The sequence below is a fragment of the Acidovorax sp. DW039 genome (assembly GCF_037101375.1).
In the GTDB taxonomy this organism is placed as follows: Bacteria; Pseudomonadota; Gammaproteobacteria; order Burkholderiales; family Burkholderiaceae_C; genus Acidovorax.
Genome location: NZ_AP029019.1, coordinates 2,184,638 through 2,242,308, shown reverse-complemented (window position 1 = coordinate 2,242,308; position 57,671 = coordinate 2,184,638). Strand labels below are relative to the sequence as shown.

Here is a 57,671-nt window from a genome sequence, read left to right as displayed (position 1 = left end):
GCGTAGTGACCTCAAGCTGCATACTGCCAGCATTCCACACAACCTGTGCTTGCTGAGCGTATGTGCCTGCACCGACTGGATTGAAAGTGCGCGGAAACGATATTTCATCCCCAAAATTGCAGGACTCTAACAGCAGACTGAGTGGATTAACACATTTGGCGCTAATGTATTGAGTGCTAGACGCTCTCTGATCCCCTACTCCTATTTCGTAAAAAACATTATTGTTTGGGGACACCTTATAAGTGGTGCCAACTGGAAACCCTGGATTTCTAGCAATGTATGTATGATCTGCTGCGATGAAACTCTCTCCCGTATACGGAGATACTTCCATATTTCCGTTATTTCCACTCACAGCAACTGATGAGGAGGCGCCTCCTAGTACTTGCGAAGAAAACTCCAATAAGCGCACATTCTCCGCGGCACCTACTTCTGCAACCACACCATATGCAACCATCAAAGCAAAGATATGTCGCCTAGGAAAACAGCAAATTGAAAGTTTGATCATACACCGACCTCCGTTTTTTGAAATTACCGATATTTATGGAAATAATTAGAAACGCTACGACCTGCTGAAAAACAGCATAAATTCAAATATCACAAAAAACCATTTTCGAATTAGAAAACGTTCACTGACTCAGCTAAGCGAGAGGATCGCTCCTTGAGAGAAAACGCTGCAGTAGCTGATTCTTCAACTAATGAAGCATTTCTCTGAGTAATTTGATCAAGCTGCATAACAGCTGAATTGAACTGAGTGATACCGGCAGATTGCTCAGTGCTCGCAGTACTTATTTCAGATATCAAATCACGAACTTGTTGAACTTTCTCAACAATACCTCGCATTACATCGCCCGCAATATCGGCCTGCTGAGCGCCATCCTCCACCTTAGCAACGCTTGTACTTATCAACAATTTAATCTCTTTTGCGGCATTGGCACACCGCTGAGCAAGACCTCGAACCTCACCAGCAACTACGGCAAAGCCTCTCCCCTGCTCACCTGCCCTTGCAGCTTCCACGGCAGCATTCAACGCCAATATATTTGTTTGAAATGCTATTCCATCAATCACACCAATAATATCTGCAATTTTTTTGCTAGCATTTCTAATTTCTTGCATTGAATTAACTACCTGATTTACCACCTGACCACCAGATGTTGCGGAGTCACTGGCACTACGAGCCAAACTTGTGGCATGCACAGCGGCTTCTGCAGTATTCTTAACATTGACGCTCATTTGCTCCATTGATGAAGCAGCACGCTCAAGATGGGTTGCTGCCGTTTCCGTTCGCTCGCGTAAATCATTATTTCCTTGAGCTATTCCACTGCTCGCCATATGTACAGCCGACACTTGCTCACGGACGTCATCTACCAGAGACCGAAGATTGAGGCTAGACTGATTCACCGCTCGTAAAATCATTCCTATTTCATCGACACGATTGAGATGTATACCTTCGGCAGCTTGACCGGATGCAACACTTAATGCTTGCTTCTGAATCAATTTAAGAGGTTTTGATATTTGATTTTCCAGCCAAATACAGACCCCTCCCAAGAGAAGCCCAACCAAAAAAAGACTCAGAATAAGTGCTTGACCAAGAACACCCAAAACTATTAAATTAGAAAAAAATATTATTGCAACGATTAACATTGCGAGTCGAATTCGCCATCCGACCGACATAGTTTGAGATAGTGACAGAAAGCTCAGAATTCCTTTTTGAACGACCAAGCCCTGATAAAACGCTCGCGATCCGGCTTTTTTTTCACGGATTTTTTATATAAAGACTCAGCTTTTTGAATCTCAGACGAACTGGGTTTTTTCCGCACGGACATATATCCCGCCTCCCTCCCATCTCTTACCACTGGAGTTGCGCTAGCGCGTACCCAGCAATGGTCACCATCTTTGCGCCTATTTTTTACCAATGCAGTCCATGATTTTCCTGCCATCAAGGTCTTCCACATATCAGCAAAGGCTTCTTGCGGCATATCTGGATGCCTAACAAGATTATGTGCACTACCAATAAGCTCATTCTTATCAAAACCACTCACAGATATAAATACTGAGTTTGCATAAGTTATATTGCTTTTCGTATCCGTGGTAGACATCAACGTAGCACCAGCTGGTATTTTAAATTCACGACCAGTGACAGGATAATTTTTGCGCATAACAACTCCTTGAGCAACTAAAACATGTGCCTCAAATAATCCACATCCGATCCAGCAAATACAAAACCAACCTATTTACTACTAAATCTTGCCAAAGCCTTAATCTCTATTCTCTCAGGATCCTTAATTATTATTTTTTTATAGCCAATTGAAATTAATCCATCCTGCTCCAAATCTCTCAGAGCTTTATTGACATGTTGTCGTGAAGATTGAATTAAAACAGCCAACTCTTCTTGCTGAATAGACAACTCCAGATCAGGAACACGTGCTCCATGCTTGGCGGCGGACAAACCAAATTGGTAGATTGCAGAAATCAATCTGTCTCGTATCGCACCTGCATAAAGTACTAAAGCCAATTTGATGCAGTGCCTTTGATAAACAATTGCCGCTTCAGCGGTAGTTTTCCACAAGACAGGAGAGCTCTCCAATTGCCCAAGAAGTACCTTTGCAGAAATAGAAAGAACCTCGACCTCATCTACGGCATAGAACTCGTATTTTGGCTCATCATGGAAGAATTTCTGCGCTAATTGAGACAAGCCGATTAGTGTTGAAGGGTACGCAATTCCAAACTTCACAACTTCAGCCTCATTGCGCAGACATGTCCACACCGACCCTGACAAAACAAACACCAGATTCTCCCTGGCGTCATCGCTATAGACAAGGTCCGATTTAGAGAAATGACGCACCTCACATCCCGCTAACAGCTTATCAATCTGCAGATCATTCCAATTAGAGAACCATATACTCCTTGAAAGCTTATTCTTTACAAGCGGAAGAGACGTCGGCGAAATTTTCATACTCTTTCAACTGCAATATCTAAATACTTAGACCAGCTATCAAAGACCGAATACCTATTGCTACCGATCTTTTTTGCTTTATACAATGCATCATCTGCAAAGCGCATCACTTGACCTAGCGTGACTCTTGAGTCCCATAACGCAATACCAATGCTTACGGTAACCTCTACGCCGCAAACAACAGAGCCCTCTATCTGCGCGTTAATTGCATTAGCAAGACTGCACGCTTCAATAAGATTGCCTTTCTTAAGAATGGCAAACTCATCACCTCCAAGACGACCACACAAGTCGACTCCTTCAGTTTTTTGCAGTATCTCTGCAATTTTTACTAGTACCTCATCCCCCACGTCGTGACCAAAAGCATCATTAATATTTTTAAATTTATCAACATCGATCAGCAACACGTACTTCTCATCATTTGTATTGCCATCAAAAATATTCTGCATTTGAAGCAACAAAGCTCTTCGATTATTTATTTTCGTCAAACTATCTTTATAAGCCAAATCAACAAGATACCTCTTACTTTTATATATTCCGACCCTATCAAGAAAGGTACGAAAATTAACCAAAGCACCAAAAGATACTGACGACAACATTAAACAAAAGAGCCATCCACTTTCGTCATTTGCTAAAATCCCATCCCAATCATGGACTAACATCCAACAAAAAATAATGCAGCTCGTTATGAAATAGGACATGGGCTCATAGTGCAATGTCGACATTGCTACCATAACAACTGCACATATAGATACGTGCCAAAACACTGAGTTAAATGATTCGCCGCTGATGACAAATAAAAAATTCACACAAAAAAACTACAAACACAACTCTTGAAAAAGCCCCGACAACATAGCTTTGAGAATTCGCTGAAATAACAAGGCTAAAAAGCATCAAGCAAGCGGCAGAAATCAACGAATAGATCGACACCTGATTCAAATCAGGGTGAACAACATAGGCAAAGGCGCATGCAAATATCGCCATAAATTGCACTAGCAAACTAGAGCGCCTGCTGTTTTCTTCTTCGAAATTAAAATAATTTATGTACTCACTTGAAGTCAAAAAGCCGACCGAGCCATCCACCTCCAAAATCATTTCATTTAACTTCATACACGCCAATGGCAGTTTAGAGATAGATATGAAAACCCATCGCTTTTATTTAGCAAACAATAGATAAAGAACACATTTTTTAACAGTTTTTCAAACCATGCGAATGCAGTCAACGAACGAATGTCCGAATGAGGACAATCAAAGCAATGCAATTGGTTATTTGACAATCTTTAACATTGATTCACTTCGAAATTTGAGTGATGGCCCTTGAGTGCACCCTGCCGCCGATGGCAAAAGGAGCCAATGACTTCCCGCTCTTTGCTGGATGTGCCCGTGCACTAATCAAAAGCACTTGGTATATCTGGTACTGCAATCAGAAGTGCGACGTGTTCGGTCCGTGGGCACCGGCTCATCTGGACGCAAGAATCCAGTGCGATTTGGGCACTAAAGTGAGCGCTCTCCAGCGTGTATCGCAACCTTGCTCCGCGAACCTCCAAGGAGGGAACAAAGGCGCCCCTTACCCAGGGTGGAGGCTGGCACCTAGGGCTCAATGTGCAAACTTGGGCTTCCCATAGCACGTGCTGCGCGCCTACATCCTCAGGTAGCGCATCATTCAAAGGCGTTTGCGACGCCTGATTCTCTGCAGTTGGATGATTTGCGTAGTGGACCTACAGCCATGGCCACTCACCCATGCTACCCAGCCCAATTCAAGCTACTTACCTCTCGGCCCGCAAGGTCTCTCGGTGCTGCACCGTTGTATACGATGACGGAGTATTCGAACTAAACTGACGAACCTACGTCCACTGAAGTCATCACGAGAAAAGCACCGAAGTCAAGCCGAGCCGCAGTACAACTACCGAAACCAAGCGGATGTGCAGACAGGATCAAACACGCATTTCGCACGGGGAACTCATTGCCACACCAATGAAGCTGGGCTATTGAAGCGGAATGCGCCCCAAACCAGCAGTTGTGCTGTAACGCACATTACGCCACGCAGCGAAACAAAACTGGACATACCGCTTTCTGAATTCTGGCAGTTGAGTGTGAGTGATCGAGATTCGCTTAAAGCAGTCGCAGCAAGCGAATGAATGCGTCTTCTAAAAATTCTGACCTTATGAACAAAGACATCCGAGAGCTGGATCGCCAAATTGCTGATTTACAAGCGCGCCGTGACAAGCTGATAAGAGAGCACAGGAGCCAAGCCATTCAGACGGCCCGCCGGCTAGTTGAGGAATTTGGACTGACACCTTCACAAGTAGGCCTGGGCTCCATCAGCCGCAAACCACTTCCTCCATCTACCAAACGGCCTACCACCTTCTACGATCCCAACCATGGTCTTTCCTGGGATGGTTCATTGACCAGCCGTGGACGAAAGCCTGCATGGATAACACAGGCCATTGCCGACAAAACCATCGAGTTCTTCCGTATCAAGGTGCAGTCAGCGACGACCGATTCAATCTGAATCGTCAGGCGTGGACACAGTGCATATGTCTTTGCTCACCCCATAGTGGGAGGGAGTTCGAATTTGCGAGGACGGCCCCTGTTATATCTAGATCAACAATGCAAAGCTTCGAATAGCGGTCGGCTTCATGCAGATAACAATTGTTGTATTTATTGATGTGTAATCGCCCCAAGGATGGACTTGGATGCTCTTAGGATCAAAGCTCTTCAAAGTGCCCGCTGTACGGTCTCGCATTTATGCCTCTTCCTCCTGTACTCGATCGCTTTTCTCAAGCTCAAGAGCCCCTATGGGCTCGAATACTGAGTGAGTTGAAAGCAGGGAAAAAGCGCAGTCACTGGATGTGGTTCGTTTTCCCTCAATTCAAGGGGTTAGGCCGCAGCGAAACAGCAGAGCGGTATGCGATTCAGTCGATTGCTGAGGCGCAAGCATACTTAGCACACCCTATTCTCGGTAAACGTTTACGCGAGTGCTGCCAGATACTCCTGGGCCTAGACGCATCTTGTGCTTCGGATGTTTTTGGAACACCGGATGACCTTAAGTTGCACTCATGCGTGACCTTGTTTTCTGCGGTGTCTAATGATGAGCCCGTCTTTCAGGCAGTTCTTGATAAGTTCTTCGGGGGCGAGGCGGATCCAGTTACGACAGCACTATTGAATTAAGTGCTATTAGCCCACAAAGCGACCTCTCATTGAAACAGCAATGAAAGCATGCACGCTGGTAGCGACTGATCAAGGTAGTAGGCTCCACCGTGAGCAGCTATTGCGCTGGTCATGACGACGACAGCTGATACCCGCCAGCTTATTGGTTTAGAGGATCGGGTGGACCTCGTAACCTCGAAGTCACATCCCGCAGACGGAATGCTCCTTGCAGCACCGTAATGTGCTAGTCGAAATGTACAGGTTGCCAAGTCGTAACTGCACATAAGATTCTGTGTCGTCTCCACAGTAGCCAAGAATTGTTTTTTGCTCACCTTTGTTGGTGCTCTCAGCCTTGGCCAGCATGATTGCCTTGCTAGTATCGATGCGCTCGGTGATCAGTCGTACGGCATAGTCTTGACCAGCCCTGCGCTTATCCAGTCTCATCGCCAAGTGCGGATCTCACGAGGATTGACATCGGGGCGTTCGTGCGGAGCCCGCCATTGAGCTTCTCCCTAAGCATGGGTTTCCTGCCGATCTAACCTAGCTTTCAGTCTCGACAGCCTTGTTTGCGCTACAGGCTTTGTTCCGTACCAAGCTAGATCCGTAGATCCACGCTTTGGTAGAACTTCACGCCAAAAATCAATGCTGACTTTTTTGCGCTCGTTAACTCGGGGGCAAGTAGCCACCATGGCTCTTCGCCATACTGGACGCGCCATCGCCTTAGGGCTCCCAGGCATCAGTCCCTTTGCTGTTAGCAAATCGATGATTACTCTCAGAATTTGATCGAGACACCTTGTGCATAGCTGGCACATGGCGTATCCGTAGGATGGTCACTCATCGGGTAACCGGTAATCCCAACCGCGAAAGCTTGCAAGGGTCCGAGACAGCAGCCCATCTTTCACCGCTGATTCCGACAGGCTCGATCACCTAATGCAAGAAGTGAAGGTGATCTATCGCCTCCAGGAGAAACCGTCGGCGTCCGACACCCCATTGGACACTACTGATGCCACCAAGTCCATGTCGCCCACAAACTCCCAACGCCCAGCGCATTTGGTAGAGCGGGAAAGGCATATGAATCACCGAGTCCTGACATAGACCGTTCATCTACTCATTCGGCTTTCAATGCGAACACAGCCTCCTGCGATTTAGGCAGGCCTCCTTATTGCTCAACCAAAATGCAAACAATTGTTATTAAGACAAATTAATGATCTAAATTGTACCGATTGTGACTTTTTTTGATTGACGCATAGAGATCCATTTGAAAGACTTTCAAATAGAAAATTCAATCAAATCCTTAAATTATTACACAAATCAATAAAATTCTCATGATATTTTATTGACATCTTTAGCCACTATATTTTATCTATTAATTATGCATGTCTTTCGCAGATTCTTTTTTTGCTTGCTATTATTGAGTGTGGGGCTAGCTTACGGTCAAATTAGCATATTTAATTCGCTTCAAGCCGGTAGCCCTGAGCCGGGATATTGTGCAGCCACACCTTTTAAAATGGCAGTAGTTCTGGACGTACCGTCCGGCAAAAACTACAGACTGTCCGAGATAACTTGGTCGTTAAGCTACGAAACAACAGATCCAACTGCGGACTTTCAGCTCGCCATCTATGCAGATGGAGGGACAGGGCCAGGCTCCATCGTGGGGACTTATTGGAATCAGCAAACACCCTGGTCCAGCTTTCCATCTGTAAATGATGTCTTGGTTTCCGGTGGGGATGTAGTCTTCAAGCCTGTTAATCCGGTCACGCTGCAAGCGGGTCAAAGATATTGGGTTGTGGGCGGATTCACAGATATCGCTCGTTGCGCCGGATATGCACGCCAAGGTGGGAGCACTTCTGCTAGTGGCCCCCTTGTTTTGAGCAGCTACTCGCAGTTCTATGCAGCCATCGGTAACCCCTCTTGGCAACAAACGTCAACTCCAACAAGCATTAAGTTGGTCGCTCTGGCAGTGAGCGTGGTCGACGACGGGTACGCTGTATCTGTGGATGCGCCGACTCCTTTGAATGTCACAAGCAATGATGACATTGGCGCCACTCTCGACACTAGTTTCCCACTAACACTATCAAACCCAGTTGCGGGGACCTTGAATTACTCAGGCAATCAAGTGCTATTCACACCCAGCGCGGCCAGTTTTACTGCGCCAGTGACCTTTACTTACCGGGCCTGTAAGGTAGGTAACGATTGTGGAACGGCTACAGTTACCCTCACTCCCTCGCGAGCGACGCCTGTACCTACATTAGAGACAACAGGATTACTATTGACAGCGTTGTTTGTCGGCGTGGGTGGGGCGCTGACGAGCCGCAGGGACAGGCGCTTCGGTTCGAGATGATCCTGTGAGCGACAGATCATTAAAACTCTCGTTTTTTGGCGTTCCAGCCTGTGAGAGGTAGGTCTCTAAAGTGTTATCTGCAGATGAGGACTAGGACCCGTAACCGGCTATTTGGTTTGATCCCAGTCACCACAGTGAGCGAGATATTTAGTCGCACCAGTCTTGAAATACTCCCAGAGGTTGGATAAGATTCGATGGACGACATAAAGCAGTATCGAGCGGAGTTCAAGCTCAAAGTGGTGGCAAGCTTTTTTGCAGGTAACGATTTAAAGCTTCCGCGGCCCCCTCAAGGCCGAGTACTTCTGCGTCGCAGCGCACACTACCATTCATGCACGCGAAGGAGCATGAATCGTCCCGGTTTTCGCTGGCCGCTGCCATCATCGCCTTGCGAAAGATCAGTCTGCCCGTTAATATTATTTACGGATAAATCCAAAGACGGCTCTGCGCCAACTCTCTCCGACCTTGCGACCAAGGCAAACGCCGGGATGTTTGGCAAGGCGAAGCCATCGCCGTGGGTACCCGCCAGAATTCATAAGAAAACACACACTATCGCTTTATTGATAAGCGATAGTAGCTATCTCTTCGATAGCGTTTCGGTATCGGACTCACCGGCGGTCCGGTGGTTTTGACGCCAACAAAATGCCCACTTCAGTCCAGCCGTTCTCGCAGCGGGCGGTGGTCTCGCCCGCGTGCATGCGGGCAATGGCCGCTGTGATGGCAAGGCCCAAACCGTGGTTTTTCTGCCCATGCGTGCGTGAGGTGGATGCCCGGAAAAACCGGTTAAACATGCGCTGCAAGGTGGCGGCTGGCACAGCCTCGCCCTGGTTGGCGACCGCCATGCGCACCCACCCACCCGCCACTTGCGCAATGCGCACCTGCACCTGCGTGTCGCGCGTGGCGTATTGCGTGGCGTTGTCCAGCAGGTTGGACAGCGCACGGCGCAGCAAGGCGACGTCAAACTGCCCACTGCCATCGCCCTCAATGCGCAAGGTGAGGCCCGCTTCGGCCAAGGCGGCCTCATGGTACTCGGCCACTTGCGCCGCCAAGTCCGCCAGGCTGCCCACCGGCACGCGCCGCGCCAAGGCACCGCGATCGGCTTGCGAGAGAAAAAGCATGTCGTTGACCATGGCCTTCAGCCGCTGCAACTCCTCCAGGTTGGAGGCTAGCACCTCGACCATCGCAAACCGCTCGGGGTGCCTGAGGGTCAGCTCATTGCTCGCCAGCAGCGTGGCCAAGGGCGTGCGCAACTCGTGGGATACATCGGCATTGAAGCCCTCCAGTTGCTGGTAGGCAAGGTCCAGCCGCTCCAGCAACCCGTTGAACTGCTCCAGAAACGGCGCCAGCTCCGCAGGCTGCCCGGCCATATTGAGCCGCTGGCCTAAATTGCTGGCGGACAACGACCGCAACTGCCCCGCCAGCTGGCGAACCGGACGCAGCCCCAAACCAACGAGGGTGAAGCCGCCCACCGAGATCAGCACGGCGCCCACTAATGCGGCCACCGCCAGCGTGACGCCCAAGCGCTGCAGGTGCTGCACATCGCCCGTGATGTCCATCGACAGCGCTACCCGAAAGGCGGTACCGCTGCCCTGCGGTGCCGGCACTTCGAAGACGCGGCTGGCGCGCGGGGCACCGTCCTCTGCAGGCAGCACGTCAGGAAACAGCAGCACGCCCGATGCAGAGCGCACCACCAGCCGAAAGTTGTCGTGCCCGATCAGGAAGTCCTTGAGCGTGTGCTCCGCCGGCACGTGCTCTTCCGTGTTTGTCAGCAGGTGCCGCACGATGGCCTCTTTTTGTGCCAGCGCTTCATCTTGCCGGGCCACCTGGTTGAGTGCCGTGGCCAGGTACACCACCAGGCACACGGCGCCCAGGCCCAGCAGACTTTGCACCGCCAGCCACAGGGACAAGCGCGCCCGAAGTGACTGCAGCCGCAGTGTGCGCCCCGGCATGCTTAGCGCACCTCCATCACATAGCCCATGCCGCGCACGGTGTGCAGCAGGGGGTTGTCAAACGGCACATCCATCTTGGTGCGCAGCCGCCGTATGGCCACCTCCACCACATTGGTGTCGCTGTCAAAGTTCATGTCCCACACTTGCTCCGCAATCAGCGTGCGCGACAGCACCTGCCCCTGCCGCCGTAAAAACAGCGACAGCAGCAAGAACTCTTTGGCGGTGAGGTCCAGCCGTTGGCCGGCGCGCGCAGCGCGTCGGCGCAGCAGGTCCAGTTGCAAATCGGCCAAGGCAAGCACGGTCGGTTCGCTCGCCTCGCGCGGGCCCAAAGCGCGCCGCAGCAGCACCTGCACCCGCGCGCACAGTTCAGAAAAAGCAAACGGCTTGACCAGGTAGTCATCCGCTCCGGCCTGCAAGCCCCGCACCCGGTCTTCCACGCTGGCGCGGGCCGTCAGCATCAGGATGGGCGTATCGTGCGTTTGCCGGTACGCGCTCAACAAGGTCAGGCCGTCAATGCCCGGCAGCATGCCGTCCAGAATCAGCAGGTCGTAGGCGCCTTCGAGCGCCTGGTGCAGGCCATCCACACCGTTGTGCGCCACATCCACGGCATAGCCCGCCTCGCTCAGCCCCTGGCGCAGGTAATCGGCCAGCTTGGCCTCGTCTTCAATGATCAGAATTTTCATGGTCTGGGTGTGCCAGCGTGCGCCCCTGGCGGCCGCCCAAAGGGGGCGATGGCAGGGGCCGCTTGCGGAGATAGCGCCAGCGGCGTCGCATGGCGACGCGATGCCGCTGGCGCTGTGCGAAGGCTCTCAGGCCGCGTGGGTTGCGGGTGGGTGCTCCGGCTCAGCGGTCACGTCCTGGGCCTGTTCATCGGGCTTGTGCGCCAGTCGGTACAAGATGGGCAGCACCAGCAGCGTGAGCAAGGTGGACGACAGAATGCCCCCAATCACCACCGTGGCCAGGGGCCGTTGCACTTCCGCCCCGGTGCCCGTGGCAATGGCCATGGGGATGAATCCGAGTGAGGCCACCAGGGCGGTCATCAGCACCGGACGCAGCCGCGTGAGAGCGCCCTCGCGAATGGCCGCGTCCAGCCCCATGCCCTCTTCGCGCAGAGTGCGGATGTACGAGATCATTACCAGCCCGTTGAGCACCGCCACGCCAGACAGCGCGATGAATCCTACCGCGGCTGAAATGGACATCGGAATATCCCGCAGCCACAGCGCCAGGATGCCGCCCGTCAACGCAAACGGAATGCCGGTAAACACCAGCAAACCGTCTTTCGCATTGCCGAACATGGCAAACAACAGCACGAACACCAGCAGCAGCGACACGGGCACCACAATCTGCAAGCGCTGCGAGGCGGACTGCAGGTTTTCGAAAGTGCCGCCCCAGCTCGTCCAGTACCCCGCAGGCAACTGGATCTGCGCCAGGCCCTGCTCCGCCTCGCCCACAAACGAGCCCACGTCGCGGCCACGCACGTTGGCGCTGACCACGATGCGCCGTTTGCCGTTTTCGCGGCTCACCTGATTGGGGCCCGGCGCCAGCTCCAGCGATGCCACCTCGGCCAGCGGAATGAAGTTCACCCGCGCGGAATCAAGAGCGCCCGCTGCGCGTGGCAACGCGATAGGCAGGCGTTTCATGCCGTCCAGGTCGTTGCGAATGGACTCGGGCAGGCGCACCAGAATGTCGAACCGGCGGTCGCCCTCAAACAGCGTGCCTGCCTCGCGCCCGCCCATGGCGGTCGACACGGTGTCCTGAATGTCGGCCACATTGAGCCCGTAGCGCGCGGCTTTTTCGCGGTCGATGTTCACGGTCAGCATTGGCAGGCCGGTGGTTTGTTCCACTTTCACTTCCGATGCGCCGGCAATTTTCTGCAGCATGGCCGACACCGCTTCGGCCGACTGGTTCAGCGTGTCCATGTCGTCGCCAAAGATCTTGATGGCCACGTCACTGCGTACACCGGAGATCAGCTCGTTAAAGCGTAACTGGATGGGCTGCGAGAACTCGTAGTTGTTGCCCGGAATCTGTCCCACCACCTCCTGAATCGAGGCCAACAGCTCATCCCGGGTGCGGCGCGGCTGCGGCCACTGATCCATGGGTTTGAGCATGATGTAGCCGTCTGAGATGTTGGGCGGCATGGGGTCGGACGCAATTTCGGCCGTGCCGGTGCGGGCAAAGACGCGGTCAATCTCGGGCACCTTCGCCTTGAGGGCCACCTCGATTTGCCGCTGCATGGCCACCGATTGCGACAGGCTTGTGCCCGGGATGCGCAGCGCCTGAATGGCAAAGTCGCCCTCGTTGAGCTGCGGCACAAATTCGCTGCCCATGCGGGTTGCAATGAGCCCACACAGAAGCACAGCCACGCCCGCCACGGTAAGCACCACCGCCTTGGCCGCCATGACCCGCTCCAGCAGCGGAGCGTAAATGCGCTTGGCGTGGCCGAGCAGGAAGTTCTCTTTCTCATCGACCCGCTGGCCGATGAACAGCGCCACAGCCGCGGGGATGAACGTGACCGACAGCACCATGGCGCCCACCAGCGCGGCGACTACCGTGAAGGCCATGGGGTGGAACATCTTGCCCTCCACCCCCGTGAGCGCAAAGATCGGCAGGTAGACGACCATGATGATGAGCTGGCCGAACAGCAACGCGCGGCGGGACTCTTTGGACGCGAGGAACACTTCATGGAAACGCTCTGCCCGCGTGAGTGGGCGGCCCATGTGCGCCTGTGCATGCGCCAAGCGACGCACGCAGTTTTCGACGATGACCACCGCACCGTCAATGATGATGCCGAAGTCCAGCGCCCCCAGGCTCATCAGGTTGGCACTGACCTTGTAAGACACCATGCCGGTGAAGGTAAAGAGCATGGACAACGGGATCACGGTGGCGGTGATGATGGCTGCCCGGATATTGCCCAGGAACAAGAAGAGAATGACGATGACCAGGATCGCGCCCTCCAGCAAGTTTTTCTTCACGGTGCTGATGGCTTTGTCCACCAGCACCGTGCGGTCGTAGACGGTGACGGCGTGCACGCCCTCGGGCAGGCTGCGGTTGATGTCACGCATCTTCTTGTCCACCGCCTGCGACACGGTGCGGCTGTTTTCTCCAATCAGCATGAATACGGTGCCCAGCACCACCTCCCGGCCGTTGTCGGTGGCGGCGCCTGTACGCAGCTCGCGCCCCAGGCCTACGTCGGCCACATCGCGCACCCGAACGGGCACACCGCTGGCACTGCTCAAAATCACATTGCCGATGTCGGCCAGCGATTTGACCTGGCCCGGTGCACGGATCAGGTACTGCTCGCCGCGCTTTTCGATATAGCCCGCGCCCACGTTGCCGTTGTTGCGCTCCAGCGCCGTGACGATGTCTTGCAGCGTGACGCCCAGCGACGCCAGCCGCTCTGGGATGGGAGCAATCTGGTATTCCTTGGCGTAACCGCCGATGGAATTGATTTCCGTCACGCCAGGCACGTTGCGTAACTGCGGCTTGATGATCCAGTCCTGGATCTCACGCAGGTCCGTCGGTGTGTAGGGGCTGCCGTCGGGCTTCTTGGCGCCGTCTTTGGCCTCTACGGTCCACAGATAGATCTCGCCCAGCCCGGTAGAAATAGGCCCCAGCGCGGGCGTAATGCCTGCGGGCAGCTTGTCGCGCGCTTCTTGAATGCGCTCGTTGACCAGTTGGCGCGCAAAGTAGATATCGGTGCCGTCCTTGAAGATCACCGTGACCTGCGACAGCCCGTAGCGAGACAGCGACCGGGTTTGCTCCAGATGCGGCAGCCCTGCCATTACCGTCTCGATGGGGTAAGTGACGCGTTGCTCCGTCTCCAGAGGCGAGAAGCCTGCCGCCTGGGTGTTGATTTGCACCTGTACGTTGGTGATGTCAGGCACCGCATCAATGGGCAGCTTCTGATAGTTGAACACGCCCAGCGCGGCCATGGCCAGGGCCGCGAGCAGCACCAGCCAGCGCTGTTCGATGGAAAACCGAATCAGTTTTTCAAACATGGGGTGGGCTCCAGGGTCAGTGCGCGTGTTCGGCGGTGGACTTGCCCAGCTCAGACTTCACAACGAAGCTGCCGGTCGCGGCGTAGGGGGTGCCGGCCCGCAGGCCTTGCAATACTTCGGTGCGCTGGCCGTTGCTGCGCCCCAGCTGCACGGGCTGTGCCACGAAGCCGCCAGGCACTTTGACGAACACCGAGGTCTTGTCGCCCACGGACTGCACCGCATCGTTGGCCACCGTGACCGGCGCCTTGACCTCATCGGAGACCACGGCCACATTGACGAACAGGCCCGGGCGCCATGCGCCATGCGGGTTGGCCAGGACCACCCGCGCTTTGGCGGTGCGGGTTTGCTCGCCAATGAGTGAGCCCACGAAGGACACCTTGCCCGTGGCCGATGCATCGAAGGCCGTGGCCTTGATCGTTACGGGCTCGCCGACCCGAACCTGAGGCAAGTCCTTGGCCGGTACGTTGATTTCGGCCCACACCTGGCTCAGGTCAGAAATGGTGAACACCGCGGCGTCTTCCCGCACGGCTTCGCCGAGGCTCAAGTGCTTTTCAATCACCACGCCGTCGAGCGGGGCACGCAGTTCCACGCGATTCATGCCGGCTGCCGAAGCCCCCGCCAGCCCGAGTGCGCCAAGTTTCTGCTGCGCATTGGCCACGGCCACTTCGGCCTCGCTCAGGGCTTGCCGCGCCTGCTGGTAGTCCTGCTCGGCCGACACCTTCTGCTCCCACAGCTTCTTTTCGCGCTCGTAATTGGCTTGCGCAAGCGCCAGGCGTTTGCGGGCGGTCTGCAGCTCGCTGCGTTGCTCTGACGCGGCAGGGCTGGCAATTGTGGCCAGAAGTTGCCCCTTCTTGACGACCTGCCCCAGGTTCGCGTTCACGCCTTCCACCACCCCGGCCAGCCGGGGCACAACGTGCGAGGTGCGGTCTTCATTGAGGCGAATCTCCCCCGGCAGCATCAACGCCGACTGGATGGACGCTGCCCCGGCGGTATCGATGGCAATCGCAGAGGCCTGAATCTGCGCATCCGTCAACGCCACCTTGCCCTCATCTTTGCGCACGACAAAGCGGGCCGACGCATCGCCTTGGCGGGTTTGCACGGTGATGTCGAATGCGTGCGGCTCCGGCACCGTTTCCTGGCTGACCCAGCCGCCCTGGTCGGGCTTGAACGTCAGTGTTTGCTGGTCGCCGTTTGGCCGGGCGATGGTTGCTGTCAGGCTGGCAGCGCCCGGTGCCACGGGTTGTCCTTTGGCCTGCAGCCATAAGCGCAAACGTGGCTCGCCACCGTCTTCGGACAATCGCGCTTCCAGGCTCCAGTCGCCCTCGCGCAGCACCTCGCCACCATGTGCGCCCGGCGCCGCGGCTTCTTCGTGGTGCTCTCCGTCGCCATGGCCTTTATCGTCGGTATGGCCCTGGCTGGCGCCCTTTTCGTGGTGTTCGGTGTCACCGTGGCCCTTGGCTTCGGTGTGGCCGCCGTGGCCGTGCCCGTCGCCTTCTGCTGCAGTGGGCTTGGTTTTGCCACCTTGGAGGATGGCCACGCCGGCGGCCGCGCCCATGGCCATCACCACGGCCATGGCCATCAGGTGCTTTTTGCTGATGCGGTTTTGAAAGAGTTTCATGGGCTGCCTTATTGCAATGGGGGGTTAAGGGGAGCGCTGGCGCTGCGGCCCAGCAGGCGGTCGATGTCGGCGGCCGCGCGGTGCGCATCGGCCAGCGTCTTCAGGAATTGCGCCTTGGCGGTGAAGTACGTGCGTTGGGCGTCCAGCACTTCCAGAAAGCTGAACTTGCCGTTGTCAAACCCCAGCGTCGCTGCGTCGTACGCAGACTTGGCGCCGGGCAGCACATCTGTCTGCAGCAAGCGGGCTTCCTCCGCCAGGGTGCTGAGCCGGTCGTGTGCCTGCATCAGTTCGCTGCCAAAGCGGATACGGGCGGCCTGCAGCTCGTCACGCGCCTTGTCTTCCAGGCGCAGCGCTTCCAGCAAATTGCCCTGGTTGCGGTCGAACATGGGCAGCGGAATCGAAACGCCCAACAGCACGACATTGCGCTCCGCGTCATTGGCGCGCTTGACCCCGGCACTCACGGTGATGTCGGGAACGCGCTTGCTTTGCTCCACGGCCGTCAAGGCCTGGCGGCGATCGACTTCCAGCCGCGCCTGGACCAGCGTGGGGGCGGACTCGGCGGTTTCTTGCAGCGCGTTCAGCGGGGGCACCCACGGCATGGCGTCGCCCGTGGACACCAGGGTCAGGGGCGCAGATGGTGCCAACCCGACAAGGCTCCTGAGCCGTGTCAGCGCATTGCGTTCGTCGCTCGCGGCTTGGGCCAGTTCCAGCCACACACCGGCTTCGGCGACCCGCGCCTTGGTCTCTTCAACCGGCGAGACTTTGCCTGCCGACACGCGCTTGCCCACGGCATCGGCGGCCAGCTTTGCCAGTGCTGCGCTGTCCCGCGCCAACGCCAGGCGCTCCTGCGCAGCCAGGGCGTCGAAATACGCGGTGCCGACATCCGCCTGCAGCGTGGCACGCACGGCCGCCCATTGGGCGTGCGCTTGTTCGCGGGCGCGCTCGGCGGCGGCGATGCGCGCGCGGCGCTTGCCGCCCAGCTCCAGGGGCAGGTTCAGTTGCCAGCTTTGGCTGCGGGTGGCAAACCGCGTGTCTTCGAGTGAATAGGCCAGCTCCGGGTTGGGGCGCACGCTGCCTTGCACTACTTGGCCTTGCGTGGCCTCGACCAGGCGCTGCGCGGCGGCGACGTCGCCGTGGGTTTGCAAGGCGCGGTCCACCGCCTGCGCCAGTGTTAAGGGCGTGTTGGCAATGGTTTGTGAGGCACTGCCCGGGCTGGTGGCAGCGGGTTGCAGGCTGGCGGGGCGCTGCCCGCTGGTATCTGACGCTGGGGCAGCAGCAGCCGCTGCCCCCAGCATGGCTATGACAACGGCCACCAGCGACCGCAAGGGCAGTCGCGTGCCACGGCCGTCGCCGAAAAATGGGTCATTTCGCTTAAACATCCGGTTCTCCAATGGCTTCCAAGATCGAAGTCATCGGCGGGTGCGGCCAGCGTGGTGCTGGCCCTGGGCTCACGGGTTTAGGCGCGACACACGCGCACGCCTTGGCCGCAGCACGGCGGCAAAGCGTTTTGACTAGAAGGAGCTGCCCCGCCGATCAGGCGAGGCGCGGCCACTGTGGGCGTTCAGGCGGATGCGGAGTGTGTTGCGGCAGGTGCCCCACGGTGGGGCCTGCCCAGGTGCTGGCGCGCGGCGGCGCCCACTTGGGCGCCGGTTGCCACAGCACCCCCAGCCCCAGGCCATGGCACATGCGGCAGTCGGGATCGGCACGGTCCATGCGGCTATCGCCTTTGCCGCTGTCGTTGTCTGCTTGGGCGAGCGGCTGGGCTTGGGCCTCGGACTTACCGGGCTCTTTGCCGCCCGCGTGCTGGTGCTCGTGGTGCCCCAGGTGCTGGTTGCGCGCTGGAAGGCCCCCCCGTTCGTGCTGGCAGTATGCAGCGACCGCAGCCCAGCTAAACTGGATCGGTAGCAACATCAGCAGGCAGGTGAGGATCCAGCGGCGCATGGTTTTCAGTTTAGCAAAGGCGATAGGAGTGCACGGGCTGCGGCGGGCTGGGCGTGTGGGAATCGCTCAGCGGTTGCCGGATACGCCACGCAGCAGGCGCAGCCCGTTGATGACGACCAGCAAGCTCGCGCCCATGTCGGCAAACACAGCCATCCACATCGACGCGTTGCCCAACACCGCCATGCCCAAAAATGCGGCTTTGATGCCCAGGGCGACCACAATGTTTTGCCACAGCACGTTGCGGGTACGGCGCGACAGTCGAATCACATCGGGGATGCGGCGCAAGTCGTCGTTCATGATGACGATGTCGGCCGCCTCCATGGCGGTGTCGGTCCCGGCCGCGCCCATGGCTATGCCGATGTGGGCACGGGCCAGCGCGGGCGCGTCGTTGATGCCATCGCCGGTCATGGCCGTCGGCCCCCGCTCCGCCTGCATGCGCTCGATGGCGGCCAGTTTGTCTTCGGGCAGCAGGTTGCCGTGCGCTTGGTCAATGCCTGCCTGTTTCGCAATGGCGTTAGCGGTCGACACGTTGTCGCCCGTCAGCATGACAGATGCCACCCCCAGGTCACGGAGTTGGGCAATGGCATCGCGCGAGCTGTCTTTGATGGTGTCGGTTACGGCGAACAGCGCCAGCACCTCTTGCGCGTTGGCGAGCAAGGTGACGGTGCGGCCCTGCGCCTCGTGTACTGCCAGCAGTTCGGCCAACGCCTTGGTGGCCAAGCCCTTTTCCTGCATCAGGCGGTGGTTACCGAGCCAAAGGGTTTCGCCCTGCACCTGGGCCTGTACGCCTCGGCCAGGCAGGGCAGTGAAGTCGGCCACTTGGCCAGTACCGGCAGGTAGCCCCTGAGCGATGGCTTTGGAGACAGGATGGTCCGAATGGCCCGCCAGGTCTGCCGCCCACGCGAGCACGGTGGGCTCAGGTGCGTCAGCACAGAGCACCTCGCGGGCCACCAGCTGCGGCTTGCCTTCGGTGATGGTCCCGGTTTTGTCCAGCGCCACGGCTTTGATCTTGTAGGCGTCTTCCAAATACACGCCACCTTTGATGAGAATGCCTCGGCGCGCCGCTGCCGCCAGCCCACTGACCACCGTGACGGGCGTAGCGATGACCAGGGCGCAAGGGCAGGCAATGACGAGCAATACCAGGGCCTTGTAGAGGGCCTGCGTCCAGGTCAGATCCAGCAGCATGGGCGTGAGCACCGCCACCAGCACGGCCATGATGAACACGGCGGGCGTATAGATGGCGGCAAAGCGGTCAACAAACTGCTGCGTGGGTGCGCGCGAGCCTTGGGCCTGCTCCACCGCCTGGATGATGCGCGCCAGCGTCGTGTTGCTGGCGGCCACCGTCACCGTGATTTCGAGGGTGCCTGTTTCGTTGATCGTGCCTGCAAACACGGGGTCGCCCAGCGCCTTGTCCACGGGAATGCTTTCACCCGTGACGGGGGCTTGGTTGACGGCACTCACGCCAGCAGCCACCACGCCGTCCAGCGGGATGCGGCCGCCGGGTTTGACGCGCACCGTGGCGGCCATCGGCACTGCGCCGGCGGGCTGGTCGGCCCAGGTACCGTCGGGCTGGCGCACTTCTGCGGTGTCGGGCGTCAGGGCCAGCAGGCTTTTGATGGCATTGCGGGCCCGGTCCACCGCCCTGCCCTCAATCAGTTCGGCAATCGCGTACAGCGCCATGACCATGGCCGCTTCCGGCCATTGGCCGATCAGGAACGCGCCGGTGACGGCCACCGTCATGAGCGCATTGATGTTCAGGCGCGCCTGCATCAAGGCCGCCAACCCCTTGCGGTAGGTAGAAAATCCAGCCAAGCCGATGGCGCCCGCAGCAAGCACCATGCCGAGGCTCTTGAATACGACCGTATCGGGCGAAAAGAACGCCACGGCCTCGGCAGCAATCGCCAACGCGAGTGCGAGCACCATGCGCCACAAACCTTCGCTGGGGCCATGCGCGTGTTCGTCGTCCCCCCTGTCGCCGAGCGGTTGCGGCGTGAAGCCCGCTTTGCGGATGGCAGCCAGAGCGGCGGGAATAACATCGTCCGGAGCGTCAATGGTCAACGTGCGCGCGCCAAGCTGAAAACCCAAGCCCCGGATGCCGGGAACCGATTCCAGCGCTCTGCGAATCTCGCTCTCCTCCGCCGCGCAGTCCATGGCGGCGATACGGAACACGCTGCCTTGCGTGGCCGATGGGCGGGCTGGGGACGCGCCCGCTGGTTGGGCCGACGCGTCGTGGTTGTGTCCGCAACAGGTGTGGGCATGGTCATCGGCGCTGGGGTTGAGGGGCAGGTTTTCGGCGGACTTCATGGTGTGATGGCGTTGTGTTGGGCCTATTGGAAACCTTGAAGTGACTTCAATGTCAAGCCTTCGGGTGAGCTGGGATTCCTTGCGATAGAGCGAACCGGGTTACGCGTGCAAAAATCGCCTGGCATCTTTTTGAAAGGTGAATGGATTGGTTGAATGAAAATGCATTCAGAAAATAGCAAATCATTAACCCGTCAAAATTCATAAACTACAGAGCATCGACCAATATAAATAGAGGGATGGCGGATGGGGGGCTGAGCGCCGCCCCTTTATCCGCCACCGATACCATTTAAATGGTCGAATGAACCGCGATGGACCGATTACCGTTCGCCATCGACAAAACTCGCGTTGCTTTGGCGCTGGCCCGAACGTATCGCCTCTGCGCGCACTTGCTCGCGGGTCAGGCTGGATCCCTGGGCTTGGTCTTTGGTGTTCTGCAACGCGTTGCCGCGAGACAAGGCGACGAGGCTGCCGTCAGCACGCGACTTTTCCAGCTCCTGGATCACGTCCGAGCGTTGCAGGTTGCTGGGCTTGACGTGCGATGGAAACTCCTTGTAGCCAATTTCTCCATCCACCGAGTGGTATTGCGCGCTGGCCATCGAAATGCCGGGCACTGCCATGGCCAAAGTTACCAGAGCGATATTCAATTGTTTTTTGGAGAGCATGATTTTCCTTTCGATTTAAAACATGCCAACCCGGAGTGATAGGCTTGGCATGGAATGAATGTTAGAAAATCAAGGCACTCAGACCCCAGACAGAAAGATTACGTTTTTGTCATCGAGGGATCCTCTGCACAAATCACCGCGCCGTGTACATCTGCAGTCTCGGGCGGTCTGCTGCGTTGCAAATGCTCGCAATGGCTACAGCTATTGCTGCGCTTTGCGCCTTGCAACCCATCCCCTGTTGATTTCCATGCAAAGCTGACCCACCATTTCCATCGAATCTTGACCCACCCTGATTCGTGAACTTCACGCTCACGTTGTGGATAAGTTCTTGGCTGTCTTCTCCTTCTTGGTGGTCTGTGGTGGTTGCTATGCGGAGCTATTTTTGAACCGGTAGCTGTCATTGCCGGTCTCAAGAATATGGCAGTGATGGGTCAGTCGGTCCAGCAATGCCGTGGTCATCTTGGCATCTCCGAACACACTGGCCCATTCACTGAAGCGAAGGTTGGTGGTGATCACGACGCTGGTGCGTTCGTACAGTTTGGATAGCAAGTGGAACAGCAAGGCGCCTCCTGATGCACTGAACGGCAGGTAGCCCAGCTCATCCAGGATCACCAGATCCACATAGGCAAGCCGGTGTGCCATCTGCCCTGTCTTGCCTTGGGCCTTCTCTTCTTCCAACGCATTGACCAACTCCACAGTGGAGAAGAACCGCACCCTGCGGTGATGGTGCTCAATGGCTTGCACTCCCAGGGCTGTGGCAATGTGGGTCTTGCCCGTACCCGGTCCACCCACCAGCACCACGTTGTTGGCGTTCTCCAAGAATTCGCAGCGGTGCAGCTGACGTACCAGTGCCTCGTTCACCTCGCTGTGGCTGAAGTCAAACCCAGCCAGGTCCCGGTACGCAGGGAACTTGGCCACCTTCAATTGGTAAGCCACCGAGCGCACCCCCCGCTCGGCGGTCTCGGTCTTGAGCAGTTGGGACAGGATGGGCTGTGCTGCATCAAAGGCCGGTGCACCTTGCTCAGCCAGTTCCGCAACCGCCTGGGCCATGCCGTGCATCTTGAGCTCGCGCAGCATGATCACGATGGAAGCGATGGCAGGGTCATGACGCATAGCGCACCTCCCTCAATTGGTCGTAGCGAAGCACATTGGCCTGGGGTTCCACCGCCAGCTTGAGGGACTGCGGCGATGTGACCGGTGCTGGAGCGGGCTTGCCGTCCAGCAGGCGGTGCAGCATGCTCAGGATGTGGGTCTTGCTGGCAGCCCCTGACTCCAGTGCCAATTCCACTGCAGCGAGCACAGCCTGTTCATCGTGGTGCAGCACCAGTGCCAGTACCTCCACCATCTCCCGGTCGCCGCCGGTTTGCTTGAGCAAGGTGGCTTGCAGTCGCTTGAAGGCCGCTGGCAGCTCCAGGAATGGGGCGCCGTTGCGCAAGGCCCCAGGCTTGCGCTGCAGCACCGCCAGGTAGTGGCGCCAGTCGTACACGGTCTGTCCCGCCCCATGTTGGTTACGCTCGATCAAGCGCTGGTGCTCGCACACGAACTGGCCTTCAGCCGCGACCACCGGGCGATCTGCGTAGACCCGCAAGCTCACTGGGCGATTGGCATACGGCACCGGCACGTTGTAGCGATTGCGCTCGAACTGGACCAGACAGGTGGGGGAGACGCGCTTGGTGTGTTCCACAAAACCATCGAAGAGCCGAGGCATGGGCATCAGGGCTGCCTTCTCTTGAGCCCAGGCATCCGAGGCGGTGCCCGGCAGCTTGCCGTGCTCGCTCTCGTGCCGCAGAGCTACACAACGATCCTCAAGCCAAGCATTGAGCTCAAGCAGGCTTAGGAATGGCGGCACGACCGGCCACAGGCGGTGGCGGGCATCGCGCACGTTCTTCTCCACCTGGCCCTTCTCCCAGCCCGAGGCTGGGTTGCAGAACTCGGCCTCGAACAGGAAGTGGCTGACCATGGCCGCAAAGCACGCATTGACGTCACGGTCCTTACCACGGCGCACCCGGTCTACAGCGGTGCGCATGTTGTCATAGATGCCGCGACGAGGCACTCCGCCCAGGACCACGAACGCATGGTTGTGGGCATCGAACAGCATCTCGTGAGTTTGCAGCGGATAGGCGCGCAGGTAGAACGCGCGGCTGTGGCTGAGCTTGAAGTGTGCTACCTGTAGCTTGGTGCGCACCCCGGCGAGCACTGTCCAGTCTTCGCTCCAGTCAAACTGGAAGGCCTCGCCCGGCCCGAAGGTCAGGGGAACGAAGGTGCCACTGCCAGTGGTCTGCTGGGCCACAAGGCGCTGCTAGTTCCATAGGCGCGCAAAGGCCGCCACACGGGTGTGGGAGCCGTCATAACCGAGCGCCTGCAGCCACGTACATCTGCTTGACGGTGCGCCGCTGCTTGCGGGATCGGCCAGCTTCTGTCTTGAGCCAGCCCGAGAGCTTCGATGCAAAGGGATCAAGCTTGGAAGGACTGACCCGCTTGGCGTAGTGCGGCTCGGCCTCGCTTGCGCGCAGGTACTTGCGGAGAGTGCTGCGTGAGAGGCCCGTGTGGCGGGCGATCTCTCGGATGGACAGCTGCTCTCGCAGGGTCCAGCGCCTGAGGACACTCAGGGTTGCCACATCTATCACTCTTGGTCTCCCTACTGCTCAACAAAGCAGCAGGTTAGGGTTAGTACGTGGATCAGATTTAGATGGAAATCCTGGGGGGTTAGTGGGTCACTTCTGCGTGGAAATCAACAGGTACATGTCCTCAAAGCGCTCGAGCCCATCTGAAAAACCAAAACAGAGGCAGCCACGCGACTGTAAGGACGGATCGAGAGCATTCTGGACTGGGCGACGGTGCGCAAATACAGAACAGGCGACAACCCAGCCCGATGGAAGGGGCACCTGGACAAGCTGCTACCAGCACCCGGCAAAATCCAGAAGGTGGAACACCACAAGGCCCTCCCCGCAGCGCAAATGCCGAGCTTCATCAGCGATTTGCAAACACGCGAAGGCATCGCAGCGCGAGCATTAGAGTTTGCTGTTTTGTGTGCGGCCCGTAGCGGGGAAGTACGGGGGGCACGTTGGTCTGAAATAGACATGGTCACCGGTGTGTGGGTTGTACCCGCACAGCGAATGAAGGCAGGCAAAGAACACCGCGTGCCGTTAAGCACACAAGCCATGGCCCTTTTGAAGGCATTGCCCCGCGCGACAGAGAGCGCCTTGGTCTTTGATACCAATCAGGGGAAACCGCTATCTGACATGGCACTCACATCGGTAATACGCCGCATGAAGGTGGATGCCGTTCCTCACGGGTTTCGCTCCACATTCCGTGACTGGGCGGGAGAGATGACAAACCACCCCAGAGAAATTGCCGAACAAGCGCTAGCCCATGCGCTTGAGAACAAGGTGGAAGCGGCCTACCGGCGCGGAGACGCTCTGGAAAAACGACGGGCCATGATGCAAGACTGGGCAGACTTTTGCTACCCCGAGGTCGCCACCCCACCGGCGTTCAAATTGAGCGACGCATTCACCGGAGGGAAACGAGCTGGGTAATTGCAAAGCGCCCAAGCCAACTCACCAGCACATACAAAAGTGGGCAACGCCGCTGGCCCCACGGCATGCCAAGGCGCACGCGCTGCGGGCTTGGGGCCCACCGTCGACGCGATGCACAACTCTTCCAGGAAGTATGTCCACGCCTGCACGCAGGTCACAGACTTGCAGGGCCAACCAGATGGTGTCGTGGCGAACCTCGCAAAGTTGCCCCCTAGAGGTGGGGCAGAACACCAAAGGTGTTGCCGGAAGGTGAATCACCTATAAAAAGTGGCTTTCCAGCAACTCCCTATTCATTTCTCGCTATGAAATTAATAGCTGAAATCATCACGGGAGTGAGTGGCGGTGATGGGGATTGCTGCACCTGCACCGTACGGCTGGCTTGCGAGGGTTTGCCCGTCACACTGGGGGCGGTGGCGATCAGTGTGTGGTTACCGTCTGGCGCCTGTGTGGTGTTCCACTGCACTATCCATGGCGCTGCCGTGAGGTTTCCTGCAAAACCCTCTGGCCCGACACAATCCTGCTGACGCGGGAGACGGACAACCCCAGTTGCCGGGCAATCTCTGACAGGCTGATTTGCGAGGCATAGTGCGCCTGATACAAAGCCTGCCCACGCGTGGGGCACAGGGCCAGCCAATCTTGCAAGCTCTTGGGGCTGGCGCGCTGGGCTTTGGGTACCTCTTTGGCGCTGACAGCTCGGTTACTGGCCAAAGCCTGCATGCGCAATACAAACTCTTCATCGCCCAGATACACCTGCTGGCGCAGCCCCTGGGCCCACAGCTGCACCCCTTGCCCAGCCTGAACCAACGCGGCATACGCCTGAGTCGCTTGGTCACGTGTGCCCTCATCCACAACATCACGCCCCAGCAGATAACCCCACACGGCCTGCACATCCAGCCAATCCGGGGCTGGGCGCACGCCCGTCAGCGCGTGGTAGCTGCACCAAGGCCATTGGGCCGGATGCTCCACCAGCTGGGCGCGCACCCGGTTGAGCTCTACATAGCGGCACACCTCCAGCAAATAGGCATCGCGGTCTACCAAAATGGCCTTGAATCGCCCTTGAAACAGATGCCCCACCTTGCCATGGCGGCGGTTGAAACGCTGGGTATAGACACCGTTGATATGGCGCATCAACAGCGACAAATTGGGCTGCCGCGTGTGCAGAACAAAGTGGTAGTGGTTGTCCATCAAGCACCATGCCAAGGCACAAGCATCAAACCGATGCAGCGCCTGGCCCAAAACGCCCAACAGGTCTTCGCGATCCTCATCGCCCAGCACGATGGGCTCGCGCCGGTCGCCCCGAGAAGTCACGTGATACACAGCGCCTGGGAACTCGATGCGCAAAGGTCTTGCCATATTCGGAAACTCCGCTGAGTTGGATTGCCGCGGAGTTTCTGCGGAGTGGGGGCAAAAGGCAAGACCTGACCCCGTTGTTCGAAAGGCAAGAGCTGACCCCGTTGTTCGGGCTGACCTCAGCGCCTTGGAATTCCTGCCCGCGTCGATCCCGCCCCAAAGTTCAAGGAGTTCGCAGCGACCGCAGCCTGGGCCAGATGGGGTTGGAGCCGGATCGTCAGAACGATCACCCATGATCAATCACAGACCGGCAGCCACAAGACCTGTGCGGGCCACAAGGCTTGCGATGATTGGACAGGCTGGGGAACAGAGGATTTTCTGGGGCGGTAAATGCCGCCAGGGGCCGTAGGCAAGGCGCATCACTGCGCTATGTCCAAAGCCTTGATCCTGATGGGTGACTTGTGCGCTGCGGCGCAACCAATGCTTTGGGAACCAAGCGCGCGGTGAGTTCGAGGACGGAGGATGCAGTCTTGAAAGAGCAATCCGGATGGACAAAAGGGTGCGCTCTTGCGGTGCAGGGGCGTGTGTTTGCCACTTGACGGGGACGGCTAATGGGTGACCCCGTTGCTCGCGTTGCTCGCATGCTGGTATCTAAGCTTGGCCCTCTCCTTAGGGTGTACGGAATTTTGCGCCACAGTCGGCGACTAAGCTCATAATATTCGCTGTCTCAGGATACGCGATACATTTCCATGAAACAACGTTGCTATCAAACTGAGGTCGCGCAACGATCACCAATTTTGATGTCTCATTGATAACAATGATCGTCCCGTCTTTTCCGACATACCCAAAATCTAAGTCACCAGATTTCGGAATAGCTCTTTCGGATATGGCACCTTTTTTCGATCGGGCAACTTCATTCTGGACTATAGCTAACCTAGGCATAATGCTTGCTAATTGGCACCTCACATCTACACAAACATCAGCGAGACGCCACAACAGTAGCGACAGCACAATAGCGGTTATTATTAGAATTACGAGAACGATTCGAAACCTTTTCATATTACTGGCAAGCGCATTGTTTCTTTAATTTGTTATACACATCCCCAGCGTGCTGTGCCGCCTTATCTTCTATTTGCCAATGAGGATCTTGAGGGTCATAGTTATCATCAGTGAGGCCTTTCATGCGTAACTGAATGAGGAATGGTTGACCGGTATGTTGCGCTTCGTGTGCGACCGTCATCACGAGTTGAAACAGATCCTCGCATTTGAGTGTGAACCCGTAAGTGAATGCATTGATATTCACCCAATTTCCAATTGTAGTTGCCTTCCCCCTTGGCCAAGGAGCGACAGTGAAATTAGGATTTAGACCACCATATGTACCGGGGAAATCTTTCCTGAGCGTATCGAATATCTGGTTGACGGCATCTTTTGTCGATAGCAACCCCGTCGGATCAACCAAGCTCAGAGGATTCCCCCCCACATAGGCAAAGGTATTAATCCCACCTTCGAGCCCAATAGGATCCCGCTGCACGTACCGCCCTACTCCCGGCTTGTAGTCACGGAAGTAGTTTTGGTGCAATCCACTCTCCCCATCAAAGTACTGCCCTGCAAACCGCAGGTTCATCGTGATGGCGCTGGCGGTGTCTAGCTTGGTTTCCCCAAACGCTTCACTGATCGCCCTCCACGTTTGCATGCCAGACTTGTCTGTCCCCAGCACCGGGGTTTCCAGGTGGTCTGTGTGCAGGTAGTGGTAGCCGGTGCCTGGGCTGCTCAGGCTGTTGTTGCCTACTTGAGCTTGCCAAAGCGGTGCGGTGCTCCACAGGCCCGCTGCCTGCGGGTTCCAGCCATAGGCGGTTTGTATTTGTCCTTGCTCGTTCATTTCTGCCAACAGGCTGCTGTCGCCATACACGTAGTACGTGGTCTTACTGCTGCCACCCTGGATGGTGGTGGTTTTGCTGATTCTGCGCCCAAACGGGTCGTAGCGGTAGCTGGCTTGTACGGCACTGGCACTTGAGGTTTCTTCATAACGCACCAGCCGCTCTGCAGCGTTGTACTGGTAGGTCTTGGTGCTTTGGCTGTTCGTTTCCTTTTGGATGTGCCCCTGGGCGTTGTATTGCATTTGGGTAGGCAAGGTCTGGCCGTTTTGCTGTGCAGGGTATTGCGTCAGTTGGTTGTCTGCGTTGTAGCTCCAGGCTCCTGGCTGGTGGGCGCTGCTGGTGCGGTTGTGAACGCTGTCATAGGTGTACTGCTCTGTGGGCAAGCCCAAAGTTTGCAGGGCTGCGTCGGGTTTGGCCTGGGTGAGACGACTGAGGGCGTCATAGCTGTATTGGGTGGCTCCCAAGTCGCTGGTGATTTGAGTGATGTTGCCTACAGGGTCGTATTGGTAGCTGCGGCTCATCAGAGTTTGGTTGGCTGCGCCTTGCACTGTGACACCCAACGGGCGTTGCAGTGCGTCAAACGTTTGGGTTTTGGTGGCCCCAGGGGTTTGGATTTTGGTAGGTTGCAGCCATTGGTAGTCGCCGTAGGTGATGGCGCTGCCGTTGGGTAGCTTGACTTGGGCCAGTTGGCCTTGCAGGTAGCTGTATTGGGTTTGGCTGCCGTCTGGGTAGGTGTGGCTGGCCAGTTGCCCGTCGGGGTGGTAGCTTTGCCCCAGGGTGATGGCGCTGGGGTTGTTGCCCAGTTGGGTGCTGCGCTGGGTGATGCGGCCCAGGGCGTCGATTTGGTAGGTGGCAGCGCTGATGGCTTGGCCTTGGCCGTCTTGTTGGTTGTAGGCTATGAGCCGGTTGTTAGCGTTGTATTGGTAGGTGATGCGCTGCTCGAGCGTGGTGCCTGCCTGAAGGTGTTCTTCTTGCGTGAGGTTGCCTGCTTTGTCGTATAGGTAGCGGCGGGTGTTGCCGCCTGCGTCGGTGCGCTGGGTCAGTTGGCCTGATGCATCGTATTGGAAGCGCGTGGTGCCGCCACCAGGGCGGGTTTCTTGCAACAGTCGCCCGGCTTTGTCGTAGTCGAAGCGGTGGGTGTTGCCCTTGGCATCGGTCACGGTCAGGAGCCTGCCGTGAGCGTCCCAGGATTGCACTGTGGTGTTGTTGAGGCTGTCGGTGGTTTTGATGAGCCGACCGAGCGCATCGTACGTAAACAGCGTGGTGTGGCCTGCAGGGTTGGTAGCGCTGATGCGCTGGCCCAGTGCGTTGTACGCAAAGTGCCATGTGTGAGAAGCCAGGTTACCTGTCGAGGTGCCTGAGGGCTTGCCAAGGAGTTGACTGGCTTGCGTGACTCTGCCTCGCTGGTCATAGCGGTATGACGTTTGGTAAGTAGGGTATTGCACTGCGACGAGCAGCCCCGCATCAGGCGCTCCGTTGGCTCCGTACTTGTATTGGGTGGTGTTGCCCGCTGCATCAGTGGATTGGGTGACGCGGCCAATGGGGTCATACGCAGTTTTGACGATCAGACCACCGGGCGTAGTGGCGCTAGCCACTCGGCCAAAGGCGTCTCGGGTTAGCTTCCTGATCTGACCCAACGGGTTAGTCAACTGGGTGCTGAGAAGGCCTGTGCCGTCATAGGTGCTTTGCCAAACCTCTCCTCCCATGCCAGTTTCTCGAGTGGCTTGATTGGCGCTGTTGTATTGGTATTGCTCGGTATTTCCGAGTGGGTTTTGGACTGCCGCAAGCCGGCCAAGCTTGTCGTAACTGCTAGACCAAGAATTTCCCAACGCATTGGTCAGGGTGGTAGGCAGCCCCTTGCTGTTGTAGGCGTAACGATACACATTGCCCGCGGCATCCTCGGTTTCAACTTGGTTGCCCCAGTTGTCATACACATAGGTCTCTGTGACTGCATCTGCGCCCTGCCCATCACCAGAACCTCGTCGGTAGCTCAGCGCGTTGCCCCATTGGTCGTAGGTGTAGAGATGGCTGCGCTGCTCGGGTTTGCCCAACGCATCGATCGCTTGCAGAAGGCTCCCCTTCGCGTCATATCGCCAGGTCGTGACGGTTCCCTCTGCGTTGGTGTAGCGCACTATTCGTCCTTGGCTGTCGTACTGCCAAGACTCCTTACTGCCATCTGGCTGGATGGTTTGCAGCGGACGGTAATGGGTGTCGTAGTTGATGGTCGTTGTCAAACCACGAGCATCTAGCGTGCGGTGCTGCGTGGTACTGTCCATCTGCCTCTGGGTTTGCACCTGTCCATCCACGACATATTCCAGCAACCAACCTTCTTTGCTGTAACGGTACTGAGATGGTGTGCCGTCAGGGCGCTGCACTGACACCAAGTACTGCTGAGTGACGCGGTTGAAATCAATGCGATATACCCAACGCGCACCGTTTTCGTCTTGGTATGTTGCTACCCTGGCATTACGTGGTTTGGGGCTGCTGGTGCTCCCACTGCTGGGCAGCGATTGGCCGGTAACGGCACCACCCGTTCCCGTGCCTGCAAACCCAGCGGTGTAGGGCATCTCACCGGGGGCCGTTGCATACGTGATGTGCAAGCTTGCGCCTTCTGGATTGGTCCTTTGCGTGATTTGCTGGCGGTTGTCGTATTGATAGCGCCACACCTGCCCTTCAGCGTCTGTTACCTGAGCCAGTACGCCGGGATCTTGCCACTGGTATTGCACGGAGGCCCCTGAAATATCAGTGATGCGCGAGATGCGTCCCTGGGAGTCGTAGTCGAAGGTGTAGATGGTGCGATCCAGTGGATCTGTGAGAGCAACCAAATTCCCGGCAGCGTTACGCACAAAGCCGATCTTGGCACCGTATGGATTGCTGTAGCTTTGAATCACTCCCGAGGAGTTGTAGTCGACGGTGTTGCCCAAGCGGTCATACCACCGCCAACCTGTTGCTGTCTTTTGTATGAGGTTGTCGCTATCGAAACGGTAAATGCTGCCTTGGGAGGCCGTGCCCCCTTCGGCTATCCCCACAGCTTGGCCTGCGGCTTGGCTCCCAGCCTGGCTACCGGTGCGTTCATACATGCTGCCTGCGCGTTCGACAGCCAGCACTCCGCCCAGGGGATCAGGCAACAAGCGCAGGTTCGCCCAAGCAGGATTGATGTACCACTGACCTGCGACCCATGTGCGTTGTATGCGCACCAGACCAGCCAGAGTTTTCACACTGAGATCTACCTTGGTCTCTGTGTACTCCTGGTTGGGCTGCGAGATCTGCTGGGCCTGCACTGTGGAAGGCAGCAGAAACAGCCCCGCCCCCAACGAAAGAAGAGCAGCCAAGAGACGGTTGCAACAACCTTCTTTCAAGCTACCGAAAACGGACTTCAATACAAACATGAATTCAACCTTACTTGTTAGCCCTGCAACTACCAAACGGACCGTCTTTACTGTCTGGCTTTTGGTTGCTATCCAGATCACTTGGTAGCGGCACTGGGGCCGGATTTGGGCTACCTGGCGACGTTGGTGGACTGGCTGGAGGATCGCCGTATGGGCCGTACGGACCATAGCCCGGCTTAAAGCCACACCAGGCACCGGTGCATCCACCGCCACCGCCACCGCCACCGCCACCGGGGCCAGGACCAGGACCAGGACCAGGACCAGGACCAGGACCAGGACCAGGACCAGGACCAGGACCAGGACCAGGACCAGGACCAGGACCAGGACCAGGACCAGAACCAGAACCGCCACCAGGGCCAGTTCCTCCGCCCGCACACCGGCTGCAGCCCCCAGGCGGGCACTTGGTGATGAAGGTGAACAGTGATCCCCCCGCACCGCCAGAAGCACCACCGCCCCAACCACCTGGTGGAACACCTCCGGTACCGCCTGAACCGGTACCGCCGCCACTTGGAGCGGTACAGCTGCCACCAAACAAGCGACTGATATTCACGCAGAAGGACGCTGTGCCCGTATCCCCCGCAGCACATGTGAATTTGAAATTCACACATGCACTGGCCCCGTAGCTACTGCAACTTGCTGCCTTGGCGACTGCGTCTGCCTTCTCATGAGGCACTGCCGCGCTCTTTCCTGTGGTCAAGAGGTTGCGAATGGCCTGCTGCACCTGAATGCTTGGGCTGTAGCCCGTGGCAAGCGGCAACAACTTGGTGGTGTCATTGAGCACCACTCCGCTCTTGATAGGCGCAATCGCTGTGATCCGATAGGGAATGACCACGCGGGACTTCGCGGCCAGCTCTTTGGGCATTTCGCCAAAGAACTCATAGCGGTAGTTTTGGTCTGTCTTGGGCAACGTGAATTGCAGGTCGTCTGCACGCACCAATCCATAGTTGCTGACAGTAATCTCGCCGGTGATTTCCTCGCCCACCTGCATGTCTGGAAGATTGATGCTGGCGGGTTCCATCAGAACGACAGGCGCTGGAACCTGAGTTTGGTAGGTTGCCTCCAAGGTGATGTGGTACTCATCCTTGATGGTGGTCTCCGTCACGCTGAACTCAACGCTGATCAACTGGCTGTCCAAGAAGACGCGCTCACTTGCCGTCAAACCGGCACGCACTTGCACGCGGCCGCCTGCATCCGTGTGCCCGGGTGCACTGACGCGCCAGCGGTAGTTGCCCGGAGCCAAGCTGGTCGCCTCTGCAATCCCTTGATCGTTGCTGGTAAGGCTGCGGATATCCGCCGTCAGTGCTTCGTTTTGAAGCTTGATCGTGGCGCCCGCCAAACCGGGGATCAACTGGCCGGTCTTGTCCAAGGTGTTGGTGTAGATGTCCACCAGTTTGAAACGCACACCCCCTTCACCACTTTGGGCCACAGCAATCGTGACGGGAACCTTGCCACCGGCATCGTTCTCGGCATTGATGCGCAGCTCGTATTGGTAGTAGCCGTCGCTGATATCAGCGCCTGGACTGGCGACGATCTGCAAGCTGGTGGATTGCCCGATGTCGAGATTGCCGATATCAGAACTACTTGCCAAGCGCACCCAGTTGGGTGGGGTGCCGCCGGTTGGCGTGAGCAAGCTGGCCTTCACGGCCTTCGCCGCAGCCAACCCTTTATTGGTGACAGTCACGACACCACTGGCGGATTCCCCTTGCTTCACACCGATTTCCACCAAACTCGGTGACGGGCTCAAGCCCGGGGTCGCTTCATGGAGCTGATAGTCCAAGCGCAGCTCAGCGCGCGGCGTAGTGCCACTCTCTTGTGCGAATGCCTTGAGGATGATGGTGCCCGTGGCACCTGCGGCCTCACTCCCCTTCAGCGTCAATGTCATTGGCACGGCTGTGCCCGCGGCTACATCGATTGGCTGACCGAGGTCGAGTGTGATGCCAGGGGGCAAGCTGCCCGAAGGCTGGTCAGCAGCTTGAGCGACCCACCGCACCGCCTTGGCCCCTGTGCCAGCACTGGCTCGCACCTGCAACTGCACTGGAGTCGCCTGGCCACGTATGGCATTGAGCTTGTACTGGCTGTAATTGAAACTCAGACGGTTGATCGTGAATTGCCCAGCCGCTGGCCTGGCCGCGTAGGTGCTGTCGTCGGGGTGGACAACGTAGACCGAATAGGTTCCAGCATCATTGGACTGCGGAACAAAGCTGTAGCTGAATTGCCCCGATGCATCACTGACCAATGTGATCCGACGCTCGAAGCCTTGCACACGCAAAACCAGCTTGAGCGAGGCGTTGGGTACAGACTGCGCGGAACTGTCTGTGGTCGCAACCTGTCCAGTGATGATGATTGGCTGCTCGCCAAAAGACAGTGCCGGCGTGACATTCAGAGCACGAGTGCCGTAGGGCATGACCGGGGCAGGAGGTGGTGGTGGCACTTGCTGCACTTGCACGACGCGACGAGCTTGTGCTGATTTTCCGGAAACGCTCGTAGCAGTCGCCGTCAGCGTGTAGTTGCCGTCAGGCAGAGCGCCCGTGTTCCACTCCATTGACCAAGGCGGCGAAGTGAGAGTCCCGAGCACCACTGGGCCTGCAGCGGTATCCGCTTGAATCTGTACTTGTGAAATTCCATTGGCATCAATTGCACTGACCTGGACATTGACCAAGCCCCTCACGATAGCCTGATCGCTTGGGCTCAAAAATGTCACCGTCGGTGGAGGCTGCACGTATGACACAGCAACCGCCGCACTGAGCGGACCATCGCCACGCGCATTGATCGCCCTGGCCTGGAGCGAGTGGGTACCTTCCGCTGGAAGCTGAACGCTACCGGCAAAGTTGCCACTGCCATCTGCGGCATCAAGCTGTCCAATCACTTGCCCATTCAGGGTCACCTGTATATTCGACCAAGGCTCCGCCGTCCCGGTGAAACTCAGAAGGGGCGATGTAACCGTCGCGCCATTCGAAGGACTCGTAATGGCAGCAGCGCCGGGACGTTGCATATCCAAAGTGAAAGGCACATTGATGGTCGTCATACCACCTTCGGGATCACGCGCGATGGCCAAGATCGTGTGCGCGCCATTGCTGAGGTTTTCAAAACGCAGGACGCGACGAGCTTCTACGGGGCTTGCTTCGGTGCTTGGTGCAGGTGAGGTGCCGTAGCTACCACTAGCAACGAGTACGCCATCAACGAAAGCTTCAATTTTTGTAACGCCTTTGGCGCTGTATGCGCTGAGCAAAAGCTCTCCTGCATTGCGCAGCGTAGCGCCTGAAGAAAGAGCTTGCCCCGCAAAACTCAGCTTCATCGCGGGACCAGGCTTCCCTGTGGGGTCCATCGTCAGATAAGGCTGATATGCCACGCCTGTACTGACCCTGCTGCCTTGCCCGGACGGGTTACCAACACTGTCTCTAGGACCTGTGTGATGTCCCCACCAATTGTTTGCGGCCTGCACCACGGACTGTGGTGAGTCATTCAACACGCCGTACGAGGTGTTTTCTGCGAGACTGCTTTGGGCAATTGTGGGCGTTGACATCGCACTCGAACGCAGGCCGATGACATTACCGGTAATCCGACTCGATTGGATTTGCGGGGATCCTTGCCCCGTTACCCAAAGGCCTACCAAACTTTGCTCCAGGCGCAAATCAGAAAAGACAAAGGAGCCGCCTTTCAGATTCAGCGCCGCACCGGCATTGGCCAGCGCTGGAGGAACATTCTGAGTCCCGCCCGCATACCGCAAGGTAAGTCCGTTAATGCTGATGTTCGTCGGCTTGACCTCGTCAGACAGAAAGACGCCCAGCCAATCAGCAGCAGCAGGCGTGCTGCTGGAGTTGCTATGAACAGGAGTACCCGCTGTGGAGTCATGCTCGCTGGTGAAAACCACGCCTGAACCGGTTCGCAGTTGACCTCGGACCCAAAGCCCGGAGCCAGGCTTCTGTGCATTGGCGCCTGCGCCAAACTTGACCACGACCCCGTCTGCAACAGTCAGTTGAGCATCTTCCGCGGCGGCGGTCGGGGCTTGGCCTAAAGCAAACCACAAGCTAACAAAGGCCAACAGGCACTGACGGACGACAGGCATGCCCAGCGCATTTATGCACTTGGTCATAACCATCATTGAAAACATGTTGCTCGACCTCGTCACGGTTGCACCTCAAAACGCTTCGTATGGGTTGGTACACCAGGCACATTGACCGTCAACTGAGCAACACCAGCTGAAATGAAGTTCATTTCAAGATAGACACACTCTTGCTTTGCCGGCCAGATATCTATTGGCGTCACACGTGCCACAGCTGGGTTGGAGGTCGACATCTGAATATTCATGTCCGTCAGGGAATAACTGCGCACACCCCATCCCGGCTCAGACAAGCAGACTTCAAAGGTGCGGCTTTCTCCCGCCGTTACATCAACTTCCGGTGTTTGCCAGTCGCGGCTATCGAAGGACAGACTGGGCGGCACCACTCTGATAGATCTACTTCCAACGTCAGGGTAGACATCAAGGGATGCGGGGACAGTAGCTTCAAGACTTGTCCGCCCTGGACTCAGTCCCGTAACCTCAAAGTACGCATACTCCTCGTTGGGCATCAATTCGACCGGCGATGTCGCACTGCAACCCGATACGTCAGCGCAAACGATTTGCACACTCAACGGCTGTGAAGGAGGCTGCGGCAACCCCCGATAAGTTGCATACGCACCAAAATTGGCGGTGAAACCCTGCACGACGGTAAGTTCCACGCAATCGCCGCACACTGCCCTCATTGCGATCTGGTCATCGGCCAAAACAGTGATGGCCTCTGATTTACTACTCATGCCGTTGGCCATGTTCAAGCCAATGCGATAGCTGCCACGACGGCTCGCTTCACCCACGTACAGGGTATTGGTACATGATGATCCGGTCTCAATGCGAGCTTGAGTGACCGATGATCCACCTTCCGGCTGGTTGTAGATTGCGCCGACCAAACCAATGGGCGCTTGATCTGGCAAGCTCAGATCCATAACCCAAGCGGAAGCACTCAGCTCTTGACGGTAGTAAGACGACGTGACGTTAGGGACAGATAAACAAATACTGAAGCCCTGGCGGACGCCCATGTAGCGCTCACGCGAGACACTCCAAGCCAGTTCAGGCTTCACAACATTCACGTCGGCGATGGCAGCCACTGCGTACTCAGCCGATGCACGTAACTTGGTTGCACCAGCTGCGTTCCCTGTTATGGACACCATCACCGACTGCTGCCAGGAAGGTATATAGACGCTCTGGGTGGAACAGATTGATGAGTCTTCACAAGCGAGAGTGACGTACACACCATCGCTGTATGCGTGGTAACTCAAGGGTTCGACTTTCCGGCCTACACGGACCCTTCCGACCAACCCTTCACCAATCACAAACTTTCCATTTTCAGAATATGCCTCAAGATATAGCTCGGTGGGCTTGACCACTGTGACGTTGTTTGGACTTGCCATAAATCCAGCACCACTCAGTTGCAAACGAGCCTCACCAGGAGCAATAGCTTGAACCAGGAATGGAGGCGTCGTTTGTGGATACAGCTCCTCTCCACTTACAGAGGCCTCGTTAACAATCACTTTCAATACAGAAGGAGCGGAGCTATCCATCTGCGCTTTCAGTCCGCCCTTTGGTGCTGGTGGAACCACTTGCCTGACAGAAATTTCAAGCTGCTCCCCTACCAGCATGCGGCTCGGCGCAAGGAGTTCAGCATAAAGACCAGAAACGAACTCAAGATCCACCGCCCCCTCGCGAATGGCATACCCAGCTGCAGCCTGAGCGCTCACAGTGGCCGTTGTCCCGGATGCCGCTCCCTGAACAACAAAGGTGGCGCTGCTCTCTCCCTCAGCAATGGTGACACTCGCAGGATGCTGCACAGCACCGACAGGGGTACTCGACAACGGCACTGTTACCCCTCCGCTAGGTGCAGGCACGGATAAATTTGCAGTCAGCGTGTAGGGAGCGCCCGCCAACATTTGATTGGAACTGGACAGCACCCTCAAGTCGATGGAAGGAATATCAGCAACCTCCACCCGGACTCCAGCTGTACCTAACTCAGGATGAGAGACAGAGATGGAAGCCGCGCCCAACTGAGACAGCGAGGAAACGTTGAAATTGACTTCACTCGCCCCCTCTGGAACCCTCAGGACGCCAGGGCCTTGGACAATGTAAGAGGCGGATGAAACAAACGAAAGGTCTCTACCGCCCTGAGGGGCCGGTTGCGTCAGCTTCAAGCGCAATGGCACATTCGAGTTACGCGGCATTTTGACCTCCGCTGGCTCAATCAGCATCTGCGCAAGACCGACCTCCACCAGACCTTGCTCAACAAAATAGGGAATGCCAGCCAGCGCCCAGCTGACTTTCCCAGTGATCACACCCGCAGGTACCAGCACTGCATTGATCAGGTTTCCCTCCGCTGTAAGTCCCTTGCCAACAGGCGACGACTCCAGATCTATTCGGACAGCGGGTCCATTGTTGAATCGCAGCGAAACACGGTTCAACGTAGGAGAAGACTTTTCGACAACGAGACCGCTGCCGTACTCGACACGTACATAGTCCCATTGGGTTTGCTCATTTCGAGTTCCTTCAGTGAAACGCCACACCCCCCAGTCGCCAGGGGCTGGCGATGACTTGGCTGAAGTAATGACGATCGGCTGATCTTGAGTCCCCACGGCACGCACAGCCCCGCGCATGACTGTGAAGCTGGACGACGGCTCCATGCGTATTTGCACGCCAGGATCCACAGTCAACGTAGCGTCCTGATCCAGCGTCACATTGCCTTGCACCATGATGGGAGACTGCGCCGCAGTCCAGCGGGTGTTCGCTGCAATAGAGCCAGAGACGGTCAATGCCCAAGCGGATTGGGATGCGCAAACACCCAACAGCAGTCCCACGAAGGTTGCTGCGGTGCTTCTCACCACGCTCAACCGCCGCTGGTTTGTAGCGGCCTTGAGGACTTGCATGAATGAACCGATAGATCGCATGAAAAACCCCAAATGCTCAAGAACCACACGAGCGAGGCAAAGGACGCCCTGCATGGGCCGCCGACTGCTGCTGCTGTTGCAGATATGCGTTGTAAGAATCCCAACCGCCAGAGAGCCAGGCCAGAGTTCTTGCGCCGGGCTTGTATGGGGTTTGCTGCAGTCGCGCTAACAACGATTGCCCGCTGGCCTGGCTTGGCGTGAGCAGCAACCATTGCTGATGTGGTCCGAGCGGCTTTGCACGCTCTGCATCGTTCAGAGCTTGCACAAGTGCTGCGTCATCCACCGACGACGGTAAATTGACTTCTGGTTTTCCTACAAGGCTCTGTACTTGCTCTTGGCGCAGTCCAATGCCGATCAACCGCCACTGGCCATCCAGTGCACCGAGCCAAGCCTCTTGCGGCGTCACCATGTCCACGGACTGGATTCGCGCCCAACTGCGCGCACCGCCGAGCAAAACCTGCACTTTGGAGAAACCTTGCTTGCGCAGCGATAGGCACGCAGTTGTCAAAGCACGCAAATCGACCCCTGTGCCGACCAAAGTAAGAGACTGATCACGCAAATAGCGACGGTCCGCCACCGACGGCAGCGGCAAAGCAACAGCGCCAGGCAGAGGGGCCACTGCAGCCTCCCTCACATCGAGAGCCATTCCCCCAGCACGCCGAGCCTCCACGACGTCGACCCAACACTGCGTTTCTTGCGTCGAATACGAAAGTGCTTCGGCATGGCCAAATTCAGGCACCGTGGGCTGGGGGTAGTCCACGCGCAGGCACGCAGGAACCTCCGGCTCCTGCGCCCACGCTGGCAAAACAGTCGCAGATAGAACGAGCATGCACCCCACCACAAGCGGGCGCAAAAAGCGTTCCCAGACCATCATGTGCCCCGAGAGTTGCGGCGCTGAACAACCCCTCCCACCGCAAAGATCAACAGGCTCAGGAACATCAGAACTCGCCAATCCATGACAGGGATAGGCGCTGGATCCGTCGCGGGGATTGCGGCAGCAATCACTGGACCACCGGGATCACGGATCACGCCGTTGACCGTCAAGTCATCGTCACCAAGACCCCCGTCTTTGATCGTGTACGACACCGTGTTACCGCTGATTCGCAGGTTCTTAGGTGGGTACCAAATCTTTCTGCCGCCAGAGGTACGGGTGACCCCGTACTTGAGGTAGCCCGTGATCCCACGCAGGTCTGGCCAAGTCGTTGTGATGGTGACTTCGCCGCCTGGTGTGCAACTGACCAACTCAAAGTCAAACACGCCATGTGGCAGCAGGATCTGTCCCAGCACAGGTCCCATTCCAGAGGCAGGCATCATCCTGGTTGCGTCGGGGTTGAACGCACAGGAGGCGCCACCACCAGAAACACGCGCGGTGACTTGCCCCGTGCCGGTCGCAGAAGGCGCTGTGAAAACCGGCGTAGGCACCGGTGCAGCCACGTTGGTCATATCAAAAACTTGTGCAGCAGAAGCGTCAGACGCGATTGCGACGCGCACTTGATAAGCCCCGGTCACCACATTGGCACGCAACAGCGGAGATACAGCGGTCCCGTTGAGGTCGGTATTGACCAAAATGACATTGGTGGACTGGCCTTCAAACTGTGCAGAAGCCCCGCTGGACGGCGCTTCAAAGCGCACGGCTACTCCGCTCTGAGGACGGCTTTGTGCATCCACCACCCGAACAGTCAGTGGCTTACCAAACACCGCGCCGGTGCGTGCTGACTGACCATTGCCGTCGACAGACAACAAGCGCAGCGATTGCGCCATCTGGTTCTGCAGAGAGAAGCTCACACTGGAGGCCGCCCCTTGGGCTGCCGCACTGACTTGATAGGCGCCCACACTCATGTTGGCGCGCACCCGAGGCGATACGGCAATGCCTGAAGCGTCTGTGGTGGCAAGTACCGAACCGGCACTTTGACCCGCGCCTTCGAAAGCCGCCCCAGCACCTGTTGCGGACGCGATGGCATCAAACTGCACGGACACTCCGGCCTGTGGGCGATTCTGAGCATCCACTACGCGAACGCTCAGGGACTTCCCAAACAAGGTGCCAATCGTGGCGGACTGCCCTTGCCCATCGACAACCTGAATGGTCAGGTTTGATGCGACCAACGGATTGTTTTGCAGCGAGAACACAGCAGAAGAACTCAGCCCGTTAACGGTAGCGAGCGCTTGGAAAGTGCCTGCAACAGTATTCGCAGTCAAGCTTGGAGAGCGCACAACGCCTTGGGAGTCCGTCACACCGACTGCACTTGCATTGCCTCCAGCAAAGCTTGCGCTGGCACCCGTACTTGGAAGCTCAAAACGCACCGACACCCCGGCCATGGGACGGCCACGACCATCCAGCACCTGCGCAGCGAGCGCTTGACCAAAGACCTGCCCAACGATCGAAGTTTGCCCGCTACCACCAACGCTCGTGATCTGCGCAGGAGTCAGCGCAGGATCAGGAATCCAACGGGTTTGGAGCAAGAAGAACCATCGGGCAACGTCCAACCGCAACTCCGCAATCGATGGAGCGGAAGGCAAGGTCGACAGCTGGTCCAAACTCGCTTGCAAATTCCCAAGCAACTCAATCGCAGTATTCCAATCACTTTGCTGCTGCGCCTGCTCAACTTTGCTCAGGGCATCACGGGCTTGAGCGACCGCTTCTTGCTGCTGTGCCCCAACTGGCGTGATATCGGCCAGAGCCAACTTGATGCGCGGGACCAATGTATCCAGACCCAGTACCTGCAGCGCAGTGGTCTGCGTGGCGAGCAAGCCCATATCAGACGTATCCAAGAGCTGCGACTTCGCCTCGGCAGCGCCAGAGGCCAAAGGCATCATCAACTCCAGTTTGACGATTTGCTCCTGGCCCGCAGGCAAAGCAAGTGCCCATGACGGCTGCGCGCTCGAGGAAGCCCCTTGTGCAGGAGGCACCGCATCGCGATAAGTGACGCCAGACGTGAGGTCCATCTTGAGGTTGACGGACTTTTCAGCACCACCCACAGGGGCAAGGCTTCGGGCTTTGACTTTCAGGCCGAACGCGGAACCCGCCAATGCAGGCTGAGTCTTCGGAGCAGGAGTCAATGCGAGCAGACGCTGCTCAGCAAATTGGGACCAGACGCCGCCGCTCGATGCAGCGTCGAGCAAATCAAAGCCCGCCAACAGGGATTGACCCAGACCATACACATGCGACGCGATGGCTGGCTTTCCAGAAGCGACGTAGACGCCATCCAAAGTAGCAGTATTCAGCTGTAGTGGGTAAGCGGCACCGAGGGTCGGCATCGCCGTACCACCCGTCAACGCGACCTGGAGGTCGCTGCCCAGGGTGGGCTCTTCAAAGGTTGCGCCAAATACATCGGAGACTCCACGCATAGAAACTGCGTTTCCTCCGTCCAAGACCACAGAGTCACCTCTGCGCACCGCCGCGCGGACTTCAGCCTGGGCCGTGGCATCCAGACTGCTTGTGCCCCCCGCAAACCACAGGACGTTGTATGCACCGCTGCGCATGGCGACTCGCCAATCCCCCGACTGGGTCACAACCAAAGCCCGGATAGAACGCGCTGCGAACCAGGCTCGAGCAGCGTCAGCCTTGCGCACAGCACAAGCTTCTGCGTCTTGAGACGAGCTAACTTCTGGACATTGACTCCACACCAGCACCTGGGTCTGCGAGTACAACTCTTGCGCAATCTCCGCGCCACTCTGCGGATCCTTTTGCACCAGCAGGTTCACGCGACTTTGGTTGTTGTCGCCCACAGGATCTTTGGTTTGCGAGCCAATGGCTGCGGTCCACGTGATAGAGCGGGACTTACCGTCGCTCAAAGGTTGAGCAAGAGCATGCACCGTGAGAGTGGCCGACTGGTCCTTGGACAGAGCACCGACATTCCAAACCGATCCATCAAATGCGCCCAGACTCGCCGTGACGATCTGTTGAGACAGTCCAGCCGGAAGAGCCGCTTGAACCGTCACACCTTGCGCTGTGTCAGGACCCTTGTTGGTCGCAGTGATCGTGACGATCGCTGTCTTGCCGGGAATCAACTCGTAAACGTTGGACTGCGCAGTCACTGCCACATCTGCTGATGAGGTCTGGCTGCTACCGTCAACTGGCTTGCGCTTGGAAATCACATAGCCGCTGGCATTCGTCCCAGCAAGGAGCACGATGTCGCGGATCAAACCGTCCGAGGCAACACCACCCGCACTGCCGACGACCCAAGTGCCATTGATCCAACCGCTGCGCTCACCTGCTTCCAGCTGATACCGGCCTGGCATCAGACCGTTGTACGAAAATTTGCCTTGAGGATCTGTGTATGCCTGAATCGATACATTTCGGCCCTGGGCATCAACCCCCTTCAGGGCAACCATGAGGTTGCCTTCAGGTGCTTCGCCCGCATCGCGCACACCGTTGCCGTTCGCATCAAGATAGGCCGTACCGCCCAACGAGGCCGTCGAGCTGTCCGAGAAAACCAGGGTGTACTGTCCCGTCGTGTTGCTGTCAAAAACGTGGACGTAGTAACTCCAGTTCAGGTCGCTATTGCGCGATTTGGAGAGCCAGAAATTTTGAGCGAGCAGTTGTTTGCCATCACTGCGCAGTACTTGCGCAAGCACACGAGAGCCACGCGAAGGGTCGGGTAACTTGACATGCACATGGCCTTGAGTTGCAGGGAACTGCAATGCAAGGTTTCCGCCTGAGACGGCATTCAACGAAGCTGCGCCAGACAGGTTGAAAACCGGGTTGTCTCCGCCCTGGGAGTCGTAGACCCTGTAACCGTCGCCCTGTTCAGCCAAGAAGTCATCAATGTCATCCTGGCCCGGCAGATCAACACGGACATCCCGCACCAACTTGTGGGTCACGATTTCTTTGATCAAGGATGTCACCGCTCCACCCAAGGAGTCGGCATGGACAAAACTAGCGTTGAACTGGGTGAACCTACCCGCCAGCGTGGTCTGCATCAACCACCGCCCCATCTTTGCGCTCTGCGGTGCGATATCGCCAAAATCCAGCAACAGGCTCTTTCCGGCGATCGCGTTACCCACGTATCCACCAAGGATGGTGAAGTCGATCAGCAAACCCTGGCGGTTTTCCACAATCTTGGGTTGTGCGGATTCAATCTGCAACTTCGCAGCAGTGCCTGCTCCAACGTTGGCAACGCGAACCCCTAGCGTGAACGGCTCAGAGGCTTCTGTCTCAGGCGTGAATGGGTCGTCCCCGAAAACATCCGTGGGCAAAAAGTAGTCAAGCCGCAAAAGCGGCTGAGGACGGACAACAACGTAGTCGGGCGTTACTTCAACGGTGCTCGTCTGACCGTCCAATGTGTAGGAGACACGCGCGCCGATGTAGTAAAGACGCCCTTCAGAGGTGGTGCCACCAGCGCCCTGCGAGGGAATGATCAGCCAACGGATATCAGCGGTAGCTTTTGCCGCCAAACTGGCACTGCCATCGATTGCCGTCAGACCCGTCAAATTGTCTGTACGTACGAAGAAGGAAGCGCCTGATGAATTGGCATCGGTTGTGGCGACAACATCGTTTTGATCCTGATCTTTGAAGAGCAGGTCGATCTTGACGTTGGACAGCGCGCTCGTCTCCAAGCCGTTTCTGATGACCATGTGGGCATCAAAAGCCTGGCGCTCCAGAGAGAGCTTTTGCTCGATGACGATTTTGACTTCGGCACAAACCGAGTCTTGGGCATTGGCTGAGCGCCCCCATGCACCGCATAACGCGGTCAAGACCAAAACGGTCATCCAAAGCCAATTCAGACATGCGCGCGCTGACACGCCGAGTCGGTTAAGTCCAACTCGCACCCCTCCCAAGCGCATATGCGCACTCCCTGATGATGTAGCTACGTGGCGCCTAGAGACGCTCTGGTTCGCAACTATGTTTGTGTAGTTTTAGTAAAGCTAGGGAGCTTATCGGATGAGGACGTTAAACACGCAACAAGACGTCAACAAGTTGATGAATATTAACAATTACTCACACACAGTCGCTTCATTGAGTTGGGAGGAAGTCAACAGGCGCACGCATGCCGAGCAAGAACATCAGCCTACTAGATCTAAAATTCAATCGCTATTTAGGCAGAAGTCCGTGTACGAGCAAGTGAACCAGCTGATCGATTACCGCGTACCCCGCCCTCTTGGCATTGACCGCATCCAAACTCAGATGACGATGCCAGTCCACATCACTTGCACTCCCCCCAAACCGACGCTCAAACAAGCTCTTCAGTTGGCTCGTAGTCCTTCCTTCGGTGAGCTCATCTTTGAGCGATAGAAGAAGGGCTTCAAGGCAGGGATTACAAGGCAGCACATGCACCTTTCCTTGCTTAGCCTTCCTTTTGGCGGCATCTGTCCAATCAGTATCCGTATCCAGCAGCGCCGCCACCTGATCGTATTGCACGCTCATCGATTGGCGAATCGCGCAGTCCACAACGTTCAGCGCCCCTTTTCCATGCGCATTTTTGATCGTGACTGCGACACCAGAACCTCGCGCAACGTAGAGCTCCTTTAAATACCGCAAGAACGTAACTTCAGCGTCACCCTCCCCAACGATTAAGACCGTGCGAGCAACCGCGCGAGAATGCCTGTTGTGCCTCATAACTGCGGCACCGCACCGTAAGCACCAGCCATGTACTTGGCGTACAGGTTGTCATCATTTCGCACGCCGCTCACGCTGTCCAATCGCCATGCTGTGCTTTGGTTGTGCTCATCTTTCTCTACCAACATCACTTGTGACTTGTGCAAGAGATTCAGGACCTCCACAGCGTGGCAGGTAAAAAGCAGTTGAGCGCCGTTCGGGTTCGTCTTTGGACTGGCGAATAACTCAAGAATAGGCTCGAGCATGTGCGGATGCAGGTCATTTTCAAGCTCGTCAATGACGGCCACGCCACCACCCTCCAATGCGGGGAGCAGACGAGACAGTAGAACAAACAAACTCTGTGTGCCATTGGACTCGAGCATGAACGGCAACTCAAAGCTCGCTGAGTTTTCCGTCGAGTGAATGCCAAATGGCACCCAGAACGACTGCTTGGAGCCGTCAGGCATCACGTTTTCGATCTGCCGGATGTCAACATCTTTGAGACCCAGATCCCACCGACGCAGCATGGACACCAATTGAGATCGCTGGCTGTCGCTTTCCACAAAATGGGCTGCAGCCACTACCAACTGACCAGCGTCGGATTGACGGCGACCGTATTGGTGCATATTCGACCGCACGCCGCTGGAACCTGCGATCCGCTGGGCCAGTGGCACGCCGTATTGCGCAGCCGTCGCAATCAAGGACGCGTTTGGTCTGACCTTTTTAGCCTCCGCGGGCAGCAGGCCAAAATCCTTCTGCTTTACGGAATACGCTTGCTCGTCCTCATTCCAATCCCGCACAAACACATATCGCATGCGATCGTGCTTTGCGTAGAGCGACTCATGAAGCACGCGTTCGCGCGTGCACCGCAGCATATAGCGCCACAAGCGACCTTCAAAATCGACTTCGACCTCGAACTCTGAGGGAGCATCGGAGGCCGACATGTGCGGCTGCACAGGAATCAGGGCCTGCGCATCCGTAGCGAAAGACTGACTGACAAACCAGTCCAAAAAAAGCAGCGGCTTGAGCAAAGCTGTCTTACCACTGGCGTTCGCTCCGACTACAGACATCACGCTGCTAACGCGCTCGCCCGTTGGGGAGGTTCTTGCCCACACCGACTGAGGCACCTTGCCATCCAGCAACCAAGACACTTCGGTCCACTCCAAGTAGGACTGGAAATTAGCGAACGCGTATCGATGAATCATGAGAAATTAAAGCACAAATCCACAAAATATTGTCGATTCAACCAAATAACACCATTCAGAAGAGCTTCCAAGATGTCATTTCAGCGGTTGGATCCGTCGACCGGACGGCCGTACACAGTTCAACAGTGCCCGTCTCAAAGCCCCGCAACCAACGGCAGACAACGCAGCCATCGAACCCCCTGTTTTGATGAATACCGCCCCATACCGTGAGTGGTTCACAGTAGACCGGGGCCACTCCACCTTGTTCATCAACGGTCAAACCGACCAGTGGAGTTATCTATGCCATCCAGCATCCCCGTACGCGTTGACGGACGCGACTTTCCAAGCCTTAACCAAGCGCGCCTGCACTACCGCGACATCCTGCACCGCAATTCGGCAACGGTTTGGCGACTCCAACCAAGCGATCTACGCTCATAACGGTGCCGATGGGGCAACGACTGATAGTTTTCCATCAGGAGTGCCTCACAACCTGCCTCGCAGCTACCGATTTCCGCAAGGAATCGCCAACGTCGCGAAAGGCCTCGGAATCGTCCCGCAGGATCTGAAAGGATCGGGCACTACTCGAAGCAGGATTTCACGTGAGGCACTGCCGCCAGTCCTCTTCCTGTTCGACGACGAATCTGTGCGGGACGTCCTGCGCCACTATGGAAATTACCTGATTTCGAAGTTTGATTCCAGGGAATTGTTGGCCGGGGTCTTCACGGCGGTTGCTGGTGTTCACGATCTGAACGACAAGGCCGCGCACTCGATCCCCCGTGCGATAGGGCATTACGCGCCGGCCTACGACCCGGTCAGCGCTAACAAGGAGTCCACGCCGCTAACATTCGGCCAGTACCTCTCTAAGTCCTCTCGCGATGCGCTGGAGACATGCAATGCGCAAGGCATCGTTAACGCATTGGCATCTGCCCTGCTGAGGTTTGCAGAGCTCGCCGGAGCAACGCCGACATGGTTTGGCGGAAGGAAGCCCGCACATAGGATTGTTCTTGATGCGCTGGAAGGTAGCTCCGCGGAAGAGACCTACCGCTCCCTGCTGGACAAGACGATCACATTGCGAGGACAGTTCGACGCAGTGGAGTGGCAATCGGCATTGCTGCAAGTCACGGAGATCGGGTTACATCTAGCTCAGGCAACCAAGTTCCCACAGGTTGCTATCGACTTTTTGACCGGACCCGACGCGTTGCAAAGCCCACCCGCCGAAGCCAGCTCATCGCAAACCATCCTGAACTTCTACAGCCATCCCCCAGAAATGCCGAAGGTCCGCATCCGTCTGGGCTCCATTCACTCAGTTAAAGGCGAGACCCATACGGCGACCCTGGTGTTGGACAGCTTTTACTACGAGCATCACCTGAGTAAGCTAAAACCATGGATTCTGGGCGAACGGGCCGGCGGGATGAAGAAGAAGGCGAAGGGCAAGCCTGAGCTGGAGAGTTCTCGCTTGCTCGGGCGGCTCAAGTTGCACTACGTAGCCATGACTCGGCCCTCGCATCTGCTCTGCCTGACTATGAGGCGTGATGCCTTCAACGCGGCAGAACTGAAGCAGTTGCAGACCCAAGGATGGTAGCTCGTGGACTGCAATGCTGATTGACTTGCTGCCCACTTCTCCAATCAACGAGCAGCCGCTCGCTGGAGCGGTCGGTTCTCGCCCAGCATACCAACTGAACGCCAGGGGAGCTGTCGTTTGCCGCCGACAGGTATTGGCCGATAGTACGCGTTCGACGGCCAAGATTGGATGACAGCAACCGCTGCAAAGTAGTCTTCTAGGCTTTGAGATGAGCCCATAAAGAAGCAAACCAAATCGAGTCACCCACGAAGACCAGGAAGACCCGAGTTGCGCCTCGTCAGCAAAGTAACCGATGACCGAAGAGTCCAATCTAATCCAACTCAATCCAAACCAATACGAGCATGAATTGGTAGATTTATTGGTAGATAGAAACAAAAAAGCGCCCCGAGAGGCGCTTTTTTGCTTGGCTTTTGGCGGAAACGGAGGGATTCGAACCCTCGATGAGGCTCTACACCCCATACTCCCTTAGCAGGGGAGCACCTTCGGCCACTCGGTCACGTTTCCAATCCCGCTATTATGCCTCATTTTTTCTGCGCTTCAGCGAAAGCGTGAAGAGAGAAAGCCATTCCCCTGTGCTCATCACTGCGACAGGTTTGCGGCGCACGAGTGCTGTATTCACGCCTCGCGCCAGATCAACAACGGCCCTTCCCGCTCCACAAATCCACGGCCCACTTTGATGCTTATCTTGTGTCCACGTGTGGTGCAGGTCGCAATCTGGCGCAGCAACTCTGCGAGCTGTACGGCGGCAGGTGTGGTCTGGTGCAGGGAAACCAGCCAATGGCGCAGTACATTGGACTGCCGCTGGCGTGATAACTGCTGCAAGCGCTGAATGGACGGAGGGGTGCCAATGTGGGCCAAGTCCTCTGCGGCGAGTTCGCGTAACAGCATATCCGCCTCGGCAGCATGCGCCGATGACCGAACGAAGGTTTCGCGGAAAGCAGGGAAAACCGACTGCAGCGCCGGAAGCAACTGACTGCGAATTCTGTTGCGGGTATAGCGCGAATCACTGTTGCTGGGGTCTTCGATCCAGCCAAGAGCATGCTCCTTCAACCATTCACGCAGGTCTTCTCCTGGCACAGATAGCAAAGGACGAAACCAGGGGAGCCCCCCACGCAACCACCGGTAAGGCATCCCTGCCATACCGGCGACACCCGTACCGCGGGACAAGGCCAGGAGCATGGTCTCTACCTGATCATCAGCATGGTGCGCCAACGCCACCGACGCAATGCCCCGGCCCTCCGATGAAGCCAGGAAATCGTCCAATGCACCATAGCGTGCCCGGCGCGCAGCGTCTTCCGGACTCTGACCGGGCTTGGCATGGGCATTTACATAGCGGACTGCCAACGGCACATCGAGCCGTTGGCACACAGCATGGCATTGCGCCACAAAGTCTTCTGCCGCTGCCTGCAGGCCGTGATGCACATGCACCGCTTGAACCTGCCCCGGCCATCGCTGCGCGCACGCAGCCAGCAGCGCTGTTGAATCTGCGCCACCGCTGAAGGCCACCAGCAATGGCAGTGGGGGGGAAAACCGGTTCAGCGCTTCAGTAAAGGCCTTTGTCACACTACTCGCTTTCAAGAGAGCCTGCTTACGATCTAGCGGTGTCTGCGCAGAAAAGACCGCACACGGGCTCTGGAGCAGCCACTCCTCAGCGTGCGGACAGCATGGGCACAGCGGCACCTTCAGCAGAAAGTTTGAAAGTGCCTACCACCTCTGCCAAACGCACCGACTGGTCGCGAAGACTCTGGGCAGCGGCCGCGCCCTCTTCCACCAAAGCGGCATTTTGTTGCGTCATCTGGTCCAGGTGCGACACTGCTTGGCCCACCTCGCTGATGCTCGCGCTTTGCTCATTGGTGGAGGCGGTAATCTCGGCCATGATATCCGTGACACGCTGCACGGCATTGACGATGTCCGTCATGGTGCTTCCGGCCTCATCCACCAGTCGGGAGCCATTGTCCACCTGCTCAACCGAGGAGCCGATCAATGTCTTGATCTCACGCGCGGCTTCTGCACTGCGTTGGGCCAAGCTGCGCACCTCACCCGCCACCACAGCAAAGCCTCGTCCCTGCTCACCCGCTCTGGCAGCTTCAACCGCCGCATTCAGAGCGAGGATGTTGGTCTGGAAGGCTATGCCGTCAATGACGCCAATGATGTCGCCGATCTTGCGGGAGGCCGAATTGATCTTCTCCATGGTCGATACCACATTGCTCACCACAGAGCCGCCGTGACGCGCCACGGAGGATGCCTGAACCGCCAGCTGATTGGCCTGGCGAGCGGCCTCTGCATTCTGCTGCACGGTGTCTGTGAGCTGCGCCATGGAGGCCGACGTCTCCTCCAGACTGGACGCCGCCATCTCTGTGCGACTGCTCAGATCCTGGTTGCCCGACGCAATCTCTTCCGAGGCAATGCGAACTGAACTGCTGGCGTCCCGAATTTGCAAGAGCACTCCTGAAAGCTTCGCAACGAAGGCATTGAAGCTGGAAGCGATCTGCGCCAACTCATCCTCGCCATGGGCGTCGATACGGCGAGAAAGATCTCCGTCGCCCTCACCCACTTCACGCATGGCATCGCGCACTTGGGTGAGACGGCGCAGCCGCTGGGTCAAAACCCCACCCAACAGCACCACAGCAATGACGAGCACCACGGCACTGGACAGCAAAGAAGTCGTCAGCATGGAGCGCACGGGGGCCATTGCCTCACTTTCATCCAGCGCCACCACCAGCAGCCATGGGGTGCCTGGAACAGGTACTACAGTCAGAAGGCGATTGCGCTCATCAATCTTCACGGCCAGCAACGCATTGTTGGAAGCGGCGGCAGCCAGTTTGTCGCCCGACAAATCTGCGGAGAGGTCCGTCAGAGGTTTCAGCGTGAGCTGAGCGTTGGGGTGGGCAATGATTTTCCCGTCTGTGGATGCCATGAAGCCGAAGCTTTGGGGCGTGGGATGAACGGCCGCCACGGTTTCCAGTACCGACTCCATGGACACATCCACTGCTGCCACCCCTTTGAGGGAGGAGCCCGTGCCCACTGGCACAGCAAAGGTCACCACCAGTTTTCCGTCAGAAGCGGAGATGTAGGGAGGTGTCACCACCGGCGCTCCCGCAGCAGCAGCTTGCTTGTACCAGGGGCGAGCGGTAGGGTCGTAACCGGCGGGCAGATTGCGCGTTTCCGAGAAAACATAACGCTTGTCGGCAAAACCAAAATAGGCCGTACTGAACTTGCCCGAATCGCGCAGGATAGCCAGAAGCTTCGCAGGCTCTGCCTCATCGAATGCTCCTACCGAAGCAGCGACGATCTGCGCCTTGGATCGCGCCCACTCCTCAATGGTATGGGCATGGCTTTGCGCGGTCTCACGGCTTTGCCGGGTGATGGAATCTTGCGCCTGCGAACTGGCCACAAGATAGTTGGCACCGGTGAGTACCAACAAGGCAACAACCAGACAGAGGGTAGAGAAGGCAAGTATCTGGCCCTTCAGCGTCTTCATCATGGACATGGCAACTCCTGCACTTTTTTCACAAACATCATTTTTAACAATGTTTGATACAAAATCAATACTTAGTTACCCGGCAATGTTCAACATAGGCATCAGAAATGCGCTGCCAGCCACGGCCATAGCGTGGCTTTTGATACAGGTGACACGTCTGTTAGCGCAACAATCCGCCAGATGCTGAGAAATTGTGCCAACAAAGTGCCAGAAACAACAACGGCCCCGAAGGGCCGTTGATGGGTGAATGCTCACAGAAATTTCAGCGATCCGCCTTGGTATCGCTAAAACGGCCATAGCTTTGAAGCCGCTCGTAACGACGCTCCAGCAAGTCCTTGGTCTTCAGATCAGCCACTTGGCGGAATGCATCACCCAAAGCACGCTTGAGGAAGGCAGACATCTGCTTGTGATCGCGGTGCGCGCCACCCACGGGCTCGCTCACGATCTTGTCCACCAAACCCAAAGCTTTCAGGCGGTGGGCTGTGATACCCAGGGCGTCGGCTGCCTCCTGGGCTTTTTCGCTGGTCTTCCACAGAATGGACGCGCAACCTTCAGGGCTGATCACCGAGTACACCGCGTACTGCAGCATCACAACCTGGTCGGCAACACTGATAGCCAAGGCACCGCCGGAGCCGCCCTCGCCAATGATGGTGGTGATGATGGGCACCTCAAGCTGTGCCATCTCAAAAATGTTGCGGCCAATGGCCTCGGACTGGCCCCGCTCTTCTGCGTCGATGCCTGGATAGGCGCCCGGCGTGTCCACAAACGTGAAGACAGGGAGCTTGAATTTTTCAGCCGTCTTCATGAGGCGCAGGGCCTTGCGGTAGCCCTCCGGCTTGCTCATGCCAAAGTTGCGCATGGCGCGCTCTTTGGTATCGCGGCCTTTCTGATGCCCGATCACCATGCAGGCGTGGCCGTTGAAACGGGCCAGTCCACCCACGATGGAAAGGTCATCCGCGTAGTGGCGGTCACCATGCAACTCCACGAAATCCGTGAAGATGTCCCGCACGTAATCCAGCGTGTAGGGGCGCTCGGGATGGCGGGCAATCTTGGTGATTTGCCAGGGCGTCAGCTCGCTGTAGATATCCTTAGTGAGCTGCTGGCTTTTCTTGCTGAGCTGGTCGATTTCTTCAGAGATATCGACAGCACTCTCGGTCTGCACGTAGCGCAGTTCTTCGATTTTGGATTCGAGTTCGGCAATGGGCTGCTCAAAATCCAGAAAGGTCTTTTTCGCCAACGTTTTTCTCCTTAGGTCGCGCAGTGCTGTGCGGCCACGAATGGCACGCAATGTAACCGAAGCCGGTCAGGGTGCTTTTGCCCGGCGTCAATCGCCAGCAGGTGCGGGGTCCAATGACCGCCAAATATACCAAGTCGCCACACTGCACCAGGGTTTCCAGGCCTCAGCAACTTCACGGGCATCGCTGCGGCTGACAGGATCGCCCGAGAAATAGTTGTGGCTGATGCCCGCAATGAGCCCCGGGTCGTCCAGGGGCAACACATTGGGCCGCTGCAGATAGAAGATGAGGAACATCTCTGCCGTCCAGCGGCCAATCCCGCGGATATCCACCAGTTCCGCAATGATGGCCTCGTCGTCCATGGACTCCCAGTCCTTCACATGCAATTTGCCATTGACAAAGTGCAGGGCCAAGTCCACCAGGTAATCAATCTTGCGGGCAGACAGTCCGGCTGCGCGCATGTCGTCCACCTTGAGCTTCAGCACGCTGGCGGGGCTGAGGGTGCGCGAGAGCGCCACAAAACGTTCCCACACGGCCTGTGCGGATTTGACGGAAACCTGCTGGCCCACGATGCTGCGGGCCAGGGTGGTAAATGCGTCCCGCCGGGTCTGGAGCGCGGCATCGCCGAACTGCGGGATCAGACGCTTCATGACCCGGTCCTTCTTGACCAGATGCTTGCACGCTTCGGCCCAGTAAGCCGGGGTACTCAAAATGGGCGCAGCACTGCCTGCACCCGAATTTGCTATTTTTTTAGGAGCTGACACCGCTCATCCACTCTGCCTTGATGGCGGTTTTTACCAAACAAAAAATCACTGAGCCGCTTCCCATGTGGTGCCAGCGGCCGAGTCCTTGAGAACAATGCCTTGCGCCAGCAAAGCCTGACGGATGCGGTCTGCCTCGGCAAAGTTCTTGGCGGCCTTGGCCTCGGCCCGGGCTGAGATCTGCGCCTGAATGGCAGCCTCATCCAGCCCGGCTCCTGCCTTCAGGAAGGCTTGAGGGTCACCCTGCAAAATACCCAGGCACCTGGCAAGCGCTTTCAGCAAGCCAGCGGTCTGCGCAGAGCGGGTCTTGTTCACTTCGCCCGCCAGTTCAAACAGCACAGCCACCGCTTCAGGTGTGCCAAAGTCTTCGTCCATCGCAGCCTTGAAGCGGGCCGCGTAAGCGTTGGACCAGTCCACATCCACCACAGCTGGCTGCACCAGGCTCAAGGCCGTGTAAAGCCGCTTGAGCGCTTGACGCGCATCGTCCAGGTGGGCATCGCTGTAATTGAGGGCACTGCGGTAGTGGGCTCGCACAATAAAGAACCGCACCGTCTCTGCGTCGTACCGCTTGAGCACATCGCGGATGGTGAAGAAGTTACCGAGCGACTTGCTCATCTTCTCGTTGTCCACCCGCACAAAGCCGTTGTGCACCCAGAAGTTGGCCAGGGGTTTGCCCGTTGCGCCCTCGCTTTGCGCAATTTCGTTCTCATGGTGAGGGAACTGCAGGTCTGCCCCACCGCCATGGATGTCAAATGTTTCGCCCAAGGTGGCGCAGCTCATGGCAGAGCATTCGATATGCCAGCCGGGACGGCCCGTTCCAAACGAACTCGCCCACTTGGCGTCCTCAGGCTCATCGGCCTTGGCCGATTTCCACAGCACGAAATCGAGGGGGTCTTCCTTGCCGTCCTGCACAGCCACCCGTTCGCCCGCGCGCAGTTCATCCAGCGACTTGCCCGAGAGCTTGCCGTAGCCCACAAACTTGCGTACGGAATAGTTCACGTCGCCATTGCTGGCGCGGTAGGCCAGGCCTTTGCTCTCCAGTTGGCCGATGAGCGAGAGCATTTGCGGCACATACTCGGTCGCGCGCGGCTCTACCGAAGGCGGCTCAATGCCCAGGGCGCCGATGTCCTCATGCATGGCGGCGATCATTTCGTCGGTGAGCTGGCGGATGGTGATGCCACGCTCCAGCGCCCGCTTGATGATCTTGTCGTCAATGTCGGTGATGTTGCGCACGTAGGTCACGCGCAGGCCACTGGCCTTGAGCCAACGCTGCACCACGTCAAACGCCATCATCATGCGTGCGTGGCCGATGTGGCACAGGTCATAAATGGTCATGCCGCATACATACATGCGGACATGGCCGGGTTCGAGCGGAGAAAAGTCTTCCAATGCACGCGTGAGCGTGTTGTAGATGCGCAAACTCATGGAATGTCAGTGTCGGAATGGGGGTGGATGGGCGGAGCAGACCGCCCTGCAGCGCGTGGGCCTGGCCCCACGCGGGGGTGGCGTCCGGCAAGGAACGCCCAACGAAATCACCAGCGGCAACAACGCACCGTCATGACAACCCCCTCAGCTACAATCCGCCGCAGTATAAGCCCGGCCCGGGCTTGACGCCGCTCAACCCCTCCAGAACCCCCATGAAGCAAGTTCGACGCACCCTTCCACGACTTCTGCGCCTGCTGGCATTGACGGCTCTCGTTGGCACGGGTGCAGCCTACGCCAATGACTATGCTGACATTACCCAGCTGCTGAAGGCAGGCAAGGCTGCGGAGGCGCTGACCAAGGCCGACCAGAGGCTGGCCGCCAACCCTCGCGATCCGCAACTGCGCTTCCTCAAGGGCGTGGCACAGGCAGACTCGGGCAAGCCCGCAGATGCCGTAGCCACCTTCACCAAGCTGACCGAGGAATACCCCGAGCTGCCCGAGCCCTACAACAATCTGGCTGTGCTCTACGCCAACCAGAACCAGCTGGACAAGGCCCGCACTGCGCTGGAAATGGCGATCCGCACCAACCCCAGCTACGCCACCGCGCATGAGAACCTGGGCGACATCTACGCCAAGCTGGCCAGCCAGGCCTACAACAAGGCCCTGCAGCTGGATGCCAACAACGCCAACTCCATCAAGCCCAAGCTGGCGCTGATCCGCGAACTCTTCTCTGCAGACCCCGCCAAGGGCAGCAAGCCTGCGGCTGTGGCCCCGGCAGCAGCACAGCGCCCGGCCACGGCTCCTGCGCCAGCAGCCGCGCCTGCGCCTAGCCCTGCCCCCGCCCCTGTTGCTGCACCAGCTGCAGCCCCTGCACCCGCGGCAGCGCCCACACCGGCCCCAGCGCCCGCTGCAGACACAGCGAAGGCCGATACGAGCAAAGAGGCAGCCAAGAGCAACAAGGACGCCAAAGAGGCGAAGGACGTGGCCGCCGCCGTGCAAGCATGGGCCGCAGCCTGGGCTGCCAAGGACATGAAGGCCTACCTGTCTGCCTACGGTAAGGAATTTGATCCACCAGGCAGCCTGACGCGTGCGGCGTGGGAGAAAGAACGCGAAGCACGCATCGTAGGCAAGAAAAAAATCACCGTTCAGCTGTCTGACCTGAATGTGTCGGTCAACGGCAGCAAAGCCACCGCGCGCTTTCGCCAGGCCTACAGCGCAGACTCCCTCAACGTGACCAGCCGCAAGACGCTGGATCTGGTCGAGAGCAATGGCCGCTGGGTCATCGTGCGCGAGTCCACCGGGGGCTGACCCGCTCGTTGGTCACGCCTTGCCCACTCTTTTCCTCAGGGCCGACAGCGCAAGCCGTTGGCTCTTCGTTATTTGGTAGACAGCCCTTGAATGCCGCGTCCTCGTGTTCTGGGTTGGAAGTTCGTTGAAGAAGCAAAGATGTCGAATTCACCGTCAGGCAAGGCACAAACCACAGCAATGGCTGCAGCCATGGCGGGGATTTGCAACGCTGCATGGCGGCGAGTCCTGAGCGCTTCCTGAAGCGATCCTCCAATTCAGGACACTAGCGTGCGAGCCCCCCACTGGATCCGCCACACCGCCTCGGCCATCACCCTGCTGGCCTTGGCTGCGCAGACTGCAGCAGCGCCCCAGGCCCATTCTTCGGCGCAAGGCGGTGGTAAAAACAAGCGGCAGGTCGCAGCCACTAAGCCCGCGCCACCCCCAGCCCCCAAGCCACTGCAAGATGGGTTGGCCGAAGCGCGGCTGCTGAAGGTGTACCAACTGGCAGGCGAAGGCCGCGGGCGTGAAGCGCTGGCCCAGGCAGAAAGCCTGGCGCGCGAGTACCCCAACTTTCAGCTGGCCCAGCTTGCCGTGGGCGACCTGCTGGCCGCCCGCATACGGCCCATCAAACAACTGGGCGATGTGCCCGAACCCTCGTTGCCCTACCCACCGGAGGTCACGGCCACGCTGGACGAACTGCGCACCGAATCCCGCCAGCGGGTGCAGGCGCAGCGCGCGCGCCCCGCAGCCAACCAGATACCTGCGCAGTTTGTGGAACTGGCTCCCCGCTACAAACATGCCATTGCCATCGACGCCTCCCGCTCGCGCCTGTACCTGTTCGAGAACACGGACAAAGGCCTCAGGCTGGTGGCGGACTACTACGCCTCTGTGGGCAAGTCGGGCATTGAGAAAGTGACCGAAGGGGACCAGCGCACCCCACTGGGCGTGTACTTCATCACCAGCAGACTCGACCCGGCCACGCTCAAGGACTTCTACGGCGCGGGGGCCTTGCCCATCAACTACCCCAACCCGCTGGATGTGGTGCGCGGCAAGACGGGGGGCGGCATCTGGCTTCACGGCACGCCCCCTGACCAGTTCGCGCGGGCCCCGCTTGCCACCGATGGTTGCGTGGCCCTGGCCAACCCGGACCTGGAGCGCATCCTGCGCACGGTGGAGCCCCGCTCCACCCCCGTCGTCATCGCCAAGCAGCTGCAGTGGGTGCAGGCCCAGAGCGTGCAGGCGGAGCGCCAGTCTTTTGAAGCCGTGCTCAACGCCTGGCGTACCGCCAAGTCGGAGGGCAACATGAACCGGCTGTTGGGCTTCTACGCGCCCGACTTCCAGAGCTACAAGAAAAAGCCGCTCACGGAATGGGCTGCTGTGCTGCAGGCCGAAGCACAGGCGCTCAAGGGGCGCACTGTCCATCTCAAGGACAAGGCCTACCTGCGCTGGACAGACTCCAGCGACACCATGGTGGTAACGTTCGGCGAAGTGGCCGAAGGTGCCCGCACAGGCCCCATCAAGCGCCAGTACTGGACACGGCGCGGCCAGCAATGGCAAATCTTTTTTGAAGGAGTGATTGGATGATTTCCAAAAGAAAATCGATGCTGGCGCTTGCAGGTATTGCGCTGGCAGCTATGGTTTCGGTAGCACCCGCACACGCACAGACGGCCCCCAAGGTCAAGCTCGCCACCTCCATGGGCGACATCGTGGTGCAACTGGACCCCGCCAAGGCCCCCAAAACCGTGGAGAACTTTCTCTCCTACGTGAACGACAAGCACTACGACGGCACCGTGTTCCATCGTGTGATCGACGGCTTCATGATCCAGGGCGGCGGCTTCACCGCCGACATGGTGCAAAAGCCCACCAAGGCTCCTATTGCGCTGGAAGCCAACAACGGCCTCAAGAACGACACCTACACCATTGCCATGGCGCGCACGAGCAACCCCAACTCGGCCACCTCGCAGTTCTTCATCAACGTGAAGGACAACGCCATGCTCAATGCCCCCAACCCTGACGGCCACGGCTACGCCGTGTTCGGCAAGGTGGTGGAAGGCACTGCCGTGGTCGACAAGATCAAGGCCGTAGCCACAGGCAGCAAGGGCGGCCACCAGAACGTTCCCAATACCCCCATCACCATCAACTCCGCCACCGTGGTGAAGTGATTCGTGAACATTTTTGAAGAAAGCACCGTTTTATGAGCAATCCACAAGT

At 57.6% G+C, this 57,671-nt stretch carries 34 protein-coding genes, 1 tRNA gene and 2 pseudogenes (2 of these 37 running past the window's edge); 8 read left to right on the top strand and 29 right to left on the bottom strand.

Going from position 1 to position 57,671, the window contains the following annotated elements; translation table 11 throughout:
• From AACH87_RS09935 to AACH87_RS09915, 5 genes and pseudogenes are all read right to left on the bottom strand, one after another.
• On the bottom strand, positions 1-505 hold the start of the coding sequence (locus AACH87_RS09935) for a hypothetical protein (RefSeq protein WP_338798655.1). 722 nt of this gene lie to the left of the window's left edge; 505 of the gene's 1,227 nt are visible here — the first part of the coding sequence; the start codon lies at positions 503-505; its stop codon lies beyond the left edge, outside the window.
• A gap of 110 nt (positions 506-615) precedes the next feature.
• Positions 616-2,156: pseudogene (locus AACH87_RS09930) on the bottom strand (methyl-accepting chemotaxis protein).
• A gap of 71 nt (positions 2,157-2,227) precedes the next feature.
• Complete coding sequence (locus AACH87_RS09925) at positions 2,228-2,953, bottom strand: Crp/Fnr family transcriptional regulator (RefSeq protein WP_338798654.1); 726 nt, start codon at positions 2,951-2,953, stop codon at positions 2,228-2,230.
• Complete coding sequence (locus AACH87_RS09920) at positions 2,950-3,651, bottom strand: GGDEF domain-containing protein (RefSeq protein ID WP_338798653.1); 702 nt, start codon at positions 3,649-3,651, stop codon at positions 2,950-2,952. Before AACH87_RS09920 ends, AACH87_RS09925 begins: the two co-directional genes overlap by 4 nt.
• A gap of 70 nt (positions 3,652-3,721) precedes the next feature.
• Positions 3,722-4,060 (bottom strand): hypothetical protein, encoded by a 339-nt coding sequence (locus AACH87_RS09915; RefSeq protein ID WP_338798652.1) that lies wholly within the window; start codon positions 4,058-4,060, stop codon positions 3,722-3,724.
• A gap of 1,054 nt (positions 4,061-5,114) precedes the next feature.
• On the opposite strand from AACH87_RS09915, the gene AACH87_RS09910 reads away from it, so the two are divergent.
• Positions 5,115-5,462 (top strand): H-NS histone family protein, encoded by a 348-nt coding sequence (locus tag AACH87_RS09910; protein WP_338798651.1) that lies wholly within the window; start codon positions 5,115-5,117, stop codon positions 5,460-5,462.
• A 236-nt stretch (positions 5,463-5,698) separates the two neighbouring features.
• The gene (locus AACH87_RS09905) at positions 5,699-6,121 is read left to right on the top strand and encodes a DUF1810 domain-containing protein (protein WP_338798650.1); all 423 of its coding nucleotides are present in this window, start codon (positions 5,699-5,701) and stop codon (positions 6,119-6,121) included.
• Between the two features lie 2,925 nt (positions 6,122-9,046).
• On the opposite strand, the gene AACH87_RS09900 is transcribed toward AACH87_RS09905, so the two are convergent.
• The 10 genes and pseudogenes from AACH87_RS09900 to istA all read right to left on the bottom strand — a co-directional run bounded on the left by AACH87_RS09900 (position 9,047) and on the right by istA (position 23,537).
• Positions 9,047-10,387, bottom strand: coding sequence for a heavy metal sensor histidine kinase (locus tag AACH87_RS09900; RefSeq protein ID WP_338798649.1), 1,341 nt, complete (start codon positions 10,385-10,387; stop codon positions 9,047-9,049).
• 2 nt (positions 10,388-10,389) lie between these two features.
• On the bottom strand, positions 10,390-11,070 hold the full coding sequence (locus tag AACH87_RS09895; RefSeq protein ID WP_338798648.1) for a heavy metal response regulator transcription factor: 681 nt from the start codon (positions 11,068-11,070) through the stop codon (positions 10,390-10,392).
• A 126-nt stretch (positions 11,071-11,196) separates the two neighbouring features.
• On the bottom strand, positions 11,197-14,385 hold the full coding sequence (locus AACH87_RS09890; RefSeq protein ID WP_338798647.1) for a CusA/CzcA family heavy metal efflux RND transporter: 3,189 nt from the start codon (positions 14,383-14,385) through the stop codon (positions 11,197-11,199).
• 16 nt (positions 14,386-14,401) lie between these two features.
• A complete protein-coding gene (locus tag AACH87_RS09885) occupies positions 14,402-16,003 on the bottom strand; it encodes an efflux RND transporter periplasmic adaptor subunit (protein ID WP_338798646.1) in 1,602 nt (533 codons plus the stop codon).
• Positions 16,004-16,011: 8 nt separating this feature from the next.
• A complete protein-coding gene (locus tag AACH87_RS09880) occupies positions 16,012-17,382 on the bottom strand; it encodes a TolC family protein (protein WP_338798645.1) in 1,371 nt (456 codons plus the stop codon).
• Between the two features lie 154 nt (positions 17,383-17,536).
• The gene (locus AACH87_RS09875; protein WP_338798644.1) at positions 17,537-17,944 is read right to left on the bottom strand and encodes a hypothetical protein; all 408 of its coding nucleotides are present in this window, start codon (positions 17,942-17,944) and stop codon (positions 17,537-17,539) included.
• Between the two features lie 66 nt (positions 17,945-18,010).
• Complete coding sequence (locus AACH87_RS09870) at positions 18,011-20,248, bottom strand: cation-translocating P-type ATPase (protein ID WP_338798643.1); 2,238 nt, start codon at positions 20,246-20,248, stop codon at positions 18,011-18,013.
• Positions 20,249-20,565: 317 nt separating this feature from the next.
• Positions 20,566-20,910: a DUF4148 domain-containing protein gene (locus tag AACH87_RS09865; RefSeq protein ID WP_338798642.1), complete on the bottom strand. Its 345-nt coding sequence runs from the start codon at positions 20,908-20,910 to the stop codon at positions 20,566-20,568.
• Positions 20,911-21,276: 366 nt separating this feature from the next.
• Positions 21,277-22,023: an IS21-like element helper ATPase IstB gene (gene istB, locus AACH87_RS09860; RefSeq protein ID WP_338798641.1), complete on the bottom strand. Its 747-nt coding sequence runs from the start codon at positions 22,021-22,023 to the stop codon at positions 21,277-21,279.
• Positions 22,013-23,537: pseudogene (gene istA / locus AACH87_RS09855) on the bottom strand (IS21 family transposase). Before istA ends, istB begins: the two are co-directional and overlap by 11 nt.
• A gap of 297 nt (positions 23,538-23,834) precedes the next feature.
• Between istA and AACH87_RS09850 the strand changes: the two are divergent.
• Positions 23,835-24,446: a site-specific integrase gene (locus tag AACH87_RS09850; protein ID WP_338798640.1), complete on the top strand. Its 612-nt coding sequence runs from the start codon at positions 23,835-23,837 to the stop codon at positions 24,444-24,446.
• A gap of 462 nt (positions 24,447-24,908) precedes the next feature.
• Here the strand turns inward: AACH87_RS09850 and AACH87_RS09845 are convergent, their stop codons facing one another.
• The 8 genes from AACH87_RS09845 to AACH87_RS09810 form a co-directional block, all read right to left on the bottom strand.
• Positions 24,909-25,799, bottom strand: coding sequence for a transposase (locus AACH87_RS09845; RefSeq protein ID WP_338798639.1), 891 nt, complete (start codon positions 25,797-25,799; stop codon positions 24,909-24,911).
• A 997-nt stretch (positions 25,800-26,796) separates the two neighbouring features.
• On the bottom strand, positions 26,797-31,083 hold the full coding sequence (locus AACH87_RS09840) for an RHS repeat-associated core domain-containing protein (protein WP_338798638.1): 4,287 nt from the start codon (positions 31,081-31,083) through the stop codon (positions 26,797-26,799).
• Complete coding sequence (locus AACH87_RS09835; protein WP_338798637.1) at positions 31,013-35,068, bottom strand: Ig-like domain-containing protein; 4,056 nt, start codon at positions 35,066-35,068, stop codon at positions 31,013-31,015. Before AACH87_RS09835 ends, AACH87_RS09840 begins: the two co-directional genes overlap by 71 nt.
• 59 nt (positions 35,069-35,127) lie before the next feature.
• Complete coding sequence (locus AACH87_RS09830) at positions 35,128-37,950, bottom strand: hypothetical protein (protein WP_338798636.1); 2,823 nt, start codon at positions 37,948-37,950, stop codon at positions 35,128-35,130.
• A 37-nt stretch (positions 37,951-37,987) separates the two neighbouring features.
• Entirely contained in the window at positions 37,988-38,590 is a 603-nt protein-coding gene (locus tag AACH87_RS09825) for a hypothetical protein (protein ID WP_338798634.1), read from the bottom strand.
• Between the two features lie 251 nt (positions 38,591-38,841).
• Positions 38,842-43,680 (bottom strand): choice-of-anchor U domain-containing protein, encoded by a 4,839-nt coding sequence (locus AACH87_RS09820; protein WP_338798633.1) that lies wholly within the window; start codon positions 43,678-43,680, stop codon positions 38,842-38,844.
• Positions 43,681-44,002: 322 nt separating this feature from the next.
• Complete coding sequence (locus AACH87_RS09815) at positions 44,003-44,527, bottom strand: RloB domain-containing protein (RefSeq protein WP_338798632.1); 525 nt, start codon at positions 44,525-44,527, stop codon at positions 44,003-44,005.
• Entirely contained in the window at positions 44,524-45,711 is a 1,188-nt protein-coding gene (locus AACH87_RS09810; protein WP_338798631.1) for an ATP-binding protein, read from the bottom strand. Before AACH87_RS09810 ends, AACH87_RS09815 begins: the two co-directional genes overlap by 4 nt.
• Positions 45,712-45,898: 187 nt before the next feature.
• Here AACH87_RS09810 and AACH87_RS09805 point away from each other — a divergent pair, with 187 nt between their 5' ends.
• The gene (locus AACH87_RS09805) at positions 45,899-47,272 is read left to right on the top strand and encodes a hypothetical protein (protein ID WP_338798630.1); all 1,374 of its coding nucleotides are present in this window, start codon (positions 45,899-45,901) and stop codon (positions 47,270-47,272) included.
• A 411-nt stretch (positions 47,273-47,683) separates the two neighbouring features.
• Here AACH87_RS09805 and AACH87_RS09800 read toward each other — a convergent pair.
• The 6 genes from AACH87_RS09800 to cysS form a co-directional block, all read right to left on the bottom strand.
• Positions 47,684-47,776, bottom strand: a tRNA-Ser gene (locus AACH87_RS09800).
• A 111-nt stretch (positions 47,777-47,887) separates the two neighbouring features.
• The gene (tilS, locus tag AACH87_RS09795; protein ID WP_338798910.1) at positions 47,888-48,778 is read right to left on the bottom strand and encodes a tRNA lysidine(34) synthetase TilS; all 891 of its coding nucleotides are present in this window, start codon (positions 48,776-48,778) and stop codon (positions 47,888-47,890) included.
• A gap of 142 nt (positions 48,779-48,920) precedes the next feature.
• The gene (locus tag AACH87_RS09790; protein ID WP_338798629.1) at positions 48,921-50,762 is read right to left on the bottom strand and encodes a methyl-accepting chemotaxis protein; all 1,842 of its coding nucleotides are present in this window, start codon (positions 50,760-50,762) and stop codon (positions 48,921-48,923) included.
• A gap of 253 nt (positions 50,763-51,015) precedes the next feature.
• The gene (locus tag AACH87_RS09785; RefSeq protein WP_338798628.1) at positions 51,016-51,990 is read right to left on the bottom strand and encodes an acetyl-CoA carboxylase carboxyltransferase subunit alpha; all 975 of its coding nucleotides are present in this window, start codon (positions 51,988-51,990) and stop codon (positions 51,016-51,018) included.
• 87 nt (positions 51,991-52,077) lie between these two features.
• On the bottom strand, positions 52,078-52,734 hold the full coding sequence (locus AACH87_RS09780) for a DNA-3-methyladenine glycosylase 2 family protein (RefSeq protein ID WP_338798909.1): 657 nt from the start codon (positions 52,732-52,734) through the stop codon (positions 52,078-52,080).
• A gap of 63 nt (positions 52,735-52,797) precedes the next feature.
• Positions 52,798-54,174, bottom strand: coding sequence for a cysteine--tRNA ligase (gene cysS, locus AACH87_RS09775; protein WP_338798627.1), 1,377 nt, complete (start codon positions 54,172-54,174; stop codon positions 52,798-52,800).
• 212 nt (positions 54,175-54,386) lie between these two features.
• Here cysS and AACH87_RS09770 point away from each other — a divergent pair, with 212 nt between their 5' ends.
• From AACH87_RS09770 to AACH87_RS09755, 4 genes are all read left to right on the top strand, one after another.
• Positions 54,387-55,481 (top strand): tetratricopeptide repeat protein, encoded by a 1,095-nt coding sequence (locus AACH87_RS09770; protein WP_338798626.1) that lies wholly within the window; start codon positions 54,387-54,389, stop codon positions 55,479-55,481.
• Positions 55,482-55,802: 321 nt separating this feature from the next.
• Positions 55,803-57,044, top strand: a complete 1,242-nt coding sequence (locus AACH87_RS09765; protein WP_338798908.1) for a L,D-transpeptidase family protein — start codon at positions 55,803-55,805, stop codon at positions 57,042-57,044.
• Positions 57,041-57,622 carry a peptidylprolyl isomerase gene (locus tag AACH87_RS09760; protein ID WP_338798625.1) on the top strand — a complete coding sequence of 194 codons (582 nt, stop codon included), beginning with the start codon at positions 57,041-57,043 and terminating at the stop codon, positions 57,620-57,622. Before AACH87_RS09765 ends, AACH87_RS09760 begins: the two co-directional genes overlap by 4 nt.
• A 32-nt stretch (positions 57,623-57,654) precedes the next feature.
• Positions 57,655-57,671, top strand: the start of a protein-coding gene (locus tag AACH87_RS09755; RefSeq protein ID WP_338798624.1) for a peptidylprolyl isomerase. It continues 511 nt past the right edge of the window; the window shows 17 of its 528 coding nt (coding positions 1-17); the start codon lies at positions 57,655-57,657; its stop codon lies off the right edge, out of view.

Bases quoted from the DNA above. Each gene is read 5' to 3' on its own strand.
- AACH87_RS09870 (WP_338798643.1), bottom strand. From the start codon at position 20,248: ATGAAGTCCGCCGAAAACCTGCCCCTCAACCCCAGCGCCGATGACCAT.
- AACH87_RS09820 (WP_338798633.1), bottom strand. From the start codon at position 43,680: ATGACCGTTTTGGTCTTGACCGCGTTATGCGGTGCATGGGGGCGCTCA.
- AACH87_RS09910 (WP_338798651.1), top strand. From the start codon at position 5,115: ATGAACAAAGACATCCGAGAGCTGGATCGCCAAATTGCTGATTTACAA.
- AACH87_RS09885 (WP_338798646.1), bottom strand. From the start codon at position 16,003: ATGAAACTCTTTCAAAACCGCATCAGCAAAAAGCACCTGATGGCCATG.
- AACH87_RS09905 (WP_338798650.1), top strand. From the start codon at position 5,699: ATGCCTCTTCCTCCTGTACTCGATCGCTTTTCTCAAGCTCAAGAGCCC.
- AACH87_RS09815 (WP_338798632.1), bottom strand. From the start codon at position 44,527: ATGAGGCACAACAGGCATTCTCGCGCGGTTGCTCGCACGGTCTTAATC.
- AACH87_RS09920 (WP_338798653.1), bottom strand. From the start codon at position 3,651: ATGTCCTATTTCATAACGAGCTGCATTATTTTTTGTTGGATGTTAGTC.
- AACH87_RS09890 (WP_338798647.1), bottom strand. From the start codon at position 14,385: ATGTTTGAAAAACTGATTCGGTTTTCCATCGAACAGCGCTGGCTGGTG.
- AACH87_RS09805 (WP_338798630.1), top strand. From the start codon at position 45,899: ATGAATACCGCCCCATACCGTGAGTGGTTCACAGTAGACCGGGGCCAC.
- AACH87_RS09900 (WP_338798649.1), bottom strand. From the start codon at position 10,387: ATGCCGGGGCGCACACTGCGGCTGCAGTCACTTCGGGCGCGCTTGTCC.
- AACH87_RS09790 (WP_338798629.1), bottom strand. From the start codon at position 50,762: ATGTCCATGATGAAGACGCTGAAGGGCCAGATACTTGCCTTCTCTACC.
- AACH87_RS09865 (WP_338798642.1), bottom strand. From the start codon at position 20,910: ATGCTCTCCAAAAAACAATTGAATATCGCTCTGGTAACTTTGGCCATG.
- AACH87_RS09895 (WP_338798648.1), bottom strand. From the start codon at position 11,070: ATGAAAATTCTGATCATTGAAGACGAGGCCAAGCTGGCCGATTACCTG.
- AACH87_RS09875 (WP_338798644.1), bottom strand. From the start codon at position 17,944: ATGCGCCGCTGGATCCTCACCTGCCTGCTGATGTTGCTACCGATCCAG.
- AACH87_RS09835 (WP_338798637.1), bottom strand. From the start codon at position 35,068: ATGCCTGTCGTCCGTCAGTGCCTGTTGGCCTTTGTTAGCTTGTGGTTT.
- AACH87_RS09880 (WP_338798645.1), bottom strand. From the start codon at position 17,382: ATGTTTAAGCGAAATGACCCATTTTTCGGCGACGGCCGTGGCACGCGA.
- AACH87_RS09925 (WP_338798654.1), bottom strand. From the start codon at position 2,953: ATGAAAATTTCGCCGACGTCTCTTCCGCTTGTAAAGAATAAGCTTTCA.
- AACH87_RS09915 (WP_338798652.1), bottom strand. From the start codon at position 4,060: ATGAAGTTAAATGAAATGATTTTGGAGGTGGATGGCTCGGTCGGCTTT.
- AACH87_RS09770 (WP_338798626.1), top strand. From the start codon at position 54,387: ATGAAGCAAGTTCGACGCACCCTTCCACGACTTCTGCGCCTGCTGGCA.
- cysS (WP_338798627.1), bottom strand. From the start codon at position 54,174: ATGAGTTTGCGCATCTACAACACGCTCACGCGTGCATTGGAAGACTTT.
- AACH87_RS09810 (WP_338798631.1), bottom strand. From the start codon at position 45,711: ATGATTCATCGATACGCGTTCGCTAATTTCCAGTCCTACTTGGAGTGG.
- istB (WP_338798641.1), bottom strand. From the start codon at position 22,023: ATGCGTCATGACCCTGCCATCGCTTCCATCGTGATCATGCTGCGCGAG.
- AACH87_RS09760 (WP_338798625.1), top strand. From the start codon at position 57,041: ATGATTTCCAAAAGAAAATCGATGCTGGCGCTTGCAGGTATTGCGCTG.
- AACH87_RS09830 (WP_338798636.1), bottom strand. From the start codon at position 37,950: ATGCAAGTCCTCAAGGCCGCTACAAACCAGCGGCGGTTGAGCGTGGTG.
- AACH87_RS09845 (WP_338798639.1), bottom strand. From the start codon at position 25,799: ATGGCAAGACCTTTGCGCATCGAGTTCCCAGGCGCTGTGTATCACGTG.